Origin of the sequence: Kitasatospora sp. NPDC127111 (genome assembly GCF_042677465.1) — a bacterium.
Taxonomy (GTDB): domain Bacteria; phylum Actinomycetota; class Actinomycetes; order Streptomycetales; family Streptomycetaceae; genus Kitasatospora.
In genome coordinates this window covers 111,770-168,481 of the sequence record NZ_JBHXTG010000003.1, presented here as the reverse complement: position 1 = coordinate 168,481, position 56,712 = coordinate 111,770, and the positions used below count along the sequence as shown (strand labels likewise).

Genomic DNA, 56,712 nt, shown 5'->3' with positions numbered 1-56,712 from the left:
CCGCCCCGGCGTTCCGGACCGTCTGTGTGGTCCAGGTGGTCCAGGTGGTCCAGGTGGTCCAGGTGGTCCGGGTGGTCCGGGTGGTCAGGGTGGTCCGGGTCGTCCGCTCGGGCTCCCGAGGACCGGAACGGGATCGGGCGCAGCACCCCGGGGTCGCCGCCCCGGGCGCCGAACGGTAGCAGCGCCCCGCCCTCCGACGGCGGCCCACCCGCCGCCGGAGGCGTCTCCTCGTGCCGCGACTCGAAGTCCGGCAGCCCGTCGTCCGAGGCGGACCCGGCCGCGGCGAACGCGGGCCCGGCCGGGGCGCGTTCGGGCGAAACGGGCTCCGCACGCCCGGAGTCGGCCACCTCGGACCCGGCCACCTCAGACCCGGCCACCTCGGACCCGGCCACCTCGGACCCGGCCACCTCAGACCCGGCCACCTCGGACCCGGCCACCTTGGAGTCGGCCAACTCGGGTGCGGCGAACGCGGGTGCGGCGAACGCGCTTCCGCGGTACCGGGTTTCGTCGGCCGACCGTCCGGCCCGCGCCGCGCCCGGCATCGGCTCGACGTCCAACTCCGGTACCGCCGGGTCCGGTTCGCGCCGCTCCGGCCGCCCTTCGGCGAGCAGCCCGGTGGGCAGCAGCACGACGGCGGTGGTCCCGCCGTACGCGGAGGTCTGCAGTGAGACCCGGACGCCGTGCCGCCGGGCAAGCCGGCTGACCACGAACAGGCCGAGCCGGTCGCTGTCGAACAGGTCGGTCTGCTCGGCCGCGGCGATCCGCCGGTTGGCATCGGCCAGCGCCTCCGTGCCCATCCCGAGGCCGCGGTCCTCGATCTCCAACGCGTAGCCGTTGCCCACGCGTTCACCCCGGACGTGCACCCGGGTGTGCGGGGGTGAGAAGCCGGTGGCGTTCTCGACCAGTTCGGCGACCAGGTGGGTGAGGTCGGCCACGGCCTGCCCGGTGACCGCCGCGTACGGCAGCCGGTGCACCTCGACCCGGGCGTACTCCTCGACCTCCGAGACGGCGGCGCGGACCACGTCCAGCAGCGGCACCGGCTTGCGCCAGGCCCGTCCGGGGGCGGCGCCGGAGAGGATGATCAGGCCTTCCGCGTGGCGACGCATCCGGGTGGTGAGGTGGTCGAGCCGGAACAGGTCGGCCAGCTCGGCCGGGTCCTCGGTGCGCCGTTCCATCGCGTCCAGCAGGGTGAGTTGGCGGTGCACCAGCACCTGGCTGCGCCGGGCGAGGTTGACGAACACCCCGGAGACGCCGGAGAGCACCTCGGCCCGCTCGACGGCCGCCGTGACCGCCGCTCGCCGCACGGTGCCGAGCGCGCCGTGCACCTGGCCGATCTCGTCCCCCGTGTGCACCGGCACGGGCGCCTCGGCGTCGATGTCGATCTCCTCCCCCGCGCGCAGCCTCCGGATGGTGGCCGGGAGTTCGCGGCCGGCCAGCTCGAGTGCCGAGTTCCGCAGGCCGATCAGCTCGGTGACCAGAGCGCGCCCGATCTGCACCGAGATCACCAGCGAGGCCACCACCCCGAGCAGCCCGAGCAGCACGGCGGCCCCGGCCGGGGTGAACAGGCCCAGCGCGTACGGGTTCTCCCGTTCGGCGGCGGCCCGGCCGGCCGCGTCCTCGACGGCGCGCAGGTCGCGGGCGACGTCGCCGGCCGCGACCGACCAGCGCTCGGGCGGCACGGCGGAGGCCGCGGCACGACCGTCGGCGGCGGTGCGGACCTTGTCCTCGTAGGCGGTGAGGTCCCGGTGGTCCTGGCCGCCGGTGACGGCGAGCAAGGCGGCGCGGTCCTCCGGGCGCAGGTCGTTGGCGGAGCCCTGTTCGAACTGGCGGCGGGCGAAGGCGGCGCCGGCGAACTCCCGCAGCTGGTCCTCGGTGAGCGCGCCGGTGAGCTGGGCGGCGCGCAGCAACGCGTCCTCCCGGGCGAGGAGTTCGCGGGAGCGGGCGAACTCCAGCAGGACCCGGGCGTCCGAGGCGACCCGGTGGTCCTGCAGCGGGGTGAGCGCGCCGGCCACCGCGAGCGCCCGGTCCACGGCCGTCCCGTAGGCGGCGTACGCCTCGGGCCAGCCGACTCCGCGGGCGAGCACCCGGGTGCGCAGTTCGGGCAGCGCGGCGACGGCGGAGCCGAGCGCGTCCAGCCGGGCGGCGGCGTCGGCCCCGAGGCCCTGCGCGTCGGCCCGGTTGTAGCCCTGGCCGGTGCCGTTGCGGCCGACGCCGCCCTGGTCGTCCCCGTTCCGGCCGTCGGCGTTCCGGACCTCGGCGCCCGGCCGGGGGTCGAGCAGGAGCGGGGCGAGCGCGCGGTCGGTGGCGGCGGCCGCCTCGCGCAGGGCGCTCTCCCGGGCGGCGCCGGGGGCGGCCAGCAGTTGGCCGGCGGCGGCGCGTTCGGCCTGGAGTCCGGTGACGGCCGAGGAGACGGGGGTGAGTACGGTGCGCTGGGCCTCGCGCAGGCGCAGCAGGTCCCAGACGTCCTGCGCGGCGGTGACGCTGGCGAACCCCCAGAGCGCCAGCACGGAGACGACCGGGACCATCAGCAGCGCCACGATCCGGGCGCGGACGGTCCGGGGGCGCAGTCCGCGCGGACCGCGGCGGGGACTGCGGCGGTTCGCTTCACGGGCGGGGCGGGCGGGCGGCCCGGCGTGGGCACCCCGGCGGGTACCGGGCGCGGTACCGCGGCTTTCGCGCATGGGTGAGGAGCCTTTCGGGCGGGGGAGGGAGGTGTGAAGGTCAGCGGCGCCGGCTCAGGCCGCGCGGTGGTGCTGGTCCGCCGTGGGACGCGCGGGCGTGGTCGGGAACTCCTCGATGGTCAGCTCGCCCGCCTCCTGGTAGGCGGCGCGCTCCTGGGCCGTCGGGGAGAGGGCGACGAAGGCCGAGGTGAGGAAGAGGAAGGAGCCGAGGCCGACGGCGAGCGGGAAGACGAACTCCATCGGCGCCGCCCCGCCGAGCCCGGTCCGGGCGGGCTCCAGGTGCACGTGGACGGCGGCCATGCCGGTGTAGTGCATGCAGCTCACGGCGAGGCCCATCACCAGCGAGGCGCCCACCGCGGCGTAGACGTTGCGGATGGTGACGGCCGCCCAGAGCGCGGCGGTGGCGGCGCCGACGGCGATCACCACGGAGAGCGCCACCGTGCCCGGGTCGTAGCGCAGACCGCCGTGCAGCCGCATGGCGGCCATGCCGAGGTAGTGCATCGCGGCGACGCCGAGGCCGGTGGTGAGGCCTCCGGTCAGCAGGGCCAGGCCGCGGTGCCGGCCGTAGCCGACCGCGATCAGGCCGAGCCCGGTGACCAGGACCGCGACCAGCAGGCTGAGCACGGTCAGCGGGACGTTGTAGCGCAGTTCGGTGCCGTCGACGGCGAAACCGAACATGGCGACGAAGTGCATCGTCCAGATCCCGGAGCCGATCGCGGCGGCCGCGGTGAGCAGCCAGTTCCGGCGCGAGGCACCCGTCGCGGCGAGGGCACGCAGGGTGCAGCGCAGCCCCAGCGCGGCTCCGGCGCACGCCATCACGTAGGAGAGCGCGGGCGTCAGCCAGCCGAAACTGAAGTGGTTCATCGTGCCCATGGGACCTCCGGTCGACCGGTCGGGCCCGGGGCGGTTTCGCGCTGCGCCCGGGCTCCCTGGACCGGGCGGACTCCGCGCGGACGGCGGACGGCGACCGGTCCGGACCTGTCCGGAGGTTCGATCACCCGTCATATGCCAGCCGCACGTGCGCTTCCGGTCCGGGGTGCGTGGGACGCTATCGGCGGCCCGGAATCGGTGACACGAAGATGTGAAAAGCTGCCCGCGGCGCGCGGGCGCTGTGTTCGAATGGGCCGGTCCTGTGCCCGACCGCCGTCCCCGTCGAGCCACTCCGTGCTGCTCCGGCCGCTCCCGGTGATCGGGGTGATCGTCGCGATCTGGGTGATCGCGTGATCGGGGTGATCGGGGTGCCGGGGGGATGGGTGACCCGAGGCGAGACGATCACCGGCGCCTCACGGTAGTCGACGGCCGGTCGCCCCTGAAGGGCGCACGAGGGCGCGAGAGAGCACGGAGGAGCACGGAGGAGCGCAGCGGGGGCGGTCGCGGATCCCACCGCGACCGCACCCGCACACCGGTACGGCCGTTGCTCCCGGTACGACTCCTGCTGCTGCCGGCGCCGCCGGTCACTCGTACTCGGTGCCGCCCTTGCGCGTCAGGTAGGCGTCGCTGACCACCTTGGCGATCGCCCGGCCGCCGACCACCGGGCTGTAGCGCTCGGTCACCGGACGGATCACCACGCCCTCGCGCAGGTGCAGCTCCCGCCCGGAGACGGTCTCCCGCCCCTGGGCGAGCGCCAGCGCGGTGTCAGGGTCGAACGGCCCGCGCCACAGCTCGGGCACCACCGGCAGCTCGCCGTCCAGCAGTTCGGCGGCGGGCAGCCAGCGCAGCTGCCCGTCCAGCACCGCCGAGACGTCGAAGGCCAGGTAGCCGGGCATCTCGGTGCGGCCGGACCCGCCGTAGGTGAGGTCCTGCACGCCCGCGCCGAAGACCTCGCCGAAGATGCCGACCCGCTCGGCGCCGAGGCGCTCCGCCAGCCGCGCGGCCACCTCCGGGATGCCGTGCGCGCGCACCGCCCGCCAGTAGAGGTTGCGCCCGTCCTCGGCCAGCGCCAGCCCCTGGGAGCCGATGCCCTTGGACGACACCTCCACCTCGCCGGTGGCGGCGTGATAGGTGACGAGGCAGCAGCTGCCGTGCACCTTCTCGGTCAGCACCACCGGCTCGCCCGGCTCGAAGACGTCGGGGAAGCGCTTGAGGTTCTCGATGTCCACCCAGGGCAGCAGGTCGGGCGCGCGGACCACGTCACCGTTCATCGTGGTCGGGATCGGCGGCCGCCACTTGGTGACGCCCAGCACCTCGGCGAAGTCCTCGCCGCTCTCGGCCGCGGACGCCAGGTCGGTACCGGCCAGCGCGCCGGGCCGGCAGACGATCCCCTGCGACAGCTCGCCGCGCAGCCGGACCGCCTTCACCCGGTCGGCGTTGCTCCCGGCCAGCCGCCCGGTCAGGCCCAGCTCCTCGATCAGCGCGGCGGGCAGCACGGCCTGCTCGGGGATGTAGACGGCGTAGTCGCCGGTCCGGTACGCGCCCTTGGCGACCACCGCCCGGTAGAGACCGACCTGGGCGAGTTCGAGCGCATCCGCGTTCGGATGGGCCAGGATGGTCAGTCGCTCGGCGGTGACGCGCAGCGTGGACATGGGTGTACTCCTCCCCCGGGACGGCCGCTCGGCCGGTCATGCGTACGGACGGTGACCACTCTGGCGGCTCGGGAGCTCGCGCGCGACGGGTTTTCCAGGTGCACCGACCGCACACGCCGACCGGGCGGTTTGAGCCTTCCGACAGCGGGTCGGTGACGGATGGCGCCCCTCGCCTGTGCAATGAAACAGACGATTTTCCGCTGGTATGTGCGGCACTATGATCGGCGTACCGGCCGCAGTTGCGGCAGCGTCCCCGCGCCCCTTCCGGCGCGCCCAGGAGGGGAAACACCGATGAGCACCACCCGCAGCGTCCGCACCCGCGGACTCGCCGCCGCCGCGGCGGCCCTCGCTCTCAGCCTCGGGGTCACCGCCTGCGGCAGCGACGGCGCCACCAAGGCCGCGGACGGCACCTCCACCGGCACCTCCACCAGCGCGTCCACCACCGCCTCCGGCAGCGCCACCGCCGGCAGCAGCGTCCCCAAGGCGTCCGGCGAGCTCACCGTCTTCGCCGCCGCCTCGCTCAAGGAGAGCTTCACCGACCTCGGCAAGAAGTTCGAGGCCGCCAACCCGGGCGCCAAGGTCAAGTTCAACTTCGGCGGCAGCTCCAGCCTCGCCTCCAGCATCAACTCCGGCGCCCCCGCCGACGTCTTCGCCGCCGCCAGCCCGGCCACCATGAAGACCGTCACCGACGCGGGCGGCGCCGCCGGCGAGCCGAAGACCTTCGTGAAGAACACGCTCACCATCGCCGTCCCCAAGGGCAACCCCAAGCACGTCAGCGCGCTCAAGGACCTCTCCGCCCCCGGCGTGAAGGTCGCCCTGTGCGCGAAGGAGGTGCCGTGCGGCGCGGCGGCCCAGACCGCGCTCAAGGCGGCCGGCGTCGAGCTCACCCCGGTCACCCTGGAGCAGGACGTCAAGGGCGCGCTGACCAAGGTCGAGCTCGGCGAGGTCGACGCGTCGCTGGTCTACAGGACCGATGTGAAGGCCGATGCTGCGAAGATCGACGGCGTGGACTTCCCCGAGGCCGCCAAGGCCGTGAACGACTACCCGATCGCCGCGCTGGCCAAGGCGCCGAACAAGGACGGCGCCGCCGCCTTCGTCGCCTACATCCAGTCGCCCGAGGCCCAGCAGGTCCTGACCGCGGCGGGGTTCCAGGCACCGTGAGCCCTCGCACCAGCCGGTCCGCCGCCGGGGTGGCAGCCCCGTCGGCCGACCTGCCACGCCGGCGGCGGCGCGCGCACCGCGTCCCGGTCGCGCTGCTGCTCCCGGCGCTGCTCGGGCTGGCGTTCCTGACCCTGCCGCTGGTCGGGCTGCTGGTCCGGGCGCCCTGGGGCGACCTGTCCGAGCAGCTCACCAGCCCCGAGGTGTGGGAGGCGCTGCGCCTCTCGTTGATCTGTGCCACAGCGGCCACGGGGGTGTCGCTGGTGCTCGGGGTGCCGCTGGCCTGGCTGCTGGCGCGCACCGACCTGCCCGGACGACGCCTCGTCCGGGCACTGGTCACCCTGCCGTTGGTGCTGCCGCCGGTGGTCGGCGGGGTGGCGCTGCTGCTGGTGCTCGGCCGGCGCGGGATCGTCGGCTCCTGGCTGGACTCCGCCTTCGGCATCACCCTGCCGTTCACCACCACCGGCGTGATCATCGCCGAGGCCTTCGTGGCGATGCCCTTCCTGGTGATCAGCGTGGAGGGTGCGCTGCGCGCCGCCGACCCGCGCTACGAGGAGGCGGCCGCCACCCTCGGCGCCTCCCGGCTGACGGCCTTCCGCCGGGTGACCCTGCCGCTGATCGCGCCCGGCATCGCCGCCGGCGCCGTACTGGCCTGGGCACGCGCGCTGGGCGAGTTCGGCGCGACGATCACCTTCGCGGGCAACTTCCCGGGCCGGACGCAGACCATGCCGCTCGCGGTCTACCTGGCCATGGAGTCCGACCCGCAGGCGGCGATCGCGCTGTCGCTGGTGCTGCTGGTGGTGTCGATCGCCGTCCTGGTCGGCCTGCGCGACCGCTGGCTGTCCACGCCGTGAACGCGCTGCCGATGCCGATGAGGCCGGTGGTACCGCTGATGCTGGTGACGCCGGTGATGCCAGTGAGGCCGGTCATGCCAGTGAGGCCGGTGATAACGCTGATGCCGCCGTCGGCCGCCCGGTGGCCGGCCGCCCGGTCGTCGGCCCAGCCGTGGGCCCAGCCGTCGGCCCGGTCGTCAGCAGCCGCTTCCACATCAGCTGCTCCGTCGCCGGGGGCTCCGGAGTGGGAAGTCGGACCCGCCGACTTCCCGCTCCGCCGCTCGTTGCACTGCGCATCGCTCCGCGCACTCCGCCGCTCGTCCCGCCGCCGGTCCCACTCGTCATTCCGCCCCGCCCCCGCCCCGACCTCCGTTCCCCCCTGGACGCCCACACCGTGACTGCCGCCGCCCCCGCCCTCGACGCCCGGCTCCGGGTCGACCGCGCCGCCTTCAGCCTCGATCTCGCGCTCACCGCCGCGCCCGGCGAGGTGGTCGCGCTGCTCGGCCCGAACGGCGCCGGCAAGTCCACCGCCCTGCGCGCGCTGGCCGGACTGCTCCCGCTCACCGACGGCCACCTGCGGCTGGACGGCAGCGTCCTGGAGGACCCGGCGCAGCGCCTGCACACGCCCGCCGAGGAGCGCCCGGTCGGCGTGGTGTTCCAGGACTACCTGCTCTTCCCGCACCTCAGCGCGCTCGAGAACGTCGCCTTCGGCCCTCGCTGTCAGGGCCGGCCCAAGCGTGAGGCTCGCGCCGAGGCGGCCGGCTGGCTCGAACGGATGGGCCTGGCCGAGCACGCCGGCGTCCGCCCGGGCCGGCTCTCCGGCGGTCAGGCGCAGCGGGTGGCGCTCGCCCGGGCGCTCGCCGTCCGGCCCCGGCTGCTGCTGCTCGACGAGCCGCTGGCCGCCCTGGACGCCCGCACCCGGCTCGACGTGCGCTCGCAACTGCGCCGCCACCTGGCCGAGTTCGAGGCGGTGGCGGTGCTGGTGACGCACGACCCGCTGGACGCGATGGTGCTGGCCGACCGGCTGGTGGTGATCGAGGCCGGCCGGGAGGTGCAGTCCGGCACTCCGGCCGAGATCGCCCGGCGGCCGCGCACCGACTACATCGCCCGGCTGGTCGGGCTCAACCTGTACCAGGGCAGCGCGGACGGCCACCGGGTCACCCTGGCGGACGGCACCGTGCTGGCCACCACCGAGGAGCTGTCCGGCCCCGCCTTCGTGGCGTTCCCGCCGTCCGCCGTGACGCTGTACCGGGAGAAGCCGCTGTCCAGCGCGCGCAACGTCTGGGAGCTCGAGGTCGTGGGGCTGGACCTGCACGGCGACCAGGTCCGCGCCGATCTGGCGGGCGCGCCGGCGATGGCCGCCGACCTGACGCCCGCCGCGGCGGCCGAACTCGACCTCGTTCCCGGTGCGAGGGTGTGGGCGACGGTCAAGGCCGCCCAGACGCACGCGTACCCGGCCTGAGCCGGCGCCCGGACGGCGCCGGCCGGTCGGTCGGGCCGCCGGTCAGGTGGGCTGCTGGTCGGGCGGGCCGCCGGTCGGTCGGGCCGCCGGTCGGGTGGGCCGCTGGTCAGCCGGGCCGCTGGTCGGGCGGGCCGCTGGTCGGCCAGGCTGCTGATCAGCTCACCGGAGGCCGGTTCGCCAGCCGGTCCGCCGGCCGGCTTACCGGTGGTCGGGCGGCCGGTCGGTGAACCGACCCCGGAGGCCGGTCAGTCCGCGGGCGCCACGAACCCCGACTCGTACGCGGCGATCACCGCCTGGGTGCGGTCCCGGGCACCGAGCTTCGCCAGCACGCTGCTGACGTGCGTCTTCACCGTCTGCACGCCGAGGAACAGCTGGTCGGCGATCTCGCCGTTGGTCAGGCCGCGGGCGACCAGGCGCAGCACCTCCGCCTCGCGCTCGGTCAGCGCGGCGCGGGCCATGGTCTCGCGTGCCTCCCGGTTGCCGTGGCCGGCGGCGAGGCGGCGGATCGCGGTGGGGAAGAGCAGCGACTCGCCGGCCGCGACCAGCCGGACGGCGTGCGCGATCTCGGTCGGCCGGGCGCGCTTCAGCAGGAAGCCGTCGGCGCCCGCGCGCAGCGCCTGGTAGACGTAGTCGTCGATCTCGAAGGTGGTGACGACCAGGATCTTCGGCGCGTACCCGCCGGGCTGCGCGCCGTCCCGGACCAGCTCGCGAGTGGCCGCCAGGCCGTCCACCCGTGGCATCCGGACGTCCATCAGCACCACGTGCGGGCGCAGTTCGCGGGCCAGGGCGACGGCCTCGGCGCCGTCGGACGCCTCGCCGACCACCCGCAGGTCGCCCTGCGCCTCCAGGACGGCGCGCAGTCCGGCCCGGACCAGTTCCTCGTCGTCGGCCAGCAGAATGTCGATCATCACGCGCCCAAGCGTAGGGGTACCCGAACGGCCAGCACCCATTCGCCCGACTCCGGTCCGGCCGAGGCCTCGCCGCCGAGCAGCACGGCCCGCTCGCGGATGCCGCGAAGTCCCTTGCCGCCCCGGCGCGGTGAACTGCGGACCGGCGCCGCCGAGCCGCTCAGCGCGTTGGCGCAGCGGATCTCCAACCGGCCGTCGCGCAGGGCGATCCGGACGCTGACCGGTTCGCCGGGCGCGTACTTGAGGGCGTTGGTGATGCCCTCCTGGACGATGCGGTAGCCCTCGCGGGAGAGCACGCCGGGCAGTTGGCCGGACGGGAGGTCGAGCCACGCCTCCACCGGGCTGCCGGCCGCGCGCGCGGTGTCGAAGAGCGCGGGCAGCTGCTCGACGCCGGGCCGCTCGCGGGGGTCTCCCGCGTCGTCGGCCGCGCTGCCCGCCGGGTCGGTGCGCCTGGTGCCGTCGCCCGTGGTGCCGTTGTGCGCGGTGCCGTCGCGCATGGTGCCGTGGACCGTTCCGCCGCCGGCGTCGCGGAGCAGGGCGAGGGTGCGTTCGAGGTCCTCCATCGCCTGCCGGCCGGTCTCCTCGATGACTTCGAGCGCCTTGGCGACGAACGCCGGGTCGCCGACCTCGCCCGCCGCTCCGGCCTGAATGACCGTCACCGTCAGGGCGTGGCCGATGGAGTCGTGCAGCTCGCGGGCCAACAGGTTGCGTTCCAGCAGCCGTTCGGCGCGCAGCTCGGCGGCGGCCAGCCGCTCGGCCGGGGACGGCCCCAGCAGCCGCACCGCCATGGTGAGTTGGAGACGTCCCGCCCAGACGACCAGCCAGCCGAGCGCGAACAGCAGCACCGGCGCCAGCAGCAGGTACCAGGAGGTGCCCGCCCCGGCGGGGAGCCGGAGGCCGAACAGCTCAGGCACTGGCCGGACCAGCAGGTCGAAGGCGGCGGCCGGGACCAGCACCGAGAGGACTCCGACACCCGTGCCGAGGGCGACCCGGCCGACCAGCCAGGCCGCCGTCCGCCGCAGGTCGGCCCAGGTCCGGGAGGGTTCGGCGGCGATGTCCTGCTCCCGTTCGGGCATCAGCAGCAACCGCGCCTGCACCCCCTCCGCGCGCCGCGTCGCCGGGAGGAGCGCGGCCAGCACCAGCAGCACCGCGTCCACCGGGACGGCACGCACCAGGACTTCCCCGAGGCCGTGCCCGTTCGTGCCCGGATACACCATCAGCACGACGCCGACGAAGATCAGTCCGATGGTCAGGTGCAGCCACCGCGCGTAGGTGGCGGCGCTCAGCAGGGGCGCGAATATCCGGGGCATCCGGCCATCCTGCCAGGTCAGCGACGTACGGCGCCCTCCCTCCCGAGAGGGAGTCCGATCCCCTCCCGGGCGGGATCCGGCGGGGGCGCCGCTCCGGTCGAATGGGTGTCATCGACGCCGGGACGGACCGGATTCGGGGCGGACCCCCGGGACCGGCCGGACGGCCCGTCGGCGAGTACGGACGAGCAGAGAGCGGGAGGGCGACCATGATCCAGGTTCACGGCCTCAGCAAGGAGTACGACGGGACGCGCGTGGTCGACGACCTGAGCTTCGAGGTCAGGCCCGGGGTGGTGACGGGCTTCCTCGGGCCGAACGGCGCGGGAAAGAGCACCACCATGCGGCTGATCCTCGGCCTGGACCGGCCGACCGCCGGCCGCGCCCTCGTCGCCGGCCGCCCGTACGCCGAGCTGGCCGACCCGCTGCGGCAGGTCGGCGCCCTGCTCGACGCCCACGCCCTGCACGGCGGCCGCACCGCCCGCGGCCAGCTCCGCTGGCTCGCCGCCAGCAACGGACTGCCCGAGCGCCGGGTGGACGAGGTGCTCGGCCAGGTCGGACTGGCCGACGCGGCCGGCCGCCGGATCAGCGGCTTCTCACTGGGCATGCTCCAGCGCCTCGGCGTGGCCGCCGCCCTGCTCGGCGACCCGCCGGTGCTGATGCTGGACGAGCCGGTGAACGGCCTCGACCCGGAGGGCATCCGGTGGATCCGCACCCTGCTGCGCAGCCTCGCCGTCGAGGGCCGCTCGGTGCTGGTCTCCTCGCACCTGATGACGGAGATGGCGCTCACCGCCGACCACCTGGTCGTCATCGGCCGCGGCCGACTGCTGGCGGACGCGGCCACCACCGACTTCATCGACCGTCACGGCCGGACCCGGGTCCGGGTCCGCGCCGTCGACCCGGCGAAGCTCGACGCCCTGCTGCGCGACTCCGACCTCGCCGCCGAGCCGGTCGACGGCGGCGCCTGGGAGGTCAGCGGCGCCGAACCCGAGCGGATCGCCGCCCTGGCGGCGGCCAACGGCGTGGTGCTGTACGAGATCGCCGTCCAACAGGACTCGCTGGAGGAGACGTTCATGCGGATGACCGCCGGCAGCGTCGAGTACCGGGCGGTGGCGGCATGAGCGCCCTGGCCCCCGGTGCGGCGGGCGCCCTCCGCGCCGAGCGGATCAAGTTCACCACCCTCCGCTCCCAGTGGATCGCCCCGCTCGTCGCCGTCGTCCTGACCGTCGGCATCACCCTGGCGGTCAACGCCGCCTACGGGAAGGTGGACCACAGCCTGGGCGAGGACCCGGCCGGCGGGATCTACTACGGCCTGCTGTTCGGCCACGTCGCCGTGGCCTGCGTCGGGATCCTGCTGATCGGGCAGGAGTTCAACACCCGCATGATCGGCCTCTCGCTCACCGCCGTGCCCCGGCGCGGACGACTGTACGGCGCCAAGCTCGCCCTCGGCACCGGGCTCGGGCTCCTGGTGGGGCTGATCTCCACGGCCGGCTCGTTCCTCGCGGTCGCCGGCACCGTCGGCCTGGACCTGACCCTCCCCGGCATGGGGCGCAGCTTCCTGGCCGGGGTGCTCTACCACCCGCTGCTGGTGGTGTTCTGCCTCGGGCTGACCGCCATGCTGCGCAACTTCACCGCCGCGCTCGGCCTGGTCAGCCCGATGGTCTTCCTCGGCACGACCTTCCTCGCCGCGATCCCCGGGGTCCGCGAGGTGGGCCAGTTCCTCCCCGACCGGGCCGGCCTGTACGCGATGCGCACCCAGCCGGACCCGACCGTCCACTACGGCCACTGGACCGGTCTGCTGATCATGGCGCTCTGGGCCGCCGCGGCCGCGTACGGCGGCCTGCGCTCGATCCGCCGCTACGCGGCCTGACGCGGCGAGCGACCGCCGACCGCCGCGGGGCGGCTCGGAGCCGCGAGGAGCGAGGGCGAGCTGCGAGCGGTGCACCGCGGACCGCCACGGTGCGGCGAACAGATCACAAGTAACAGATAACAGCTGACAGATTTCATCATCTGTCAGCTGTTATCTGTGATCCGTCTGCTGTTCGCCCTCAGCCGTCGGCCCTCAGCCGTTCGCCGGCCGTTCGTGCGGTCAGCCGTCCGCGGCCGTCCCGCGCAGGGCCGGGTGGTCCGCCACGACCGTGCAGCTGCCCGGGGCGATCTCGGTGAAACCCGCGTCCTGGACCAGCGGCAGGCCACTGGCCACCAGTTCGGCCCAGGCCTCCGGCGTGGCCGTGCGGACGGCCAGGGCGAAGCCGGACTCGGCCCACTCCTTGCGCTGCGCCTCGTCCAGCCGCCACCAGGCGAGCTGGGCCGCGTGGCCGGTCTGCGCCATCGTCTTCCCGGCGCTCATCGCCAGCTCCGGATTGAGCCAGAGCACCGGCACGCTCGGATCGTGGGCGCCCACCGGGCCGGTCTCCTCCAGGTCGGTGCCCGAGACCTGGAGCTTGGCGAGCTCCTTGGGCCAGCCGTCGAGCGGAACCGGCGGGAAGACCCGCACCTCCGCCTCCCGCCCGGCGACCGTGATCCCGGGCAGTTCGCCGGCCCGGCGCCACTCGCCGCCGCGTGCCCTCCGGACCACCTTGCGGATCCGGGCGTCCTCCCAGGCCGCGACGCGCTCGGCCCACTCGCCGTCCGGCCCGGTCACCCGGGGGTCGGCGAGCAGCGTGAGCACGGCCCGCGCCGAGGTCTCCAGCGCGTCGGTCCGCCCCGGCGGGGTGGCCCGCTCCAGCCGGACGACCAGGGGCAGCACATACTGCGGCCGGGCGTCGCGGTCCTCGGGCGCAGGGGCAGGGACGGGGGCGTCGAACGGAGAAGTCACCCGTCAAGCATGCCAGCCCTCGTCCCGCCGCGATCACGCCAGGTCCGGGCTGGAGGCCGTGGGTCCAGGCCGGCCTGGAGGCCGTGGTCCAGGAGCGCGGGCGGGTGGCCGAAGCCCCGGACCGGCGGCCGACGCCCGGGCCGGACCCGGTCAGGAGAGGTAGTCCTCCGCTCCGCCGTCCCGCCGGATGTCGAGCGTCACGCAGTGGAAGCCCCCGCCGAGCGCCCGCGAGTGGCGCAGCCGGTGCGGCAGGACGGTGACGCCGGCGTGCTCCAACTGCTTGATCAGGCTCCGCTGGCCGGATTCCACGATCGCGGTGTCGGGGCTGACCATCAGCAGGTTCATGCTGATCCAGCTCTCGCTGAGCGCGTACGCGGGCGAGTCCGCCGACGGCTCGGCGGGCGGGCACCAGAGGATGTCCCAGCCGCGCAGCGGTTCGGGCACCGTCTCGGGGTTGATCCGCTCCGGGTTGAGCAGCACCAGTCCGGGCCTCAACAGGGCGATGGTGCTGTCGATGTGGGTGTACCCGTAGATGTCGCGCAGAGGGTGCAGCCGCAGGTCGCCGAGCAGTCCGAGGGTGGACTCCAGCCACTTCAGGCCGAGTTCGTTGCCGCTGCGGGAGACCTGGTAGAAGACGTCGCGGCCGAGCCGCAGGACGTTGGCGGCGTCGAAGACCGGCTCGGACTCGCCCAGCAGCGGCAGGCCGTCGGCGTCGAACTCGAAGAGCTCGTCCTCGAGTCTCGGCCGGGGCGCCGCCAACCACCGCGCCCCGCCCCGCAGGTACTCCTGGAACAGGTTGCGCAGGCCGAACACCTCGAAGTAGCGGTGCCGCATCGGGCTCGCCACCTCGATCACGGTCTCGCCGACCACCAGGGTGAGGTCGCGCGGGCAGTAGGAGTGGAAGCCGCCGTCGGCGCGCCACCTCGGTGCGGCGAACTCGGCGCCGTGGTCGATGACTTCGGGCTGGTGCACGGTGACACCGAGATCGCGCAGGGTGGCGACCAGCGCGTCCAGGTCCTCCTCGGTCTCTTCCACGACCTGCTGCGGATAGGCACCGACCGGGATCGCGGCGAGGTCGGCCGCACCGGTCTTCGGGAAGCAGGACAGCCAGCACGACGGGTCGGACTGCTCCGGCAGTCGGGCACCCACGGCGGTGCCGACCACCACCTCGCGCAGCGTGGTGAACTCGTCCCAGCTGTGCACCGGACTGGCCGGCCTGGCCGGGCGGACCGACTCGGACATGACTCTCCTTGACGCGGATTCAGGACGGACGAGAACGGCACGGGCGGCGACGGCGGTGAGCACCGGCTCCACGCAACTCGACACGGGCACCACGAAGCACGGTGAAGCACGACGGAGCACGGCCCCGTGCACGGGTTCGGAGCACCGCTCGGAAAGCCGCCGGAACGAAGGGCGGACGGACCGCTCCGACGGTGGATCGACCTCGAACCCGGTACCGAGAAGTCCGAGACGACCACCGGACCGGCGCCGGCCGCTCGTGATGGGTGGGATATCCCGGCCGGGTGGGCGAATTCACGTTGTGCGAGCCGGGATCGAGCGCCAAGCTACCCGGCACCGCGACGGCCGCGCAAGCAGGTGATCGACAATTCCGGAGCCGCCCGGACGGCTCGGAAATCCACCGCCCCGTTGTTCAACTCCCTTTCACCGACGCCGATCAATTCCACCGGCCAATCCGACCGGACAATCCCACCGGCCCATTCCGCCGATCAACTCTTCCGGGGCACTCGCCCGGGAACTCGCGGGGGAACGCGGCCGAACAGCGAGACCGACCGACTCGGTCGATCAACCCGTTGATCAGCCCCACCGGCCAACCGTGCCGATTCAGTCCGGCCGGTCAACCCGACCGATCGAACCGGCCGTTCAATGCCGCAGGACGCGCCGGATCCGGTTCCCGCCCGCCAGCGTGATCAACGCGCCGCCGGCGGCCGCCAGTCCGGCGACCGTCAGGCTCTGCCGCCGGGCGCGCCGGCGGTCCGCCGCTGCCGCGCGGAGGCCCGCCGCCAGGAACGCCCGCTCGACCCAGCCCGTGCTCAGCTCGCCGGCCACCACCCGCCGGTGGACCTGCTCCAACCTGGTGCCCCGGTAGAGCAGTTCGGGGTCGCGGTCGGCGGCGGCCCAGCTGCGCGCGGCCTCGGTGAGCCGCCGCTGCTCACCGAGGGTCTCCCGGCCCTCGGCCAGCCAGTCCCGCAACCGGGGCCAGGCCTGCGGCAGTCCGTGGTGGGACAGCTGGACGGTCTCCCGGTCCAGCACCACCAACCGTGCCCGGACCAGCCGTTCGAGCACCGCCGGCACCCCGGGTTCGTCGAACTCGCCGCGCCGGACCGGCTTGCACGCCCGCTCGCCGCCGGTGTCCGGCGCCGGCTCACCACCGAGCCGCAGGAACACCGCCCGGGCCCGTTCCCGGTCGGCCGGCTCCAGCCCGGTGAACAACGCCTCGGCGGTCCGGGCCAGTGCTCCCTCGAACCCGCCGGTGGCCTGGAACCCGGCCAGCGTCAGCGCATTGCCACTGCGTCGCCGCCACGTCTCCAGCAGTGCCGCCGACACCAGCGGCAGGGCACCGGGCTGCTGGGCGGCCGTGGAGATCAGCACCGCGAGCAGTGCTCCTTCGACGGTGCACCCGGAGCGCAGCGCCGGCTCGGTGATCGCCCGCCGCAGCTCGTCCGGTGCGGGCGCGCCAACCGCCAGCACGGTGTCTCCGCAGGCCGCGGCCAGGGCGGGGTGTTCCGCCCTGAGCGCGTCGTACTGGTCGGACCGCACCACCAGGACCACCCGGCATCGAGCGCCCCGGGACGCCCCGACGCCCCTCGCTCCCCCGCCGCCGCCCCCGGCGCCCGACCCGGCCGTGCCCTCCGCCGCCGCCACCAGCGCGTCCAGGAACCGGGCGCGCTCGCCGGCGTCCCGGCACCGCGTCCGCAGCTCCTCGCCCTGGTCCACCACCAGCACCGGGTCCTCGCCGGGCGACCCCGCCGCCGCTTCGGCGCCTCCCCCGCCCCGGCCCCCGACCTCCCGGCCCCCGCGCACGCCGAACGCCTGCCCGGCTCGCTGCCCGAGCCGGGCGAGCGCCAGCGCGAACGCCTCCATCGGCCGTTCCCCGGGGGTGAGCAGCACCATCGGCGCCCCCTTGCCGGGGCGGCCGCCGAACCCGGCGGCCCCACCACGCGCCGCACTCCCGGTGCCGCCGCCGGCCGGACCGCCCGCACCGCCGGCGCCGTCCGCCCCGCCCGCGCCGACCACCCCGGCCCTGCCGCCCAGGCCGCCCAGGCCGCCCAGCCCGGCCAGCAGACCCGCCCTGACCAGCGAGGACTTGCCGGCCCCCGAGGGCCCGGTGACCACCACCAGCCGCCGTTCGCCCAGCAGTGCGACCAGCCGCTCCAGGAGCGCCTCGCGTCCGAAGAACCGTTCCGCGTCCGCCGCCTCGTACGCCGCCGCCCCCGGGTACGGGGCCCGGCCGGCGTCCTGGGTGCGCCGCCGGGCGGCGGTGTCGGCCGCCAGTTCGGCGGCGAGCAGCTGCCAGCGGTGCTGCCACTCGCGGACGTCCCCGCCGCACGCCTGCACGTACGCGAGGGTGACGGCGAGGCTGGGCAGCCGGCGCCCACCCGCGGCCACCGACAGGCTCGCGGCCGAACAGTGGGCCCGGACGGCCAGTTGGCGGTACGGCGGGGTGCCGGCCCGTTCCCGGAGGGCGCGTAAGTCGCCCGCGAAGCGGAGCAGCGGGCCGTCCCCCTGGTCCAGTGGACTCTCCCGACGCGGCACAGCGGCCCCCTTCTCCGTCGACGTGGCGACCTCGATGTCCACCCTTTGAGATTCATCATGCTCAGGACAGTTGGCGTCAAACAATGGGGCTGACCCGCCGGTTGTTCCGAGTTGATGTTCAATGTCCAGCCGTACGGCGCCGAACAAAGGCGTTGGGATAGAACCGGGAGCCGCAGACTTCGCTGACTTCGGAGATCTCCATGAAGTTCACGCGGTACTGCCGTTCCCTGCTGTCCACACCCGCGATGGCGGTGGAGCGGTACGCCAAGAGCCACCAGTCCGGGGCCGACATCGCCATGGTCGACCTGGAGGACTCGGTCCCGCCCGCACGGAAGGAGGAGGCCCGCCGTCTCGCCGAGGAGTTCTTCGCCCTGCCGTCCACCAAACTCGCCCGGAGCGCGGTCCGGATCAACTCCCTTTCGGGCACGGACGGTTTGCGCGACCTGATCGCCCTCACCCGGTACCGCGTCAAACCGGACGTCGTGCTGATCCCGATGGCGGAGTCACCGCGGGACATCGAGATCGCGGCCGGGGCGCTCGCGGCGGACTGCCCGCAGACGGAGTTCCTCGCCGTCGTCGAGACACCGCTCGGCATCGAGCGCGCCCCCGCCATCGCCGCGGCCGGCCACCGGCTGCGCGGGCTGGTCTTCGGCTCCGCCGACTACGCCTTCGCGGTCGGCGCCCGGCTCTCCTGGGAGGCGCTCGCGCACGCCCGCGGCCGGGTGGTCAACAGCGCCCGCGCCGCCGGGATCGAGGCGATGGACGCGCCGTTCTTCGAGGTCGACGACACGGACGGGCTGCGCCGGGAGGCCGCGCTCGCCCGGGACTTCGGCTTCAGCGGCAAGATCGCCGTGCACCCGCACCAACTCCCGTACATCAACGAGGCGTTCAGCCCGGACGAACAGCTCCTGGAGCGAGCGCGGCGGGTGGTCGCGGCGGGTCTGGAGAACGGCCGCTCGGTCACCGTCGTGGACGGGGTGATGGTCGGCATGCCGTTCTTCGAGGCCTCCCAGCGCCTGATCGAGCAGTTCGCCCCACCCGCACCGACCGACAGCAAGGAGAAGTGACGATGAGCGAAGCAGCGGCATCCACCCCGCCCGGGACCATCCAGGGCCCGCGCCGGTACCGCAACGCCGAGACGATGCTCGCCACCGCCGACCCGGTCTGGCAGGCGGCCGGCGCCAACGGCCTGATCGGCATCAAGGTGGACTCCGAGTCCAACAACCGGCTGATCGTCCGCGAGACCGGCCACGAGTTCGCGAACATGGTCTCCTGCGCCTACCTCGGCCTGAACAACCACCCGCAGATCGCGGCCGGCGCCGTGGACGCGCTCACCGAGTCGCGGAGCACCTGGCTGGTCACCTCGACCACCCGGATCCGGCACAACCTGCTGGTCCGGCTGGAGGAGGAGTTGGGGGAACTGTTCGGCGCGCACATCCTGCCGGGCGCCTCCTGCACCGCGCTCACCGCGGGCATCCTGCCACTGGTCGCCTCCGGTCACCTCGACGGCACCTGCGACGGCAACGGCGGCGGGCCCCGGGTGATGGTGTTCGACCGGTTCTGCCACTTCTGCATGGCGTACGTGAAACCGATCTGCGCGGACGAGTCACTGGTGCTCAACTGCCCGCACAACGACCTGAACTACCTCGAGGACGTCTGCCGCAAGTACCCGAGAGTCGCCTACGTGGCCGACGGCGCGTACTCGATGGGCGGCGCGGCGGCCCTCGACGGGCTGCTCGAACTCCAGGACCGCTACGGGCTCTTCCTCTACATCGACGACTCCCACTCGCTGTCCATCATGGGCGAGCGCGGCGAGGGCTTCGTCCGCTCCCGGCTGGAGATGAACCCGCTCACCGTCATCGTGTCCAGCCTCGGCAAGGGGTTCGGCACCGGCGGCGGCATCGCCATGCTCGGCAACCGCGAGCAGTTCGAGTTCCTGCACCGGCACGCCGGCCCGGTGGGCTGGTCGCAGAACGTCGCGCTGCCGCTGGTGGGCGCCTCACTGGGCAGCGCCGCCCTCCACCGCTCACCAGAACTCGGCGAGCTCCAGGCGAAGTTGAACCGCAACATCGACCTCTTCGACGAGCTGCTGCCGACCACCTTCGCGGGCAACGGCCTGCCGGTGCGCCGGGTCGACGTGGGCGACGCCGAGCGCGCGGTCAAGCTCTCCGCGCAGCTCTTCGAACGCGGCTTCTACAGCTCGGCGGTGTTCTTCCCGATCGTCCCCAAGGGCGAGGCGGGCCTGCGGCTGATGCTGCGCGCCGACATGGACGAGCGCCTGATCACCGAGTTCGCCGGCCACGTCAAGGAACTCACCGCGGACCTCTGACGCTCGGGCCGCGCCCCCCTCCCCACGAGTCCGGCCCAGCCCGACTCCGACCCCAACCCTGATCCCCGGGAGCAGCACACCATGGACGAACCCGAGCCGGCCGGCTTCCGGCGGATCGGCGAGCGGCGCTACCGCGAGGTCGTCGGCCGCCACTACGAGGAGTTCACCGTCGGCGAGGTGATCGAGCACCGCCCCGGGCGGACCGTCACCGAGCTGGACAACGTACTGATGAGCATGCTCAGCATGAACGACGCGCCGCTGCACATCGACGCCGCGTACAGCGAGCACACACCCTGGGGGCGGCCGATCGTCTCCAGCCTGGTGACGCTCAGCATCGTCGGCGGGATGACCGCCCGCTCCACCAGCGGGCGGACCATCGCCAACCTCGGCTGGGAGAACATCCGGATGACCCACCCCGTGTTCACCGGGGACACCCTCTACGCGGAGACCGAGACGCTGGCCAAGCGGCTCTCCAAGAGTCGCGCCGGGCAGGGCATCGTCAGCTGCCGGACCACCGGCACCAAGTCCACCGGCGAGGTGGTGGTGGTCTTCGAGCGCAGCTTCCTGGTCCCGCTCCGCGGCCACGGGCTGGACGAGGTCGCGGGCTACTGAGGAATGACGACCGACAGATGACAGCTGACAGATAACAGATAACAGATGATGAAATCTGTCAGCTGTTATCTGTCGGTCGTCCCCTGCCAGCCGGCGCCCGCCTCCCGGCGCACGTCCACCACCACCTTGCCCATGGTCTCGCGCGCGCCCATCGCGCGGTGCGCGTCGGCGACCCCGTCGAGCGGGACGACCCGGTCGATCCGCGCCACCAGCCGCCCCTCCCCGGCCAGTCGGAACAGGTGTTCGGCGACGCTCGCGAACAGTGCCCGGTCGTCCAGCACGTGCTGCAGCCAGAAGCCGAGCACGCCGACCGAACCCTCCGCCAGCTCGGCCACCGAGAAGGACTCCTCCGGGCCGCCGCGGGCCCCGACACAGAGCAGCCGACCGAACGGTGCCAGCGCCGCCAGTCCGGACCGCAGCACGCCACCGCCGACGGAGTCCACGAAGAGGTCCACCCCGCCCGACTCCCCCAGCCGGGCGGCGAGTTCCGGGTCGGCGGGGTCCACGGTGGCGTCCGCCCCGAGCGAGCGGACGAACTCCCGCTTGACCGCCGTCGAAGCGAGGCCCACCACCCGGCCGGCCCCCAACTCCCGGGCCAGCTGCACCACGAGGTGACCGACCCCGCCCGCGGCCGCCGTCACCACCACCCGCTCACCCGGCCGCAGCCGCCCGAGCAGCGTCAGCGCGCCGTACGCCGTCGCCCCCTGCTCCAGCAGGGCCAGCGCCTGCTCGTCGCCGACGCCGTCCGGCACCTCAATCGTGAACGCCTCCTCCGCGCACGCCACTTGGGCGTACCCGCCGCCCGATCGGAGCAGCGCGGCGACGCGTCGCCCGTCGCGGCGCCGCCGTCCGACCACGTCGGCGCCGAGCACCGCGGGCAGCGGGTAACGCCGGTACTCACCCTCCCGGCAGTGCAGGTCGGCGTAGTTGAGACCGGCCAGCGCGACGTCGATCAGCACCTGACCGGGCCCGGGCACCGGTTCGGGCAGGGTCTCGGTCCGGAACTCCTCCGGCCCGCCGTAGCGCCGGATCACCGCCGCCCGCATGCCGCCCGGCGGCGCGGTCCGCGCCGGTCGCGGGCCCGCCGTCCCGTCGTCCGTCACCGCGCGAAGAGGGCGAGCAACCGGCCTTCCGCCACCCGCGCCGCCGGTGCGTCCTCGGCGATCACGCAGTACATCACCGACCCGTCGGCCGGCCCGAAGTCGGCGCTGAACACCACCCCGGTGCGCGTCACCCGTTCGAAGCCGAGCCCGGCCCGTTCGACCGCCGCGACGGCCTCCGGGAAGGACGGGACGTGCAGACCGGCCAGCTCCAGGATCACCCGGGCTCCGCGGTGTTCGGCGCCGACCAGGCGGGCGAACAGCGCGTCGTGCAGGTGGGTCGAACCGGTCAGCCGCCCGTTGGTCTCGCTGAAGTACAACTCGCCCTTGGGCGTGAGGAAGGCGTCCGCGCTGAGCGTGCCGCGGTAGCCGAGCACCCGCAGCGACTCGCACAACCGGGCTCCCTGGTCGACGAGTTCGGCACGCACCCCGGCGTCCGGGGTGACCGGCGGGGTGATCTCGCCGACCACCACGGGATCCATCACCATCTCCCCGCAGCCGGAGAGCACCGAGCGGCGCCCGTCGATCGTGAACTCCGCGTACAACGGCACCGAGTCGGCGAAGTACCGCTCCACCACGACGCGTTGACCCCGGCCACCGGTGAGCCAGTCCCATCGCCCGGCGACGTACGCCGCGACCGCCTCCCGGTCCGCCAGCGGGACCACGCGCTGCGCCCCGGCCGGGGTGACCTGCTCGTCCCGGCTGAGGATCTCGTTGCCGAAGCCGCCGGCCTGGAACTCGACCTTCACCATCACGCTGTGGCCCTGCTCCAGCAGGCCGTTCACCGCCGCCTCGACCTGCTCCGGCGTGGAGGCGACCGTGCCCGGCGGTACCGGCACGCCGGCGCCGGCGGCCAGTGCGCGGAACACCGCCTTGCTGTTGACCAGCGCGTTGCCACCCTGCGCGGCGAACGCGTGCCCCGGCACGGCGTGTTCGGCGTCGAGCGCGGCGGCCAGGTCGACCACGGCGGCGTTCGGCGAGATCGCCAGCACCCGCTCCACCGTCCGCCCGGCGAGCACCCGGCGCAGCTCCTCGCGGAAGCCCGGGTCGGCCAGCCGGTCCGGGGTGAGGATGGCGTCGCCCTCGGTCCCCGGCGGCGGCACGACCACGGTGAGGCTGTCCGCCCGGGTGCCGGTCAGCCCGGTGACGTAGCCGAGGTACGCCGGATCGGGGCTCCAGGGCAGCACGAGGACGTCGCCGTCCTCGGCGAACCAGAGCATCCGCTGGGCCCCGCAGCCGGCGAACTGCCGCTCCAGCGGCGTCATCCCGGTGAGGTCCCCGACCATCTCCTCGGTGCGGTTGTTCCCGATGCACAGCGTCGTCATCTGCCGGCCTCTCCCCAACTCTCCCCATCACCGGTCGGTGCAGCGCTCCAGGTGTAGCGCACGGGGATTGTTTCGGGGCCGGGGCTCGGTCATTGAACAAAAACGGTGAACAACGGCCCACCCACGGCATGCCAGGCCGGAGACGGACACGGGTGCGGCTGCGGCTGCCGATGCGGCGGAGGTCCGGGGCGTCAGCGCAGCCGCTGCCGCAGCTCGTCGACGGCCGACCGGATGCCGGCGCTGTACACGTCCTCGGGCAGCGCGTCCAGGCTCATCACCGCGCGTTCCAGCTGCTCGCGCGCCTGATCGGGCTCGCCGAGCTTGAGGTGGTCGGAGGCGAGGTTGAGGTGCAGCGACGGGTAGAAGGCGCGGACCTGGAGGGCCGACTCGTAGGTCTGCGCCCGTTCGGCGGTCAGCGAGTCGGCGGCGGCCAGTGCCCGGCGGTCCCACTCCAGCTCGGCACGCGGGTCGTCCTGAAGATCGGCGAGGTAGTGGGCGAGCACGCAGCGGTGGAACACGTCGCCTCGTTCGCCGAGCGCCTCCCAGAGCCGCTCGAAGCTCTCCCGCGCCTGCGCCGTCCGCCCGCGTTGCGCGGCCTGGACACCGTCGAGGCCCAGCGCGAGCCGGGCCAGTACCGCGTCCTCGGGCGCCCCCGGCTCACGGTCCGCCGCGCCGCCACGGGACGCGCCACCCCCGGACGCCCCGCCTGCACCGGACGCGCTCCCCATGGCCGCGCCACGGTCGAGCGCGGCACTCTCGGACATATCGGACATGCCCGCAGCCTAACCGCCCGCCACGCCTCCCGCGTCGGCACGCCGCACGCGGGCGGGCACCCGGACGGGCGCCCGTGCCAGCCCCAGGCCGGCACGCGCCTCCCCCACACCGGGCGCCCACCTGCGGCGCACCCGCTCCGTCAGCGCCGGCAGCCACCAGCGCCAGCAGTCGTCGCCGCCGGCAGCGCCAGTGGCCGTCAGCGCCGGTAGCCGCGTTGCGGGTCCCGCTCCTCGGCGTCCTCGTACACCAGGAACCAGCCCTCCGGGTGGGTCGCCGCGAGCAGCAGCTCCGTACGCTGCTCGGCGGTCAGCTCCGGATCGCCGTCGTCCGGCCCGTAGACGCCGAACAGCTCGTCGTGGCACCCGTCCCAGTCGTAGTCGTAGAGGTCGGCCGGAAGGTCGCCCATCATGTCCGCGACCGACTCGGGCTGCGCGCCGAGCAGCGCCCGGGCGTCCACCAGGGCCATCCGCAGCGCGATCTCCTCGGCCAGGCAGCGCGGCAGCGGCCACTCGCCGAGCGCGAGGTCGTCGGCGAGGTCGTCGAAGGCGCGGGCCATCGCCCGCCGCCAGCCCCGGTGCAGGCGCCAGGTGCGGTGCGGCAGGCGGGCGAAGACCGTCCAGTCCCCCTCCTCGCCGTCGACGACCGGCTCGTCCTCGTGCTCCTCGAGGTCGTCGTAGGCGGCATCGGCCAGACCGAGCAGCTGGGCGTGGAGCAGGCAGGCGGTGCGCGGGGTGAGCGTCCAGTCGCCGGCTCCGCCGCCGCTGTCCTCCTCGTCGCCGTCCAGCGGGAACAGCTCGGCGAAATCCGGCGCGAAGTCCTCGGTGACGCTGATCTCCAGCGTGCCGCCGATCGCCTCGACACCCGGGATCGCGGCCACCAGCCGGTCCGGGTGGAGCAGCGCGCCGAGCGCCGCGTTGGCGTCCTCGGCCACCTCGCGCAGCAGTTCGCGGCGCTGGCCGGCCGGGTCGATGCCCTCGAAGTCCAGCTCCTCGACGGCCGCGATCGCGGCCGCGCGCAACGCCGGCCAGTTGGTGATCCGCAGGCCCAGCACCACCGTCGCCTCGATCTCCTGCGCGCCGGAGTCCTCCGCCGCGCCCGGCCCCTGTGGATGATCGCTTCGCTCGCCCATGGGGCTACGGTACGGCTTTTCGGCCGCCCGATCACCGGTGCGGTGCAGCTTCACCACGCCTTCACCGCCGCTTCCCGGCCACGTCTGCGCCCCCGGGCGTCGGGCAGCCCGCAGGATGGGCCCATGGCAAACATCGAGGAATTCGGCGGCGGGCAGCGCCCCGACGCCCAGGTGCTGGTCGTGACCACCAACGACATCCCGGGATTCCGGGTCGACCACGTGATCGGCGAGGTCTTCGGACTCACGGTCCGCAGCCGCCACATCGGCAGTCAGATCGGCGCCTCGCTCAAGTCGATGGTCGGCGGCGAGCTGCGGGGTCTGACGAAGACCCTGGTGGAGAGCCGCAACGAGGCGATGGAGCGGCTGGTCGAGCAGACCAGGGCGCGTGGCGGCAACGCGGTGCTCATGTTCCGGTTCGACGTCACGGAGGCGGCGGAGGTCGGCACGGAGGTCTGCGCGTACGGCACCGCCGTGGTGATCTCCCCGGCGGCCTGAGCCCGCCGGCCCACGGACGCCCGAACACCCGGGTGCCCGGATGCCCAGGGCCCCCGGTGATGACCGGGTGCCCAGCTGCCCGGGGCCCCGGGTGCCCGGGTCCGGGTGCCCGGATGCCCGGGAACACTCCTCCCCCACCCGATGTTTCACCGGCGTGACTGTTTACGGTGCAACCAATGTCGGTGGGGCCCACGCCGACGAGACCCTGCGGACCGGCGCACCGCGCGACGACGTGCGACGGGTCGACGTCCTGGTGGTGGGCGCCGGGCAGGCCGGCCTCTCCGCCGCCTACCACCTGCGCCGTCGCGGCTTCTCCCCCTACCGGGCCGACGCCGGCACCGACACCGACACCGGAACCGCCGCCGAGGTGGACGGCGCCCGGGCTGACGGCGCCGGCTTCGTCGTGCTCGACGCCGACGACTTCCCCGGCGGCGCCTGGGCGCACCGCTCGCCCTCGCTGCGGATGGCCACCGTGCACGGCTTCCACGACCTGCCCGACTTCGAGCTGCCCGAGCCCGACCCCGCGGCCCCGGCCCGCGAGGTCGTCCCGGGGTACTTCGCGGCGTACGAGGCGAAACACGCGCTCCCGGTCGTGCGCCCCGTCCGCGTCCGGGCGGTCCGCTCCGAGTCCGACCGGCCGGACGCCCGGCTGCTGGTCGAGACCGACGCGGGCACCTGGTCCACCCGGGCGCTGATCAACGCGACCGGTACCTGGACGCGCCCGTTCCTGCCGCACTACCCCGGGCACTTCGCGGGGCGGCAGCTGCACTACGCCGAGTACCGGGGGCCGGAGGAGTTCGCCGGCAAGCGCGTCCTGGTGGTCGGCGGCGGCGCCTCGGCGATCCAGGTGCTGTCCGAGGTCGCGGCCGTCGGCGAGACGGTCTGGGTCACCCGCACCCCGCCGGTCTTCCACGAGGGCCCGTTCACCCCGGAGTACGGGCGGGCGGTGGTCGCGAAGGTCGAGGAGCGGGTCCGCCAGGGCCTGCCGGTGCGCAGCGTGGTGAGCGTGACCGGCCTCGGCCCGTCCGTCGCCTACCGCCGGGCCGAGGAGCTGGGCGCGCTTCACCGCCGGCCGATGTTCGACCGCCTCACCGAGCGCGGCGTCGCCTGGGGTGACGAGGAGCTGGCGGTGGACGCCATCGTCTGGGCCACCGGCTTCCGGCCCGAGGTCGGTCACCTGGCGCCGCTCGGCCTGCGCTCCCCCGGCGGCGGCATCGCGCTCAGCGGCACCCGCGCCACCGCCGACCCCCGCGTCCACCTGGTCGGCTACGGCCCGTCGGCCAGCACCGTCGGCGCCAACCGGGCGGGCCGGGCCGCCGTCAACGAACTCGTGGCGCTGCTCGGCGCGCCGGCACCGGTGGAGGCCGCCATCGGGAGGCCGTGACGCCCCGGCACGGGTCGGTCGGAGCCGGCACGCCCGGCGTCCGGGGCTGACGGACGACGGCCACGGCCGGTACCCAGCGGCCGTGGCCGGTCTGAGCAACCGTGGCCGGCGCAACGACAGTGGCCGGCATGCAGCGACCGTGGCCGGTGCTCAGCGGCCGTGGCCGGCGCTTCAGCGGTCGAAGTCGACCGTGACCCGGTCGGTGACCGGGCGGGCCTGGCAGGTCAGCACGTAGCCGGCCGCCAGCTCCTTCTCCTCCAGCGCGAAGTTGCGGCGCATCTCCACCTCGCCCTCGGTCACCAGCGCGCGGCAGGTGCCGCACACCCCGCCCTTGCAGGCGAACGGCAGGTCCGGGCGGGAGCGCTGCGCACCGTCCAGGACGGAGCGGTCGCGCGGGAGCGAGAGCGTGCTGCCGCGCCCGTCCAGGACGACCGTGACCTCGCTGTGCGGGCCGCCGTCGGCCGTCCCGGCCCCGGAGTCGTCCGCGCGTTCGGCGACCGGCTCGTCCTCGGCGTGGAACAGCTCCTGGTGCACCCGCTCGCCCGGCACGCCCAGCCCGGCCAGCAGCTCCTTGGCGCCGACGACCATGCCGAACGGGCCGCAGAGCCACCAGTGGCCGACCGCTGCCACGTCCACCAGCGCCGCCAGCAGCGCCTCGACCCGCTCCGGGTCCAGTCGGCCGCTGAGCAGTTCGGCGTCCCTGGTCTCCCGGGAGAGCACGTGGACCAGCTGGAAGCGGCCGAGGTAGCGGTCCTTCAGGTCGGCCAGCTCGTCGGCGAACATCACGGTGTCGCTGCGCCGGTTGCCGTAGAGCAGGGTGACGGTGGAGGCGCCGTCGGCGGCCAGCACCGAGGCGGCGATCGAGAGCATCGGCGTGATGCCGGAGCCGGCCGCCAGCAGCACGTGGTCGGCGGGCACGCCCAGTTCGGGGGTGAACAGGCCGGTCGGGGTGAGCACCTCGACCTCCTCGCCGACCGCCGCCTCGCGCACCAGCCAGCGGGAGAACAGCCCGCCGGGCACCTCGCGGACGGCGATCCGCAGCGGTCCGCCGACCGGGGCGCAGATCGAGTACGACCGGCGCTCGTCGGCACCGTCCACCATCCGGCGCAGCGTCAGCGTCTGGCCAGGGCGGAAGGCGAAGGGCTCGGCGAGCCCCTCGGGCACCTCGAAGGTCACCGCGACGGCGTCCTCGCAGAGCCGCTCCACCGCGCTGATCCGCAGCCGGTGGAAGCTCGGCCGGCGGGCCGGACGGACGGCGTCGGCGGTCGCGGACTCGGCGGTCGCGGACTCGGCGGGCCCGGGCTCGACGGTCGCGGACTCGGCGGTGCCGCCGGGTGCGGCCGTGCTCGTGGTCCCAGCCAGGTCGGTGGTGCCGGCGGCCATTCAGATCTCCTTGACGCGTTCGAAGGGCTCACGGCAGTCGCGGCAGCGCCAGAGCGCCTTGCACGCGGTGGAGCCGAAGCGGGACAGCTCCTCGGTGTCGGTGCCGCCGCAGAGCGGGCAGGCCACGAGGTGGCGGGTCGGGCCGAGGGTCAGCAGGCCCGGGGACGTGCGGCGACCGAACGCGGGCCCGGTCGAGGACCCCACTGCGGACCCGACCGAGGATCCGGCCGACGGTCCGGGCGGGGCGATACCGGCCTCGGCGAGCTTGCGGCGGCCCGCCTCGGTGATCAGGTCGGTGGACCACGGCGGGTCGAGCCGCAGCCGGACCCGGACGTCCGGGTAGCCGGCCGCGCGCAGCCGCCGGTCCACGTCGGCCGCCATCTCGGCGACCGCCGGGCAGCCCGAGTAGGTCGGGGTCAGCCAGGCGGTCACCGTCCCGTCGGCCTCCGCGTCCGCCCCGGCCGCTCCCGCCGCCCCGTCCCCCACCGTGACCTCGGCCAGCACGCCGAGGTCGGCCAGGGTGAGCATGGGCAGTTCGGGGTCCGGGACGGCCGCCGCGATCTCCCAGGCCCGCTCGCGCGCGGTCGCGTCCCGATCAGTCGCGTCCCGGTCGGTCACGTCCCGGTCGGTCGCGTCCCGGTCGGTCACGTCCCGGTCGGTCGCGCTCCGGTCGGACGCGCGTCCCGTCGGCGCTTCCCCGGCCATCCCGGCCACCTCCTCGGCCGTCCCGGTCAGCACGGCGGTCACCACGTCGCCCCCGGGTGGGCGCGGGCCAGCACCTGCAGCTCGGCCAGCAGCGGGCCGAGCGCCTCGGTGTGCACGCCGTCGCGCCCGGCCCGGCCGCCGACCGTGGCCAGCCCCGGCGTCTGCGGCACGGTCAGCCCGGCCTCGGCGAGGACCGCCGTCAGCTCCCGCAGCACCGGTTCGCGCAGCGTCGCCGGGTCCACGCCGACCCGCACCTCGACCGGGTGCGCGGTGAACAGCTCCTCCAGCAGCGGCCAGACCGCGTCCAGCCCGGCCTGCATCCGCCGCGCCGAGTACGGCGTGCCGTCACCGAGCCGCAGCGTCCAGGCGGTGGCGTACTCGCGGTGGTAGGCGAGCTCCTTCACGCCGCGGGCGGCGACCGCGGCCAGCACCGGGTCGCGGTGCCCGGCCAGCCGCTCGTACAGCGCGCCGCGCGCGGTGGCGAAGAGCAGCAGCCTGGCGATCGAGTACGCGAAGTCCCCGTTCGGCGCCTCGACCAGCCGGACGTTGCGGAAGTCGTGCTCCTCGCGCCAGTACGCCAGGTCGTCCTCGGTACGGCCGGAGCCGTCCGCCTGGCCGGCCCGGGTGAGCAGCTGGCGGGCCTGGCCGAGCAGGTCGAGGCCGAGGTTGGCGAGCGCGACCTCCTCCTCCAGCTCCGGCGCCCGGGTGCACCACTCGATCAGCCGCTGGGCGAGGACGAGCGCGTCGTCGCCGAGCATCAGGCAATAGGCGGCGAGGTCGGCACCGTCCAGGCCGGCCGGGACGGCCGTGTCCACGCCGAGCAGCGGGTCGGCGAAGCCGGTCCCGTAGGCCCAGCGGCCCTCGCCCTCGGGCTCGGCGGATGCCTCGGAGAGGGTCAGGTAGACGTGGTCGTCGTCGGTGTCGTGGCGGTGGTGGTCGCCGTGGGTCACGGTGTCGTCGGTCATGGCTCTGGCTGCTCCCCGTCAGATGTGCGGGACATCCTCGGGGATGTCGTAGAAGGTCGGGTGGCGGTAGACCTTGTCCCCGCTCGGCTCGAAGAACGGGTCCCGCTCGTCCGGGGTGGAGGCGGTGATCGCGTCGGAGCGGACCACCCAGAGGCTGACCCCCTCGTTGCGCCGGGTGTAGAGGTCGCGGGCGGCGAGCAGCGCCATCCGGTCGTCGGGCGCGTGCAGCGAGCCGACGTGGACGTGGTTCAGCCCGCGCCGGGGGCGCACGAACACCTCGTACAGCGGCCAGCCGGCCTTGGACTCGGTCACTTTCCGTTCTCCTCTTCCGCGTGGTGCTCTGCTTCCGCGTGCTGTGCCGTCTCCGCGTGGTGCCGGGCTCCGGCCTCGGCGCGGCGCTTCTCCGCGTAGGCGGTGGCCGCCTCGCGGACCCAGGCGCCGTCCTCGTGGGCGGCGCGGCGGCGTTCGATCCGCTGGGCGTTGCACGGGCCCTGGCCGTGGATGACCCTGGTCAGCTCGGACCAGTCCGGCTCACCGAAGTCCCAGCCGCCGCGCTCCTCGTTCCAGCGCAGCTCCGGGTCCGGCAGGGTGACGCCGAGGTGCTCGGCCTGCGGGACGGTCATGTCGACGAAGCGCTGGCGCAGCTCGTCGTTGGTGTGCCGCTTGATCCGCCAGGCCATCGAGCGGGCGGTGTTCGGCGAGTCCCCGTCCGAGGGGCCGAACATCATCAGCGACGGCCACCACCAGCGGTCCACCGCGTCCTGGACCATCCGGCGCTGCGCCTCGGTGCCGCGCATCAGCGTCATCAGCAGCTCGTAGCCCTGGCGCTGGTGGAACGACTCCTCCTTGCAGATCCGGACCATGGCGCGGGCGTACGGGCCGTAGCTGCAGCGGCAGAGCGGCACCTGGTTGCAGATCGCGGCCCCGTCGACCAGCCAGCCGATCACGCCGACGTCGGCGAAGGTCAGGGTCGGGTAGTTGAAGATCGAGGAGTACTTCTGCCGGCCGGAGATCAGCTTCTCGGTCAGCTCGGCCCGGTCCACGCCGAGGGTCTCGGCGGCGGCGTAGAGGTAGAGGCCGTGGCCGGCCTCGTCCTGGGCCTTGGCCAGCAGGATGGCCTTGCGGCGCAGCGACGGGGCCCGGGTGAGCCAGTTGCCCTCGGGCTGCATGCCGATGATCTCGGAGTGCGCGTGCTGGGCGATCTGGCGGATCAGGGTGGCCCGGTAGGCGTCGGGCATCCAGTCGCGGGGTTCGATCCGCTGCTCGGCGGCGACGACCGCCTCGAACCGCTCCTCCTGCGCCTGCGCGGGGACCGGCTCGGCCACCTCTGTTGTCACCACGGTCCCCTCTCGCATCCTGCGGCGTGCGCGCTACGGCCCGCGTCGTGCGGCGCGGGGACGGCTCTGCCGTCACCCACGCTACCGACTGACCGTTCGGTCGGTTCCATTGTGCGCACCGGGACGGCGCCCTGACAAGGGACGCAGGGCGCGGGTGTGGCCTGAATCGATCGCCGGCCGGCCGCGGGTGGGGCGCGCGCCCCACCCCGCCGCGTCCTGCCCGGCCACCGGGCGCCTGGCCGAACCGGGCCGTCGCCGCCGCCTGGCTCGCCGCCGCCTGCCTCGCCGGCGCCTGCCTCGCCGGCGGCGCGCGGCTGCGGGCCGTCACGCGGCAGCGGACCGCCACGCGGTACGACCGGAGCACGGGCACGGGCGGGCCGTGCCCCCGTGCGCCGTCCCGCCGCCGGTGGGCGGGCCGGATGGGGGCGGGCACGCGGGGAACCATCGCGGCGGCCGGGCGAGTCGGCGGGAGGCTGGTCGCGATGGGGCGAGCGCGGGCACGGGCCCGGGTGGTGGCCGGGTTCGGCGTGTTCGGGATGTTCTGGGGCACGTGGGGGGCGCTGGTGCCGGAAGTCCAGGCGCGGACCCGGGTCGGGGACGGCGGGCTGGGCGTCGCGGTCCTGATGATCGGGCTCGGGGCGCTCTGCTCGATGCGTCCGGCGGGCGCGGCGGTGGACCGTTACGGCCGGTGGGCCGTGGCCTCCTGCCTGCTGTCCATGGCGGTGGCGGCGGTCCTGGTGGGCCTGGCGACGAACGGGCCCGAGCTGACGGCGGCGCTCGCCCTGCTGGGAGCGGCGTCCGGGGCCGTGGACGTGGCCGTCAACGCGATGGCGAGCGCCGAGGAGAACCGGTCGGGGCGGTTGCTGAACGCCGCTCACGCCTGCTTCTCCGCCGCGGTGGTCCTGGGCGCCCTCGCGACCGGTTTCGCGCTCGGCCGCGGGGCGGGGGCGGGCGCCGTCCTGGCCGTGGTCGGCGTGCTGCTGGCCGGTGCGGCCGGCGCGATCGGGCTGACCCCCGGTGCCGGGGAACCGGGGCGGGAGCCGGGGCGGGAGCCGGAGCCCGTGCCGCCGGGGCCTGCGGTCGGTCCGGGCGGGCGGGCTGCGGATCCGGCCGTCCCCATGGCGGAGCCGGCCGCGCGGGCGGCGGATGCGGCTGCCCTCACGGCGGACCGGGCCGGGCGGGCGGCGGCGTCCGCGGGTTCGGGCAGGGGGACGCGGTCCGCCGGCGCCGGTAGGGGGACACGGCCGGGGCGGGCGGTGAGCCGGCCGCTGCTCGCGCTCGGGCTGCTCTGCGCGCTGGCATTCCTGGTGGAGAACGCCTGGCAGAGCTGGAGCGCGGTGATGCTGCGCTCCGTCTTCCACCTCGGCGCGGGCGCGAGCGCCGCCGGTCCGGTGGTCTTCGCGGCGTCCGCGGCAGCGGGGCGACTGGCCGGGCACGGGCTGGCGTCCCGGCTGACCCACCGCCGGCTACTGGTCCTCGGAGCGTTGGTGGCCGCGACGGGCACGCTGGGCGCCGCGGTGGCACGCGACGCGGGGGAGATGCTGGCAGGCCTGGTCGTCGCCGGGCTGGGGACGTCGGTGTGCGCGCCGACGATCCTGTCCCTGGCCGGAACGCTCTCCCGGCCCGAGGTGCGCTCCTCCTCGCTGGCCGTGGTGACGTCGGCGGGCTACGCCGGTTTCCTCGTCGGCCCCGCCGCCGTGGGCCTCGCCGCCTCCGCGGCGGGCCTGCGGGCGACGTTCTGCGGGGTGGCCGCCGTGGCCCTGCTCCTGGCGCTCCGCGCGGTGTCGACCGAGGCCACGACCACACCGCACCCAACACCGCCGCCCGCCGACAGCCGGGCCTGCCGGCCCTGAGGCCGGCGACCGGGGGCACGCGAGGTGGCCCTCAGCCCCGGCCGGCGGGTACGGCCGGGCCGAAGGCCGCCGCACCGGCGTAGCCGACCCTGCAAACCTCGCCCGGCCGGCGCAGGCGGGCCAGCTGCTCGGCGCGGGCGGCCCGCTGGGCGAAGACCTTGCACGAGATTTGGGGCAGTGGTTGTTCTTTCGGCAGCACCCCAGGTCTTCGCTGTTCGAGGGTGGGCGGTGAGCCCTGTGAGCCGGTGGCTCCGCTGAGAGGCGCCGAGGCCGGGTCCGGGCGGAGTTGACCGTCGAGAGTTGCCATTGATGCCCGCGCTCGTTGGGCCTGCTATGAAGAAGATCATCGTTACGGGGATGCTGGCTCTCGCCGGTGCATCCCTCGCGGTTCCCGCTCACGCCGCCGGAGGAAGCGCCGTGCCGGGCGTGGAATCGCTGCCCCTCAACAACCTGGCCAACGCCGGAAAGGACCCCCTGAATTCAAACGTCGCCTCGGACGGTGGGGCCAGCGGTCTGGCCGGCCTGTCCAACCTCGACACGCTCACTGCCCTGGTGAGCGGGCTCCTCAAGGGGGCGGCAATCAGCGGTGCTCACCCCACCGCCGATGCCAGTGGCGAAGGCGCCGGCGGTTCATCCCGCGGCAGCGCAAGCCCTCTCTCATCCCTCACCGGCGGCGGCGACAAGGGTTCGCCCCTCTCCTCCTTGAGCGGCGGCCTCAACGGGTAGGGGGCGCGGGGACCTCTGCCTGAGCACTCCCCGGTGCGAAGAACCCCCGCCAGATTCCGGCGGGGGCTTCTTCGTACGTCCAGACCCATGAAGGCCCCCAGCGGTCGGGAGCACAACCGCCCCCGACGCACCCCGGTAGCCCCCCGCTTGGGCCCATCGGTCCCTCGGGTCCCGCCGTCGGCTCGTCGCGGGCCACAGCCGCGCCGGACGACCGCGGGCCCGCCGTCCGGATGGTGCCGGACGGCGGGCCCGTTCGCGAGGAGCCGGGAGGAGCAGGGGAGGAGCCCGGAAGCGCGTCAGCCCTCCGATCGGTCCCGCAGGCGTGGCAGCGGGACGGCGAGGAGCGCGGCGAGCAATGCGATCCGGGGGGCCAGCTGGTCGATCCGGATGTGTTCGTGCCGGGCGTGCGCCCCGGCACCGACCGCGCCGAAACCGTCCAGCGTCGGCAGTCCGCGCGACCCCGGCAGGTTGGTGTCCCCGGCCCCGCCGGCCGGGGCTCCGTCCAACTGCTGCCCCAGCGCCGCGGCGAGGGAACGGACGTGCCGCAGCAGGGGATTGGCGGAGCGCTCGGGCCAGGCCGGGCGGCTGGAGAGCACCTCCGTCCGGACCTTGGCCCCCGGACGCAGCGCGGTGAGCCTGGCCAGGTGGTCGAGCGTGCGGCGCTGCGCCTCGGCGGTGGCGAAGCGCAGGCCCAGTTCGGCCTCGGCGCGCCCGGCGATCACGTTGGCCCGGGTGCCGCCGCTGATCCGGCCTGCGTTGAGTTCGGTGCCGGGCTGGCCCGCGATCCCCCGGACCGCGACCAGTTGGTCGACGAGCTCGTCCACCGCGGAGACGCCCTGGGCCGCGTCGTTTCCGGCGTGTGCCTCGCGTCCGGTGACGGTGAGCCGCACCCGGGTGCTGCCGCGGCGGGCGGTCTTGAGCCGGCCGTCCGGGTGGGGCGGTTCGAGACCCAGGACGGCGGCCGCGCCGCGCAGTTGGCGTTCGACCAGGCGGCGGCCGTCGGGGCTGCCGACCTCCTCGTCCGAGACCACGACCAGCCGCACGGTGCGGTGCGGGCACTGGCCGAGGTCGGCGAGCAGGGCGAACGCTCCTTCCAAGGCGGCGAGTCCGCCCTTCATGTCGACGACGCCCGGGCCGCTCAGGGTGCCGTCCTGTTCGGTGACCGGCCAGTCGTTGAGGATGCCGGCCGGCCAGACGGTGTCGTGGTGGCCGACCAGGAGGAGGTGCGGCAGGCTCTCGTCCTGGCCGTCCCACTGCAGCACCAGGTGGTCGCCGGCCGGGCCGGGTTCGCGGTGGACGGTGGCGCCGGTGGCGCGGAAGCCCGCGGCCAATTCCTCGGCGAGGGCGTTGAGTCGGGGTGCGTCTCCGCTGGGCGACTCGATCCGGGCGAGGTCGGCGCAGCGGCGTCGGACGGCGCCGGCCAGGGTGCGGGCCCGTGAGCTCAGGGCCTGGGGCAGTCCGGGGAGCGCTGCGGTGGGGCCGGGTTGGCCGTCGCTGTCGGTGACGGCCGGGCCCGCGGTCGGGACCGTGACGGGGGAGGTGACGGGGGCGGTAGCGGCTACTGTGCCAGCGGATGCGGCAGCGGCGGTGACCGGGACTGTTACCGGAAGCGACGGCGGAACGACGGTGGCCGCGGTGAACGTGGGGGCGGTGGCGGCACCCGCGGGGACGGAACTCGCGGTGACGGCCGGGGAAGGCGAGGACGCCGTGCCGGACGCGGACGCCGTACCGGAGGTGGGGGCCCGGCCGGACGTGGGGGCCGGACCGTCGACCGGGGTGCGCACGGGTTCGGTGGTCACGGTCGGTCCGGCGGGTGGCCGGACGGCTTGGGGACTCAACGCTCGCCTCCGCGGCCGCCGCCGGTATTCAGGGGCCGCACCGGACGGCCCGACCGGCCGGGGTGCCCGGACCAGCCGGGGCGGGCGGCTCCGGTAAGACGTAGGGTCCGCCAGGACGGCCCGTCTGGCCCAAGTACGGTGGAACGGCTGGGCGGCGTGCTTGGCATTGCGTCCTCCTCGCTCGATCCGGTGGCCCCGGTCGGCCCGGAGCCCCGTGGACGGCGGCTTCGAAGCGGCAGGCGCAGTGACTGCACCGCCGCAGGGAAGCCGAGATGTGAGCCTAGAAGAACCGTTCGGTTTCCTGCGAGGTGGCCCTGCTCCCAGCGTGCCGGAGGCCGGGCCCGCCTCGGGCGCCCGCCCTCGATCGTTGGCAGGCGTACGGCGCGCGGGCCTGGGTCGGCGCGCGAGCGCGGTCGCCGGATCGCGCCCATCTCCACCATGGACCCCGCGCCCGGGTTCGGCAGCGCAAACGGCCAAGGCACGGCATTTCCACGCCGGATGGGTGACAGCGTCTCAACGCTCGGTACCAGGTGGCGGGTGGCGTGAGGGTGGGGGGCGTGGAAGGTGGCTCGTGTGCGGTGACGGGGCGGGCGGTGACGGGTTGGGCGACGAGGAGACGGGCGGTGACGGTGTGGGCGTGCTTCTGCCACGTCGGCCGCCGGCTCCGCTGGGCGCCGCCGTCAGTCGGTGACAGTCGGTGTCAGCGCCCCGGTCCACCCCGGCGGCGCGAGCCAGCTGGGCGGCGTGGACCCGGTGGCCGGGCGGGTACCAGCCGGACCTGGCGTCGACGGGCGGGCGGCGGTCGTCGTTGTCGGGCTGGTCGGGGCCACCGGGACGGTCCGAGGGGCCGGGGTGCTGCGGGCGGCCTGTGGTCACGCGGTCTCCTTCCCTGGGCCTGCGCCGATGCTATGAGCCGCCGCTTCCGTCCGTCCCCTGACCAAAGAGCAGGACGACCCTCTACTTTCGTCAGGGGTCGGCGCCGCGTCCCGGCCGGTCCGGGCGCGACCGGGCGTCCCGGACTGCGGTCCCATGACGACAGGTCAGCTCCGTCTCCGCCCCCGTTCCTCCCCCGGGAGGATCCCGTCCGACGCTCGCGGGACCGGTCGGCCGAGCGGCGGCCACCGTCGGTGCCGGAGGTCGGCGCCGGGACCGGGGCGGTGACCCACCTCCCCGCCCAAGTGCCGCGCTCCGGCGACCGCTTGCACGCGGTCGACGCGCGCCCCACGGTTCGCGGAGCGCTTGCGGCAGGACGCCGAGCTGAACCGGCGCGACCGCCGATCGGGTTCCGGCTTCCGGCCTGCCGCGTGAAGGAGCTGCCGCGTGGTGGAGCTGTCGGAGGCCGGCCGGTGCGGCACCAAGGGCGCGTGGTGCGCCGAGTGCGCCGAGTGCGTCGACGGGCGGGGCGACGAGCGGCGCTCGATGATGGACCGGGGCCGGCCCCGGCTCCGTGTCCGGCAGCGAGGAGCCTCCGATGACCGTCACGGTACGCGACGCCGAAGCCAACAGCCGATTCGAGGCGTGGGTGGACGACACCCTCGCCGGATTCGCCGAGTACCTGCGCAGCGACCACCTGGTCGTCTACCCGCACACCGAGGTGGCACCGGCCTTCGAGGGGCAGGGGATCGGCGGGGCGCTGGCCCGGGCCGCGCTGGACGACGCCCGCAAGCGCGAGCTGCCGGTGCTGGCGACGTGCCCCTTCATCGAGGCCTGGATGCGGCGCCACCCCGAGTACATGGAGCTCGCGTACGAGAACCGCAGCCGGGTGAGCGACTGATGGGCGGCGGGGAGGGTGCTGCCGGGCCCCGCCGCCCGGCCGCGAGGACGTACGAGGCCGAGGGGATCGCGGTGACCTTCGATCCGCTGGTCTGCCGGCACGCGGCCGAGTGCGTGCGCGGGCTGCCGGCGGTGTTCGACACGACGCGACGGCCGTGGATCATGCCGGACGCGGCCGACCCGGGGTTGCTCGCCGAGGTGGTCCGGCGCTGCCCGACGGGCGCGCTCCGGTACTGGCTGGCGGGCGGCGGGACGGAGGTGCCGGACCGGCCGACCTCGATCCGGCGGATGGCGGACGGGCGGCTGCTGGTGCGCGGGGACCTGCGGGTGACGGGCGCGGAGGGCGCGGTCCGGGAGACGCCGCGGGCGATGCTGTGCGGCTGCGGGCTCAGCGCCGGTCAGCCGTACTGCGACCGGAGCGGGGCGTGCGGCGGCGGGGCGGAGGAGGGGAGCGGCGCGGGCGGCTGACGGCCGGCCGCTGACAGATGACAAAAGACAGATGACAGATAACAGATTTTGAAATCTGTCAGCCGTCGTGCCATAGTTGAACTCGGCCACCCGCCACTCCCCTCCCCACCCCTCGCCGCCAGGAGTACCCGTGTCCACCACCCCCCGGATCGCCCGGCGAGCCCTCGGCGCCACCGGCCTCACCACCTCCGCCCTCGGTCTCGGCTGCATGGGCATGTCAGACCTCTACGGCCCCGCCGACGAGGCGGAGAGCATCGCCACCGTCCACGCCGCGCTCGACGCCGGTGTCACCCTGCTCGACACCGGCGACTTCTACGGCATGGGCCACAACGAGCTGCTGATCCACGACGCCCTGCGCGGCCGCGACCGCGCGAGCGTGCAGATCAGCGTGAAGTTCGGGGCCCAGCGCAGCCCCGACGGCCAGTGGCTCGGCTACGACGCCAGCCCGGCCGCCACCAAGACCGCCCTCGCCTACACCCTGCGCCGCCTGCGCACCGACTACGTCGACGTCTACCGCCCGGCCCGCCTCGACCCGAACGTGCCGGTGGAGGAGACCGTCGGCGCGATCGCCGACCTGGTCAAGGCCGGGTACGTCCGCCACATCGGCCTCTCCGAGGTCGGCGCCGACACCCTGCGCCGGGCCGCCACCGTCCACCCGATCAGCGACCTGCAGATCGAGTACTCGCTCATCTCGCGTTCCGTCGAGTCCGAGATCCTGCCCGCCGCACGCGAGTTGGGCATCGGGGTCACCGCCTACGGGGTGCTCTCGCGCGGGCTGCTCAGCGGCCACTGGAGCAACGAACGCGCCCTGGCCGGCAACGACTTCCGCGGCCACAGCCCGCGCTTCCAGGGCGAGAACCTCGCCCACAACCTCGAGCTGGTCGAGGCGCTGCGCGCGGTCGCCGCCGGGCGGGGGGCCAGTGTCGCCCAGGTCGCGATCGCCTGGGTCGCCTCGCGCGGCGAGGACGTCGTCCCGCTGGTCGGCGCCCGCCGCCGCGACCGGCTCGCCGAGGCCCTCGGCGCCTTGGACGTCACGCTCTCCGCCGCCGACCTCGCCGCGATCGAGGCCGCCGTCCCGGCCCGGTCCGCCGCCGGGGACAGGTACGCTGCCGCTCAGATGGCCCACCTCGACAGCGAGCACTGACCGCGGCACCCGCCCCGGCCGCCCGTTCGCGGCACCGGGGCGGGCCGTCCGCGCAGGAGAGCAGGACCCGCACCACCCCCAAGCCTCACGACCCTCAGCCGCAGCACCGTCCACCGCCCCGGCGGCGGGCGCACCACCGTAAGGACGCACCTCGCCGTGACCACGGAAAGCGCACTCACCCCCGAGCAGATCCTGAGCGCGACGGAGGACGTCCTCAGGCGGTTCGGGCCGGCCAAGGCCACCGTCGTCGACGTCGCCCGTACCCTCGGCGTCAGCCACAGCAGCGTCTACCGCTTCTTCCCGAGCAAGGCGGCGCTGCGCGAGGCCGTGACCCAGCGCTGGCTCGACCAGGCCCACTACGCCCTGCAGTTCATCGCCACCGAGCCCGGCCCCGCCGAGGAGCGGCTGCACCGCTGGCTGGAGACGCTGTTCGCCGCCAAGCGGAAGAAGGCGCTCGACGACCCGCAGCTGTTCGCGACGTACATGACGCTGGTCTCCGAGACCAGCAGCACCGTCGAGAAGCACATCGACACCCTGGTCGGCCAGATCGGCCAGATCATCCAGGACGGCGTCGAGGCCGAGGAGTTCAAGCTCGCCCACATCGGGTCGACCGCCCGGGCCGTCTTCGAGGCGACCGCCCACTTCCACGACCCCGCGTACGCCGCCGAGTGGGCGGACCCGCACGCCCAGGAGCGGTTCGAGGCCCTCTGGAAGCTGATCCTCGGCGGCCTCCGCGCCGCGTAGCCTCCCGGCCCGGGCGGCGGGGGCGGGCCCGGACAATCCCCCGCCGCCGGGGAAAACCCGTTCGCCCGCGGGTGCCGCCGCCCGGCAGACTGGCGCGCACAGTTGATCCCACTCGGAGGATGACATGCGCGCCACCGGACCTGCCCTGGACAGCCTGCACGGGCTCGCCCTCGGCGACGCCTTCGGTGACCGCTGGTTGTCCGTCCCGCTCGACGAGGCGCCCGCGGCCCTGGCGGCCCGGCTGCCCCGGCCGGCACCGTGGCACTGGACGGACGACACCGCCATGGCACTCGTCCTGGTGCGCCACCTGGTCCGCGACGGCGAGGTCGGGCAGGACGCGCTGGCCCGCGAGTTCGCGGCCGAGTACGTGGGTGAGTACAACCGCAAGTACGGCCCGTCCATGCACCGCGTGCTGCGCGAGATCGACGGCGGCGCCGACTGGCGAGGCGTCACCGCGGGGCAGTTCGGCGGCCAGGGCTCGCACGGGAACGGTGCCGCGATGCGGGTCGCCCCACTCGGCGCCTGGTTCGCCGAGGACCTCGGCGCCGTCGCCCGGCAGGCCGAACTGCAGGCGCTCACCACGCACTTCCACCCCGAGGCGGTGGCCGGCGCGGTCGCGGTCGCCCTGGCGGCGGCGCTCGCCGCCCGCAGCCGGGGCCAACGCCCGCCCGCCCGTGCCGAGTTGTTGGCCGAGGTGGCCGGCCGACTGCCCGACAGCGACGTCCGTTCCGGGCTGCGGATCGCCGCCCGCCTCCCCGAGCACACCTCCGTCCGGCACGCCGCGAACGTGCTCGGCTCGGGCCTCCTGATCTCCGCCCCGGACACCGTCCCGTTCGCCCTCTGGTCCGCCGCCGGGCACCTGGACTCGCTGCCCGAGGCGATCTGGCACACCCTGGAGGGCTGGGGCGACAAGGACACCACCTGCGCCATCGCCGCCGGCGTGGTCGCCGCCCGGACCGGGCTCGCGGACGTGCCCGCCGCGTGGCTGGCCGCCCGCGAGGAACTGCCCGGCTGGGTCGCCGAGGTCTGACGCCGCCCCGAGCCGCCCCACCAGGCGCCCGCGCCCGCCTAGCCGCCACCGGACGCCCGCGCCGCCCCGAGCCGCCCCACCAGGCATGCGGGCCGCGCAGGCCCCGCCGGGCGGCGTACGGCTCAGCTGCGGGAGTTGCCGAAGAAGATCCGGTAGAGGATCAGCAGCACCAGCGCGCCGCCGATCGCCGACACCCAGGTGGCCAGGTCGAAAAAGTGCGCGGCGACCTGCCGGTGCAGGAAGTGCGAGGCGATCCAACCACCGACGAAGGACCCGGCGATGCCGATCAGGGTGGTCACCACCAGACCGCCCGGGTCCCTCCCCGGCAGCAGCAGCTTGGCCAGCGCACCGGCCACCAGACCCAGCACGATCCACGCGACGATGCCCATACGTCCTCCCGCCCTCCGCGACGGCGGTCCCGGCCGACCGGGTCCGCTCTGCAACGGAGGACGCCGCCGTGCGCCCCGGCGGTTCCGGGCGCCGGGCGTGGCAGCCGCCTCCGGGGCGGCCCGCGCCGCGATACTGCCGCCATGCGCATCCTGATCGCCACCGCCGGCTCCCGGGGCGACGTGGCCCCCTTCACCGGACTCGGCGCCCGCCTCCACGCGGCCGGCCATCAGGTGGCCGTCGCCACCCACACCACCTTCGCCGACACCGTGCGCGCGGCCGGCCTGGAGTTCCGCGCCCTCCCCGTCGACCCGCGCGCCGAACTCGCCTCCACCGGCGGCCAACGCCTCCTCCGGGCCGGTGCCGGACCGCTCGGCATCCTCCAACTCCTGCGCCTCGGGCGGGCCTTCATGCCCGCCCTCGGCGACGGCATCGCCGCGGCCACCGAGCAGGGCGCCGACCTCCTCCTCACCACCAGCACCACCGCCGCGCTCGGACAGGTCGCCGCCGAGGCGGCCGGCATCCGCACCCTCGCCCTGCACCTCCAACCGCTGGAGCCCACCCGGGAGTTCGCCCCGGCGGTCACCGGCACGCGGTCGCTCGGCCGCACCGGCAACCTGGTCGCCGGCCACGCCGTCCAGGCCGCCACCGACCGCCTGTTCGCCCCCGCGGCCAGCCGGCTCCGGCGCCGGCTGGGCCTGCCGGCCCGCAGCATCGCCCGGGCCCGCCGCGAACACCCCGTCCTGCACGGCTTCTCGCCCGTGGTCGTCCCCCGTCCGGCGGACTGGCGCCCCGGGCTCGACGTCGCAGGCTACTGGTGGCCGCACCCGGAGCCCGGCTGGCAACCCCCGCGCCGGCTCCTCGACTTCCTCGCCGCCGGGCCGCCGCCGGTCTTCGTGGGCTTCGGCAGCCTGGTCGTGCCCGACCCGGAACGTCTCACCGCCACCGTCCTCGCGGCGCTGCGGGGCGCCCGCGTCCGTGGCGTCCTGCAGGCCGGCTGGAGCGGGCTCGTCGCGCCGGACAGCGATACCGTCCTCGCCATCGACGACGCGCCGCACGAGTGGCTCTTCCCGCGCTGCGCCGCGGTCGTCCACCACGCCGGGGCCGGGACCACGGGCGCCACCCTGCGCGCCGGCACCCCGGCGATCCCCGTCCCCGCCCAACTCGACGCCCCCTTCTGGTCCGCCCGGCTCGCCCGCCTCGGCACCACCCCCGGACCGGTCCCGTTCCCCGCCCTCACCGCGGCCCGGCTCACCACCGCGATCCGGCAGGCCCTCGACATCCCGCACTACCGCGCCCGCGCCCGGGCGGTGGCAGCCGCGCTCGGCCGGGAGGACGGAACGGCGAAGGTCCTCGCGGCCATCGACCGGCTCGCGGGCTGAGCCCGGACGGCGGACCGAACCCGGACGGCAGACCGAGCCCGGACGGCGGGCCCGGCCCACGGGACGCGTCGGCCGCGCCCCCGGACGGCGCCGGCGGGCCGACGGACCCGCAGCGTGGCAGGGCGGCCTCCCGCGTGTACGGACGGTCCGGGACGGGACGGTCCAAGCGGGCGGATGCGAGGAAGGCGGAAACCCGCCCGATCCCGGCGTGCGCGCATGGTCCCGACGCCGACTCGTCCGCGCGCACCTCCCGCCGCCCGACGGGGCGGACGCACCGCCGTCCACCACGGTCCGCCACCGTCCACCGCAGTCCGCCCCCGCCCACAGCCGCCCGGCGCCCGTCCGCCGCGGCGCGAGGACCGGGGCGGACGGGCGCCGGGCGGGTCAGCGCGGTCAGCGCGGTCAGCGCGGTCAGCGCCGCGCAGGCCGCCCCAGCACGCTGAGCCCCGTGTAGAGCAGCAGTGCCGACGCGAACCCCACCGCCCACCCGTAGTCGGCGAGCGGTTCCAGTGCCGGCACCAGGCCGTCGTCCGGGAACGGCCCGCCGTGGGAACCGCCGACGGCCAGGAGCCCGCCGACCAGCAGGGCCGTGACGGCGCGCCAGTTCCAGCCGGCCGCGTACCAGTACCGCCCGCCGGGGCGGTAGAGGTCGGCGAGGTGGAGGCGGGTGCCGCGCAGCAGCCAGTAGTCGGCGATGAGGATGCCGGCGACGGTGCCGAGCAGGCCGCCGACCACACCGAGCCAGGTGAAGATGTAGACGTGCGGGTCGGAGATCAGCTTCCAGGGGAAGATGGCGATCCCGACGACGCCCGTGATCAGCGCCCCGGTGCGGAAGTTGACGAGCCGGGGCAGCAGGTTGGCGAGGTCGTAGGCGGGCGAGACGACGTTGGCCGCGATGTTGACGGACAGGGTCGCGACGAGGACGGTCAGCAGGGCGAACAGGATGCCGACCGGGTTCTCCATCTTGGCGGCGAGCGCGATCGGGTCCCAGACGGGTTCGCCGTAGACGGCCTGCGAGCCGGAGGTGACCAGTACCGAGAGCAGCGCGAAGAGCGTCATCGTGGTCGGCAGGCCGAGGGCCTGGCCGCGGATCTGGGCGCGCTGGCTGCCGCCGAAGCGGGTGAAGTCGGGGATGTTGAGGGAGAGGGTGGACCAGAACCCGATCATGCCCATCAGGGCGGGGAAGAAGACCTTCCAGAAGTCGCCGTCCCAGCCGAGCCGGGAGGGCTGGTCGAGCAGCGGCCCGAAGCCGCCCGCCTTGACGGCGATCCAGCCGAGCAGGGCGAGCGCGCCGACGATGACGAACGGCGCGGCCCAGTTCTCGAAGCGGCGCAGCGTCTCCATGCCGCGGGCGATGACGGCCATCTCGATCAGCCAGAACGCCAGGAAGGAGAGCCACTGCGTCCACGGGTAGCCGCCGAACTCGGCTGCCGTGCGCCAGGATTCGCCGAAGAGCTTGCCGGCGAGGAGGAAGATGCCCTCGCCGCCGATCCAGGTCTGGATGCCGAACCAGGCGCAGGCGACGGCGGCGCGCACGAGGGCGGGCAGGTTGGCGCCGCGCAGGCCGAAGGAGGCGCGGGCGAAGACCGGGAACGGGATGCCGTACTTGGTGCCGGCGTGGCCGGTGAGCAGCATCGGGACGAGCACGATCACGTTCGCGAGGGCGATGGTGAGGACGGCCTGTTTCCAGTCCATGCCGAGCGCGACGAGGCCGGAGGCGAGGGTCCAGGAGGGGATGTTGTGGGCCATGCCGACCCAGAGGGCGAGGAAGTTGTAGGTGGTCCAGGTGCGGCGGGCGACGGGGACGGGGCGGAGGTCGTCGTTGGTGAAGCCGTTGTCGGGCAGGGCCGCGGCGGCCGGGTCCAACTCGACCCGGCCGTCCGCGTGTTGGATCTGCCGTGGGGCGGATCCGGTGCCGCCGTCCCCTATCGCGGCGGTCTCGGTCACGGGCGCTCCCCTCGGCGCAGTCGCGGGATGACGTCGGTGCCGTACGCGTCGATGGTGGTTTCGACGGCGTCGTGCATGGCGTAGACGGCGAACTGGTCGACGCCGAGGGCGCGGAGCTGGTCCAGGCGGGCGAGTTGGGCGTCGACGGGGCCGATGAGACAGAAGCGGTCGACGATCTCGTCGGGGACGAAGGCGGTGTCGGGGTTCCCCGCGCGGCCGTGGTGGCTGTAGTCGTAGCCCTGGCGGCCCTTGATGTAGTCGGTGAGGGCCTCGGGGACGAGGTCGGAGTGTTCGCCGTAGTGGGTGACCAGGTCGGCGACGTGGTTGCCGACCATGCCGCCGAACCAGCGGCACTGTTCGCGGGCGTGGGCGAGGGCGGCCGGGGAGTCGTCGGCGGTGACGTAGGCGGGGGCGGCGACGCAGATGCTGAGGTCGTCGGGGGCGCGGCCGGCCTCGGCGGCGGCCCGCCGGACCGCCTTGATCATGAACTCGGTGAGGTAGGGGTCGGCGAGTTGGAGGATGAAGCCGTCGGCCTGACGGCCCGTCAGGGCGAGGGCCTTGGGGCCGTACGCGCCCATCCAGATGGGCAGGGTGGCGCCTTCGCCCACCCAGGGCAGGTGCATCTCGGTGCCGTCGACCTCGACGGTGCGGCCTTCGGCCAGTTCCTTGATGGCGTGCATGGCCTCGGAGAGCCGGGCGAGGGTGGCGGGGCGCCGGCCGGCGACCCGCATGGCGGAGTCGCCGCGGCCGATGCCGCAGACGGTGCGGTTGCCGTACATGTCGTTGAGGGTGGCGAACAGGGAGGCGGTGACCTCCCAGGTGCGGGTGGAGGGGTTGGTGACCATCGGGCCGACGGTGAGCCGGGTGGTCTCGGCGAGGATGCGGCTGTAGATGACGAAGGGCTCCTGCCAGAGGACGCAGGAGTCGAAGGTCCAGCCGTGGGTGAAGCCGGCCTGTTCGGCGCGGATCATGCGGTCGACGAGCAGGCGGGCGGGCGGGTCGGTCTGCAGGACGAGGCCGATGTCCATGAGGGGGGCTCCAGGGAACGCGGGCCGCCGCCCGGGGCGGGGCGGCCGGGGAACGGCCGGCCGGCCCCGGGCAGCGGCGGACGGGCGGGGAGGAGGGTCAGACCAGGTACTGGCAGGTGTCGCGGCGCAGGAAGGTGCCGTGGCCGGCCCGGCCGAGCCACCGGCCGTCGTCGAGCACGACGGTGCCGCGGGAGAGCACCGTCCGGGCGCGGCCGGTGAGCCGGCGGCCTTCGTAGGCCGAGTAGTCGACGTTCATGTGGTGGGTGGCGGCGGAGACGGTCTGCACGGCGGTGGGGTCGTAGACGACGAGGTCGGCGTCGGCGCCGGGCGCGATGGTGCCCTTGCGCGGGTGCAGGCCGAACATCCGGGCGGGCGTGGTGCAGGCGATCTCGATCCAGCGGCGCCGGCTGAGGTGCCCGTCCACGACGGCCTGGTGGAGCAGGTCCATCCGGTTCTCCACGCCCGGAAGGCCGTTGGGGATCTTCGAGAAGTCGCCGCGGCCGAGTTCCTTCTGCCCGGCGTAGCAGAACGGGCAGTGGTCGGTGGAGACCACCTGGAGGTCGTTGGTGCGCAGTCCGCGCCAGAGCGCCTCCTGGTGTTCGCGCGGCCGGAGCGGTGTGCTGCACACGTACTTGGCGCCCTCGAAGCCGTCGGCGCCCTCCTCGGCGAGGTTGTCGGTGGAGAGGAAGAGGTACTGCGGGCAGGTCTCGCCGAAGACGTTGAGGCCGTCGTCGCGGGCCCGGGCGAGTTCGGCGAGCGCCGAGGCGGCGGAGACGTGGACGACGTAGAGGGGGCTGCCGGCGACCTGGGCGAGCTTGATGGCGCGGTGGGTGGCCTCGGCCTCCAGCAGTTCCCGCCGGACCTCGCCGTGGTGGCGGGGGGCGGTCCGGCCGGCGGCGAGGGCCTGTTCGACCAGGACGTCGATGGCGATGCCGTTCTCGGCGTGCATCATGATGAGCCCGCCGTTTGCGGCGCCGCGCTGCATGGCGCGCAGGATCCGGCCGTCGTCGCTGTAGAAGACGCCGGGGTAGGCCATGAAGAGCTTGAAGGAGGTGGACTCGCCGGAGTCGACGAGGGCGTCCATCTCCTTGAGCACACCGTCGTTGACGTCGGAGACGATGGTGTGGAAGGCGTAGTCGACGGCGCAGTTGCCGTCGGCCTTGGCGTGCCAGGCGTCGAGGCCCTCGCGCAGGGAGCCGCCGACGGGCTGGACGGCGAAGTCGACGATGGTGGTGGTGCCGCCCCAGGCGGCGGCGCGGGTGCCGGTCTCGAAGGTGTCGGAGGCGGCGGTGCCGCCGAACGGGAGTTCCATGTGGGTGTGGGCGTCGACGCCGCCCGGGATGACGTAGTGGCCGGTCGCGTCGATGACGGTGCCGGCGGTCCAGGCCTGGGCGGCGGCACTGCCGGTGGCGGCGAGGGCGACGACGCGTTCGCCCTCGATCAGGACGTCGGCGTGGAGTTCGTCGGTGGCGGTGATGACGAGGCCGCCGCGGACGACGGTGCGTTCGGCGGGGTCGCGAGTGGTCATCGGGGTGCTCCTCACGCCTCGGTCAGGGGTCCGTAGGCCTCGGGGCGGCGGTCGCGGTAGAACGCCCACTGCTGGCGGACCTGTTCGATCAGGCCGAGGTCGAGGTCGCGGACGACGAGTTCCTCCTCCTTGTCGGAGGCGACGTCGCCGACGAACTGGCCGCGCGGGTCGACGAAGTAGGAGGTGCCGTAGAAGTCGTTGTCGCCGTACTCCTCGGTGCCGACGCGGTTGATGGCGGCGACGAAGTACTCGTTGGCGACGGCTGCGGCGGGCTGTTCGAGCTGCCAGAGGTAGGCGGAGAGGCCGCGGCTGGTGGCGGAGGGGTTGTAGACGATCTGGGCGCCGGCCAGGCCGAGCGCGCGCCAGCCCTCGGGGAAGTGGCGGTCGTAGCAGATGTACACGCCGACCTTGCCGACGGCGGTGTCGAAGACGGGCCAGCCGAGGTTGCCGGGCTTGAAGTAGTACTTCTCCCAGAACCCCTTGACCTGGGGGATGTGGTGCTTGCGGTACTTGCCGAGGTAGCGGCCGTCGGCGTCGATGACGGCGGCGGTGTTGTAGTAGATGCCGGGCTGGTCCTCCTCGTAGACGGGGACGACGATGACCAGGCCGAGTTCGCGGGCGAGGTCCTGCATCCGGCGGACGGTGGGGCCGTCGGGGACGGCCTCGGCCCAGCGGTAGTGCTCGGGTTCCTGGACCTGACAGAAATAGGGGGAGTTGAACACCTCCTGGAACCCGATGATCTTCGCGCCCTGGGTGGCGGCCTCCCGGGCGTACCGCTCGTGGAGGGCGATCATCGACTCCTGGTCTCCGGTCCACCGGGTCTGGACGAGGGCGGCGCGGACGATCTGCGACATGGGTACCTCCGCAACTCCGGGGCCCGGCCGGGGGGACGGGCCGTCGGTCTGAGGGTTGACGGGGCGGTTCTGCCTGCTGGTCCACGTGGGCTGCGCGCGTCGGCGTACCCGCCGGCGGGCGCGCCGACGCGCACATCCACGTCAGTGTCTACGTGCGTAGAACGTGGTGCGTAGACCGTAGGCCCGGCCTCGGTGGCCTGACAATACGTCGGGCGCAACGCGGCTGGGCGGTCTTGTCACCCGGACACGCAGGGGCGAGTAGATGGGATGAAACGGTCATCTACCCCGCTAGCGCTCCCCTTACTCATTCGGGTGAATCCTGCGCGAGGTACTGCGGATCGGGGTAGGACGCGTCACGATGCTGCTCCGGTGCGTCACCGGCCGGTGGCTGACGGTGGTCCGACACGGGTCGCCGGGGAACGGACGGAGCTCCGCGGCGGTCGACAGACGTCCGCGGATTCCGCGGAGGTGCGCGGGGGGGGGAGGTGGCGGCGTGGCGGCCGTGTCCGAGGGTTGTCCGGCGCCCGAGGGCGGCGCGCCCGGGGTGGCCGCGGTGTCCGCGGGGCCGCCGGTACCCGCGCGGCCCCCGCTGCCGGCGTGGGCCGGGGTCCTGCTCGCCCTCGCGGTGCCGCTGCCGGTCGTGGCGGGCGGGCTGCTGTTCGCGCACCGGGCCCCGGCGGTGCGGGGCGCCGCCCTGCAACTGGCCGGCAGCCGGGCCGCGGCCGAGGCCGTGGTCGGCGGCCAGGTCGCGGCGTACCGGGCGGCGCTGGCCGCCGACCGGTGGCTGCTCGGCGGCTACGCCCTGACCCTCCTGGCGGCCGGACTGCTCGGCCGGTACGTGCTCGGCCGGCCGCACTGGCGGCTCACCGCGCTCGCCGCCGGCGGCGCCGGCCTGCTCGCGGCCTCGTGCGACCTCGCCGAGAACGGACTGCTCGACGCGGGGCTGGGCGGGCTCGACCGCGCCGCCGGTGCCGGAGGCGCCGGGGGCACCGGGGGCACTGAAGGCACAGGGGCCGTCGGGGGCGCCGGCGGGACCGACACGCCCTTCGCCGTCGCGGCCGCGTTCGCCACCGTGAAGTGGCTGCTCCTCCTCCCGGCCGCGGTGGTCGCCGTGGTCGTCGTCGCCGTCACCCTGCACCGCGCGCTCCGCGGCCTGCTGTGGCGGCCGCCCCTCGACGGCACCACTCCCCCGGACACCCCGGACACCCCGGACACCCCGGACACCCCGGACACCCCGGACAGTGCGGAGGCGCCGGAGAGTGCGGAAGTGCCGGAAAGTGCGGAGGCCCCGGTGACGGCGGCCGCGCCCGCACTGGTAGCGCCCTGGCCGGTGGCCACCGCCCACGGCGGCCGCTGGCCTCCCGGCCCCCGTCCGCACCCGCCGCTCGACCACCAGGCCCGCTGGCGCAACGGCGCCGTCGTACCGCCCGGGCGGGAACACGCCCGGCTGGGCTTCTGCGTCTCCGGCGGCGGCATCCGCTCCGCCTGCCTCACCCTCGGCGCCCTCCAGGAGCTGCGGCCCTGGCTCCAACAGGCCCGCTACCTGGTCTCCGTCTCCGGCGGCGGCTACACCGTCGGCGCGTTCCAGCTGGCGCTCAGCGACTCGGCGCCCGGCGGCCCGGTGCACACCGCGTCCGGGGTGACGGCCGACGACGTCCTGGAGCCCGGCTCACCGGAGGAGGACCACCTCCGTCGGCACGCCAAGTACCTGGCGGAGGGCGCCGGACAGTGGCTGGTCGCCCTCGGCACGCTGCTGCGCGGCCTGGTCACCACGCTGACCCTGCTGCTCGCCACCGTCCTGGTGCTCGGCCTCGGGCTCAGCCGGTTCTACCACCTCGTGCCGCTCACCGACCTGGGCGGGCTGGCCGCCGTCGGCCTGCGTACCGGCGGCGGGGGCGGGGGCGACGGAGGCGGGGGCGTCGACGCGCTCGCCTTCCGGCCACCGGCCGTCCTGGCGCTGCTCGGCCTGCTCGCGGCCGGCGTCGGCTGCTGGCTGCTCTGGCTGCTGGTGTTCCCGCTGCTCGGCTGGAACTCCCCGCTGCCGCGTGCCCTGCGCCGGCTGTCGTACGGCGCGCTGGGGCTGGCGGCGCTGCTGACCGCCGGGGTGCTGGTGGTGCCCGGGCTGGCCTGGGGCGCGGTCGCGTTGCAGCAGGCGCTCGCGGTCGGCGCGGGGCGGACGGGCGCGGGCCTCAGCCTCACCGTCCTGCTCAGCTACCTGGCGCTGCTGCTCGGCATCCTCTGGCGCGGGCGCCGGGCCGCCGAACAGGGCGCGGCGGCGATCGGCGGGCTGCTGCGCGGCGCCCGGCGCGTCGGCGGCGGGCTGGGTGCCCGGATCGCCGAGTACCTGGTGGTCTGGTCGGCGCTGGCCGCGCTGTCCGCCGGGGCGCTGCTGGCCCTCGGCTGGGCGGTCGCCACCGGCCACGCCTGGCCGGTGGCCGCCCAGGTGCTGCTGCCGCTCGTCCTCGGCACCGTCGGGCTCAACCTCGACCAGACCTGGCTGGGCCTGCACCCGTTCTACCGGCGCCGGCTCGCCTCCGCGTTCGCCGTCCGGCGGGCCGTCGAGGACGGCGAGGTGCTGGCCCGGCCGTACCGCTTCTTCCGCGAGCAGACCCGGCTCAGCCACTACGCCGCCCGGCGCCCCGGCTTCCCGCAGGTGGTGTTCGCCGCGGCGGCCAACCTGTCCGGCAGCTCCCGCACCCCGCCCGGGCGCCGCGCGGTCTCGTTCACCTTCTCGTCCGACTACGTGGGCGGGCCGGACGTCGGCTACGCCCGGACCGACCTGCTGGAGCGGCGCACCCGGCCGCACATCGCCCGGGACCTCACCGTGCAGTCGGCGATGGCCGTCTCGGGGGCCGCGTTCTCCTCGGCGATGGGGCGTCAGTCCCGGTCGTACCAGGGGCTGTTCGCGGTCACCAACGCCCGGCTCGGCACCTGGCTGCCCAATCCGGCCGTACTCGGGCCGCTCTGGGCACCCGGCCGGGACTGGCGGACGGCGCCGCAGCCCGGCGTCCGGCGGCTCCCGTACCAACTGCGGGAACTCTGCGGGCGGTTCCCTATGGACGACCGGTTCCTGCTCACCACCGACGGCGGGCACTACGAGAACCTCGGGCTGGTCGAACTGCTCCGGCACGGCGTCCGGACGGCGGTCTGCGTCGACGCCAGCGGGGACACCTCGTACGCCGCCACCCTGGCGGCGGCGATCACGCTCGCCCGCGAGGAGCTGGGCGTCGTCATCACCCTGCACGAGCCGGAGCTGCTGCTCCCGGGCAGCGCGGGCGGGGCGGGCGGCGCCGGTGGCGGGCCACTGCGCGGGCTGGCGGCCCGGCTCGCCGACCGGCTCTCCGCCCGGGCGGTGATCACCGGCGACATCCGGTACCCGGGCCCGCTCGCCGTCCCGGAGGAGGGCGCGGCGGGGGACGACGCCCCGCGCGGCCGGGACGCCTCCCACGGCACCCTGATCGTCCTCCAGGCGGTGCTGACCGCGGACATGCCCTACGAGCTGCACTCCTACGCCGTGGCCAACCCGGCCTTCCCCAACGACTCGACCGGCGACCAGTGGTTCGACCACCGGCAGTTCGACGCCTACCAGACGCTCGGTCGCCACCTGGGCGCGCAGGCCGCGCCCGTGCTCAAGGCGGTGCTCGCCGGCACCGGCCCGGGCCCGGCCACCGTGGCGCACGCGCCCGCACCCGCACCCGCGCCCGCGCCCGCGCCCGCCGCACCCCACATCCCCGCGCCCCACACCCCCGCGCCCCACACCCCCGCGCCCGATATCCCCGCGCCTGGCGCGCCGCCGCCGCGACTCGCCACGCGGGATGGTGACGGGCTCGCTTGACTCGCGCCCGTCGCGTCGGGAAGGATCCGGCGCATGGACTCCGGCACCACTCTGGTCTGCCGCCTGCACGTCGATCTGCGACGCCAGGCGAGTTCCATCTGTGCCTGTTGACCCTGTCCTTCCCCGCCCGGCCCGCCCTGTGACGTCTTCCAGGGCCCGCGCCGCGCACCCGCACCCGCACTCCTGACGCGCCCCCGCCCGGCGCACCCGGCCGACACCCGGCAGCATCGCATCCGCGGCCGCGCCACGGCTCCGTCCGCACCCGCGGCCACGCCCGGGCCCGGCCACCCGCTCGCCCCGCCTTCCGTACCCGAGGACGCCCACATGAGCCTGGACCTCGCCTCCGACACCGACACCGACACCGACACCACCGATGCCGGCACCGTGACCGGCACCGGCACCGACGCCCACACCGACACCCTCCCCGCCCCCGCCCCCGCAGCACCCGCCGCTCCCGGGGAGCCGCGCGCCCCGCTCACACCCGACGCCCTGCGCGTGATCGTCCGCGACCTGGCCGAGCGGCCCGACCGGTGGATCCACCACGTCCGGCTCTCCACCGAGGAGCGCTGGTACCGGCGGCTCGTCGCCGACGAGGACCACGAGGTCTGGCTGATCAGCTGGCTGCCCGGCCAGTCGACCGGGTTCCACGACCACGGCGGCTCGCGCGGCGCGTTCGCCGTCGCACTCGGCGAGCTGGAAGAACTCTCGCTCGGCGGGGCCGAGCAGGGTCTGCTGGTCCGCCGGGTGCCGGCCGGCACCGCCCGCGCGTTCGGTCCGGCGTACGTGCACGACGTCCGCAACACGGCCACCGGCCCGGCCGTCACGCTGCACGCCTACTCGCCGCCGCTCAGCTCGATGTCGCACTACGAACTGCGGGCCGGCGGCCTGGTCCGCACCTCCCAGGAAGGACCGGAGCAATGGTGACCACCGTCGACGACCTGGTGGAACGCGCCCGCGAGGGGGTCCACCGGCCCCGGGCCCGGGAGGCCTACCAGGCACAGCTGGACGGCGCGCTGCTGGTGGACATCCGGCCCGCGGCGCAGCGGGCGGCCGAGGGGGAGATCCCCGGGGCGCTGGTGATCGAACGCAACGTGCTGGAGTGGCGGCTCGACCCGACGGGCAGCCACCGGATCCCGGAGGCGACCGGGTACGACCTGGAGGTGATCGTGGTCTGCTCGGCGGGCTACGCCTCCAGTCTGGCGGCCGCTTCGCTGCGCGAGCTGGGGCTGCTCCGGGCGACGGACCTGGACGGCGGTTTCGTCGGCTGGGCCGCCGCCGGCCTGCCGACCCGGCCGGGGAGCTGAGACCCACCCGCGCGCTGTCCCGCGATATCCCGGGGACAGAAGATGATCCACGTCATAGTCTGATCGGAGTTTCCGCCGGTCCGATGCCGGGCAACCACGCGGGCGGAAGTACGCCCAGGTAGTTGATATGACAGAGAGACGGTCAGGTTACACACCGTCATTATCGACATACCGTCACCGACAGCCGCCAACCAGCCATCGACCGACCGCCACCATCGGCACCGCCACCACGGGGCGCCGAGACGAGGAAACTCCCCGTGATCAGATTCGACGGCGCCGGCAAGCGCCACCCCGACGGCACCATAGCCGTCGGGGGCCTCGACCTCGACGTGCCCACCGGCCGGACGACCGTCCTGGTCGGCCCGTCCGGCTGCGGCAAGACGACCCTGCTGCGCATGGTCAACCGGATGGTCGAGCCGACCTCGGGCCGGGTCCTGCTGGACGGCACGGACGTCGCCGAGCTGGAGCCGGCCAAGCTGCGCCGCGGCATCGGGTACGTGATCCAGCAGGCCGGACTCTTCCCGCACCGCAAGGTGATCGACAACATCGCCACCGTCCCCTACCTGCTGGGCTGGGACCGGAAGAAGGCCCGCGCCCGCGCCGCCGAGCTGCTGGAGCTGGTCGGGCTGGCGCCCGAGACCGGCAAGCGGTACCCGTTCCAGCTCTCCGGCGGCCAGCAGCAGCGCGTCGGGGTGGCCCGGGCGCTGGCCGCCGACCCGCCGGTGCTGCTGATGGACGAGCCGTTCAGCGCCGTCGACCCGGTGGTCCGCGCCGGCCTCCAGGACGAGCTGCTGCGGCTCCAGTCCGAGCTGCACAAGACGGTGCTGTTCGTGACGCACGACATCGAGGAGGCCGTCCGGCTCGGCGACCAGGTCGTGGTGCTGCGCGAACAGGGCCGGATCGCCCAGCTCGCCGACCCGCACACGCTGCTCACCGCCCCCGCCGACGACGACGTCGCCGCCTTCCTCGGCCGCGACCGCGGCCTGCGCGGGCTCGGCCTGCGCCCCGCCGACGCCGTCCGGGTCCGGCCGCTGGCCGACGGGCTGCGGTTCGGCGGCTGGGAGTTGGCGCTGGACGACGAGCGCCGCCCGATCGGCTGGATCGACCGGGCCACGACCACCGCCAGCCTGCACCCGGCGCCCGGCTACCGGCCCGCGGCCGACACCCTGCGCACCGCGCTGGACGCCACCGTCCTCTCCCCCGCCGGCGTCGCCGTCGCGCTGGACGCCGAGGGCCGGGTCACCGGGACGGCGAGCCGCGAGGCCGTCCTCGCCGCCCTGGCGGGCGCCCCCGGGAGGTCCGACGCCGTGGCGGGCACCCCCGGGCGCCCCGACGCCGACGCGGACGGGCGGCCGCGGGCCGCGGTGGACGGCCGGCCCCGGGCCGTGGCCGGCGGAACACCGTCGGCCGAGCCGGACGGAGCCACCGGTGGACGATGAACCGATCGTCCGCTGGTACTGGATCGGCGACCACCTCGGCTACCTCGGCGACCTGCTCGCCGACCACGCCGTGATCGCCCTGCTCCCGGTGCTGATCGGCCTGCTGCTGGCCCTCCCGCTCGGCCTGGCCTGCGCCCGCTTCCCCCGCCTCTACCAGCCGCTCGCCGCCGTCTTCAACGTCGTCTACGCGCTGCCCTCGCTGGCCGTCTTCGTGGTGCTCATCCCCTACACCGGGCTGGCCACCCAGGCCACCGTGATGATCCCGCTCACCTTCTACGCGCTCGCCGTCCTGCTGCCGACCACGGTGGACGGGCTGCGCGCCGTCCCCGACCCGGTCCGGCAGGCGGCCACCGCGATGGGCTACGGCCCCTGGCACCGGCTGACCGCCGTCGAACTGCCCGCCGCCGTGCCCTACCTGGTGGCCGGGCTGCGGGTGGCGGCGGTCTCCAGCATCTCGCTGGCGAGCGTCGGCGCGCTGGTCGGGCGCGGCGGGCTGGGCTACCTGTTCATCGACGGGTTCCAGCGCACCTTCCCGACCCCGATCGTGGCCGGCATCGCGCTGATCGCCGCCCTGGCGCTGGCCGTGGACCTGCTGCTGCTCGGCGCCCGGCGGCTGCTCGCGCCGTGGGCCGTCCGGGAGAAGGGGGCCGGCCGGTGAACTGGCTCTCCTGGCTGGGGGACTTCTTCTCCTCCCCGGACCGCCGCAGCGGCCCGGACTCGATCGTGCACCGCGTCGCCGAGCACCTGCTGCTCTCCGGCGAGGCGCTGTTCTGGGCGGCGCTGCTGGCCGTCCCGCTCGGCCTGCTGATCGGCTACACCGGGCGCGGCGCCGCCGCCGTCACCTCGCTGGCGGGCGCCGCCCGCGCGCTGCCCACGCTCGGGCTGGTGACCCTGGCGGTGCTGCTGGCGGGGGTCGGTGACACGGCCGTACTGGTGCCGCTGGTCGCCCTCGCCGCGCCGCCGCTGCTGGTGGCCGCCGTCGAAGGGGTGCGCGGGACCGACCCGGACGTCCGGGACGCCGCGCGCGGCGTCGGGCTGACGCACCCGCAGGTGCTCCGGCAGGTCTGCCTGCCGTCCGCGCTGCCGACCCTGCTGGCGGGGTTCCGGACCGCCACGGTGCAGGTCATCGCGACGGCCACGGTCGCCGCGTACGTCGGGCTCGGCGGGCTCGGCCGGTACGTCATCGACGGGCTGGCCACCCGGAACTACGCCGTCACGGTGGGCGGCGCGCTGCTGGTGGTGCTGCTCGCGGTCGGCGCCCAGCTGTTCTACGCCCTGCTCGCCCGGTACGCCCTGCCGCCCGGGCTGCGCGCCCAGCGCCGGGCCCGCTGAACCTCCTTCCATCCTTCGAAAGGACACAAATCACCATGTCGACATCCGCATTCGCACGGCCGGCCGGGTCCGGAGCCGCACGGCGTGGAGCCGGGCGCCGGGCCGTCGCCCTCGGCACGCTGGCCGCGCTCGCCCTCGGCGCCACCGCCTGCTCCTCGTCCGGCGCGGACCCGCTGGGCGGCGGCTCGTCGTCCGCGGCGACCACCGGCGCCGGCGGGGCGGGCGGGGGCGGCGGTCAGGGCTCGACCGTGGTGGTCGGTTCGGCCAACTTCCCCGAGAACGTCCTGCTCGGCTCGATCTACTCGCAGGCACTGAAGGCCAAGGGCGTGAAGGTCCAGGAGAAGTTCAACATCGGCAGCCGCGAGGTGCTCTACGGGCAGGTCAAGGACGGCAGCCTGACCGTGCTGCCCGAGTACAACGGCTCGCTGCTCGCCTACCTCGGCGGCAAGGCGGCCGCACCCACCAAGGAGGAGGTCAACGCGGCCCTGGCGAAGACCCTGCCGGCCACACTGGCGATCCTGGACTCCTCGCCCGCTGAGGACAAGGACACCCTGAGCGTCAGCCAGGAGACCGCCGACAAGTACAACCTGAAGAGCATCGCGGACCTGGCCGGCAAGGCGGGCGAGTTCACCATCGGCGGCCCGCCGGAGTTCAAGTCCCGTCAGGAGCAGCCGTTCAAGGACGTCTACGGGCTGACCTTCAAGGAGTGGAAGTCGACCGGCGAGACCACCGCCAACGCGGTCAAGGACGGCTCGGTCCAGGTCGGCAACGTGTTCTCCACCGATCCCAAGATCACCCAGCTGAAGCTGGTCCCGCTGGCCGACCCGAAGAGCGTGTTCGGCGCGGAGAACGTCACGCCGCTGGTCAACAAGGCGGGCGTCGACGCCACCGCGACGGCCGCGCTCAACGCGGTGTCGGCCAAGCTGGACACGGCCGGCCTGCTGACGCTGATGAAGAAGGTCGCCGTCGACAAGGAGGACCCGTCGGCGGTGGCCAAGGACTGGCTGAAGGCCAACGGGCTGGTCTGAGCCGGACGGGCGGGCGAACAACTTTCAGACGACAACTTTCAGCGAACAGATTTCATCATCTGTTCGCTGAAAGT

At 74.7% G+C, this 56,712-nt stretch carries 50 protein-coding genes (1 of these 50 running past the window's edge); 26 read left to right on the top strand and 24 right to left on the bottom strand.

The features are described 5' to 3' along the window. From ACFVHB_RS03835 to ACFVHB_RS03825, 3 genes are all read right to left on the bottom strand, one after another. Positions 1-2,537: the 5' portion of a nitrate- and nitrite sensing domain-containing protein gene (locus tag ACFVHB_RS03835; RefSeq protein ID WP_380314644.1), read on the bottom strand. 538 nt of this gene lie to the left of the window's left edge; the window shows 2,537 of its 3,075 coding nt (coding positions 1-2,537); the start codon lies at positions 2,535-2,537; its stop codon lies off the left edge, out of view. A gap of 198 nt (positions 2,538-2,735) precedes the next feature. Continuing rightward, a complete protein-coding gene (locus tag ACFVHB_RS03830; RefSeq protein WP_380314643.1) occupies positions 2,736-3,554 on the bottom strand; it encodes an MHYT domain-containing protein in 819 nt (272 codons plus the stop codon). 581 nt (positions 3,555-4,135) lie between these two features. After that, entirely contained in the window at positions 4,136-5,203 is a 1,068-nt protein-coding gene (locus tag ACFVHB_RS03825) for an RNA ligase (ATP) (RefSeq protein WP_380314642.1), read from the bottom strand. A gap of 291 nt (positions 5,204-5,494) precedes the next feature. Between ACFVHB_RS03825 and modA the strand changes: the two genes are divergently transcribed. From modA to ACFVHB_RS03810, 3 genes are all read left to right on the top strand, one after another. Next, positions 5,495-6,364 carry a molybdate ABC transporter substrate-binding protein gene (gene modA, locus ACFVHB_RS03820; RefSeq protein ID WP_380314641.1) on the top strand — a complete coding sequence of 290 codons (870 nt, stop codon included), beginning with the start codon at positions 5,495-5,497 and terminating at the stop codon, positions 6,362-6,364. Next, positions 6,361-7,215, top strand: a complete 855-nt coding sequence (locus ACFVHB_RS03815; protein ID WP_380314640.1) for an ABC transporter permease — start codon at positions 6,361-6,363, stop codon at positions 7,213-7,215. Before modA ends, ACFVHB_RS03815 begins: the two co-directional genes overlap by 4 nt. Before the next feature lie 373 nt (positions 7,216-7,588). Beyond that, entirely contained in the window at positions 7,589-8,656 is a 1,068-nt protein-coding gene (locus tag ACFVHB_RS03810) for an ABC transporter ATP-binding protein (protein WP_380314639.1), read from the top strand. Positions 8,657-8,901: 245 nt separating this feature from the next. Here the strand turns inward: ACFVHB_RS03810 and ACFVHB_RS03805 are convergent, their stop codons facing one another. After that, positions 8,902-9,564 carry a response regulator gene (locus tag ACFVHB_RS03805; protein WP_380314742.1) on the bottom strand — a complete coding sequence of 221 codons (663 nt, stop codon included), beginning with the start codon at positions 9,562-9,564 and terminating at the stop codon, positions 8,902-8,904. Continuing rightward, positions 9,564-10,874 (bottom strand): sensor histidine kinase, encoded by a 1,311-nt coding sequence (locus ACFVHB_RS03800; RefSeq protein ID WP_380314638.1) that lies wholly within the window; start codon positions 10,872-10,874, stop codon positions 9,564-9,566. Before ACFVHB_RS03800 ends, ACFVHB_RS03805 begins: the two co-directional genes overlap by 1 nt. Before the next feature lie 206 nt (positions 10,875-11,080). Here ACFVHB_RS03800 and ACFVHB_RS03795 point away from each other — a divergent pair, with 206 nt between their 5' ends. Both ACFVHB_RS03795 and ACFVHB_RS03790 read left to right on the top strand, forming a co-directional pair. After that, positions 11,081-11,989: an ATP-binding cassette domain-containing protein gene (locus tag ACFVHB_RS03795; RefSeq protein WP_380314637.1), complete on the top strand. Its 909-nt coding sequence runs from the start codon at positions 11,081-11,083 to the stop codon at positions 11,987-11,989. After that, positions 11,986-12,738, top strand: a complete 753-nt coding sequence (locus ACFVHB_RS03790) for a hypothetical protein (protein WP_380314636.1) — start codon at positions 11,986-11,988, stop codon at positions 12,736-12,738. The genes ACFVHB_RS03795 and ACFVHB_RS03790 overlap by 4 nt, the downstream gene beginning before the upstream one ends. A 219-nt stretch (positions 12,739-12,957) precedes the next feature. Here the strand turns inward: ACFVHB_RS03790 and ACFVHB_RS03785 are convergent, their stop codons facing one another. The 3 genes from ACFVHB_RS03785 to ACFVHB_RS03775 all read right to left on the bottom strand — a co-directional run bounded on the left by ACFVHB_RS03785 (position 12,958) and on the right by ACFVHB_RS03775 (position 17,460). Beyond that, positions 12,958-13,686 carry an aminoacyl-tRNA hydrolase gene (locus ACFVHB_RS03785; protein ID WP_380314635.1) on the bottom strand — a complete coding sequence of 243 codons (729 nt, stop codon included), beginning with the start codon at positions 13,684-13,686 and terminating at the stop codon, positions 12,958-12,960. A gap of 150 nt (positions 13,687-13,836) precedes the next feature. Further along, positions 13,837-14,928, bottom strand: coding sequence for an inosamine-phosphate amidinotransferase 1 (locus ACFVHB_RS03780; RefSeq protein ID WP_380314634.1), 1,092 nt, complete (start codon positions 14,926-14,928; stop codon positions 13,837-13,839). 639 nt (positions 14,929-15,567) lie between these two features. After that, the gene (locus ACFVHB_RS03775) at positions 15,568-17,460 is read right to left on the bottom strand and encodes an ATP-binding protein (protein WP_380314633.1); all 1,893 of its coding nucleotides are present in this window, start codon (positions 17,458-17,460) and stop codon (positions 15,568-15,570) included. A gap of 200 nt (positions 17,461-17,660) precedes the next feature. Between ACFVHB_RS03775 and ACFVHB_RS03770 the strand changes: the two genes are divergently transcribed. The 3 genes from ACFVHB_RS03770 (at position 17,661) to ACFVHB_RS03760 (ending at position 20,401) form a co-directional block, all read left to right on the top strand. Beyond that, positions 17,661-18,527 (top strand): HpcH/HpaI aldolase/citrate lyase family protein, encoded by an 867-nt coding sequence (locus tag ACFVHB_RS03770; RefSeq protein WP_380314632.1) that lies wholly within the window; start codon positions 17,661-17,663, stop codon positions 18,525-18,527. Between the two features lie 2 nt (positions 18,528-18,529). After that, complete coding sequence (locus ACFVHB_RS03765) at positions 18,530-19,789, top strand: aminotransferase class I/II-fold pyridoxal phosphate-dependent enzyme (RefSeq protein ID WP_380314631.1); 1,260 nt, start codon at positions 18,530-18,532, stop codon at positions 19,787-19,789. A gap of 81 nt (positions 19,790-19,870) precedes the next feature. Beyond that, positions 19,871-20,401 (top strand): MaoC family dehydratase, encoded by a 531-nt coding sequence (locus tag ACFVHB_RS03760; RefSeq protein WP_380314630.1) that lies wholly within the window; start codon positions 19,871-19,873, stop codon positions 20,399-20,401. Between the two features lie 65 nt (positions 20,402-20,466). Here ACFVHB_RS03760 and ACFVHB_RS03755 read toward each other — a convergent pair whose 3' ends face one another. From ACFVHB_RS03755 to ACFVHB_RS03740, 4 genes are all read right to left on the bottom strand, one after another. After that, positions 20,467-21,504 carry a zinc-binding alcohol dehydrogenase family protein gene (locus tag ACFVHB_RS03755; RefSeq protein WP_380314629.1) on the bottom strand — a complete coding sequence of 346 codons (1,038 nt, stop codon included), beginning with the start codon at positions 21,502-21,504 and terminating at the stop codon, positions 20,467-20,469. Beyond that, positions 21,501-22,826, bottom strand: a complete 1,326-nt coding sequence (locus ACFVHB_RS03750) for a peptide ligase PGM1-related protein (protein ID WP_380314628.1) — start codon at positions 22,824-22,826, stop codon at positions 21,501-21,503. The genes ACFVHB_RS03755 and ACFVHB_RS03750 overlap by 4 nt, the downstream gene beginning before the upstream one ends. Before the next feature lie 191 nt (positions 22,827-23,017). Then, the gene (locus ACFVHB_RS03745) at positions 23,018-23,599 is read right to left on the bottom strand and encodes a hypothetical protein (protein ID WP_380314627.1); all 582 of its coding nucleotides are present in this window, start codon (positions 23,597-23,599) and stop codon (positions 23,018-23,020) included. Positions 23,600-23,796: 197 nt separating this feature from the next. Next, entirely contained in the window at positions 23,797-24,729 is a 933-nt protein-coding gene (locus tag ACFVHB_RS03740; protein WP_380314626.1) for a hypothetical protein, read from the bottom strand. Positions 24,730-24,852: 123 nt separating this feature from the next. On the opposite strand from ACFVHB_RS03740, the gene ACFVHB_RS03735 reads away from it, so the two are divergent. Both ACFVHB_RS03735 and ACFVHB_RS03730 read left to right on the top strand, forming a co-directional pair. Then, positions 24,853-25,224, top strand: a complete 372-nt coding sequence (locus ACFVHB_RS03735; protein ID WP_380314625.1) for a YbjQ family protein — start codon at positions 24,853-24,855, stop codon at positions 25,222-25,224. Between the two features lie 232 nt (positions 25,225-25,456). Continuing rightward, positions 25,457-26,608 (top strand): NAD(P)-binding domain-containing protein, encoded by a 1,152-nt coding sequence (locus ACFVHB_RS03730; protein ID WP_380314739.1) that lies wholly within the window; start codon positions 25,457-25,459, stop codon positions 26,606-26,608. Positions 26,609-26,779: 171 nt separating this feature from the next. Here ACFVHB_RS03730 and paaE read toward each other — a convergent pair whose 3' ends face one another. From paaE to paaA, 5 genes are all read right to left on the bottom strand, one after another. Continuing rightward, positions 26,780-27,991, bottom strand: a complete 1,212-nt coding sequence (paaE, locus tag ACFVHB_RS03725) for a 1,2-phenylacetyl-CoA epoxidase subunit PaaE (RefSeq protein WP_380314624.1) — start codon at positions 27,989-27,991, stop codon at positions 26,780-26,782. Further along, entirely contained in the window at positions 27,992-28,519 is a 528-nt protein-coding gene (gene paaD, locus ACFVHB_RS03720; RefSeq protein ID WP_380314736.1) for a 1,2-phenylacetyl-CoA epoxidase subunit PaaD, read from the bottom strand. A gap of 215 nt (positions 28,520-28,734) precedes the next feature. After that, complete coding sequence (paaC, locus tag ACFVHB_RS03715; protein ID WP_380314623.1) at positions 28,735-29,661, bottom strand: 1,2-phenylacetyl-CoA epoxidase subunit PaaC; 927 nt, start codon at positions 29,659-29,661, stop codon at positions 28,735-28,737. Between the two features lie 18 nt (positions 29,662-29,679). Continuing rightward, positions 29,680-29,973 carry a 1,2-phenylacetyl-CoA epoxidase subunit PaaB gene (gene paaB / locus ACFVHB_RS03710; protein ID WP_218199217.1) on the bottom strand — a complete coding sequence of 98 codons (294 nt, stop codon included), beginning with the start codon at positions 29,971-29,973 and terminating at the stop codon, positions 29,680-29,682. Then, positions 29,970-31,016: a 1,2-phenylacetyl-CoA epoxidase subunit PaaA gene (paaA, locus tag ACFVHB_RS03705; protein WP_380314622.1), complete on the bottom strand. Its 1,047-nt coding sequence runs from the start codon at positions 31,014-31,016 to the stop codon at positions 29,970-29,972. The genes paaB and paaA overlap by 4 nt, the downstream gene beginning before the upstream one ends. 464 nt (positions 31,017-31,480) lie before the next feature. Here paaA and ACFVHB_RS03700 point away from each other — a divergent pair, with 464 nt between their 5' ends. After that, on the top strand, positions 31,481-32,851 hold the full coding sequence (locus ACFVHB_RS03700) for an MFS transporter (RefSeq protein ID WP_380314621.1): 1,371 nt from the start codon (positions 31,481-31,483) through the stop codon (positions 32,849-32,851). A 31-nt stretch (positions 32,852-32,882) separates the two neighbouring features. Here ACFVHB_RS03700 and ACFVHB_RS03695 read toward each other — a convergent pair whose 3' ends face one another. Next, positions 32,883-33,050: a hypothetical protein gene (locus tag ACFVHB_RS03695; protein ID WP_380314620.1), complete on the bottom strand. Its 168-nt coding sequence runs from the start codon at positions 33,048-33,050 to the stop codon at positions 32,883-32,885. A gap of 134 nt (positions 33,051-33,184) precedes the next feature. Here ACFVHB_RS03695 and ACFVHB_RS03690 point away from each other — a divergent pair, with 134 nt between their 5' ends. Then, entirely contained in the window at positions 33,185-33,577 is a 393-nt protein-coding gene (locus ACFVHB_RS03690) for a hypothetical protein (protein WP_380314619.1), read from the top strand. A 296-nt stretch (positions 33,578-33,873) separates the two neighbouring features. On the opposite strand, the gene ACFVHB_RS03685 is transcribed toward ACFVHB_RS03690, so the two are convergent. Next, a complete protein-coding gene (locus ACFVHB_RS03685) occupies positions 33,874-35,376 on the bottom strand; it encodes a M20/M25/M40 family metallo-hydrolase (protein ID WP_380314618.1) in 1,503 nt (500 codons plus the stop codon). A gap of 1,510 nt (positions 35,377-36,886) precedes the next feature. On the opposite strand from ACFVHB_RS03685, the gene ACFVHB_RS03680 reads away from it, so the two are divergent. From ACFVHB_RS03680 to ACFVHB_RS03660, 5 genes are all read left to right on the top strand, one after another. Then, the gene (locus ACFVHB_RS03680) at positions 36,887-37,189 is read left to right on the top strand and encodes a GNAT family N-acetyltransferase (RefSeq protein WP_380314617.1); all 303 of its coding nucleotides are present in this window, start codon (positions 36,887-36,889) and stop codon (positions 37,187-37,189) included. Further along, on the top strand, positions 37,189-37,656 hold the full coding sequence (locus tag ACFVHB_RS03675) for a (4Fe-4S)-binding protein (protein ID WP_380314616.1): 468 nt from the start codon (positions 37,189-37,191) through the stop codon (positions 37,654-37,656). Before ACFVHB_RS03680 ends, ACFVHB_RS03675 begins: the two co-directional genes overlap by 1 nt. A gap of 148 nt (positions 37,657-37,804) precedes the next feature. Continuing rightward, a complete protein-coding gene (locus tag ACFVHB_RS03670) occupies positions 37,805-38,800 on the top strand; it encodes an aldo/keto reductase (protein WP_380314733.1) in 996 nt (331 codons plus the stop codon). 156 nt (positions 38,801-38,956) lie between these two features. Next, on the top strand, positions 38,957-39,544 hold the full coding sequence (locus ACFVHB_RS03665) for a TetR family transcriptional regulator (protein ID WP_380314615.1): 588 nt from the start codon (positions 38,957-38,959) through the stop codon (positions 39,542-39,544). Between the two features lie 124 nt (positions 39,545-39,668). Beyond that, positions 39,669-40,574, top strand: coding sequence for an ADP-ribosylglycohydrolase family protein (locus ACFVHB_RS03660; protein ID WP_380314614.1), 906 nt, complete (start codon positions 39,669-39,671; stop codon positions 40,572-40,574). Between the two features lie 122 nt (positions 40,575-40,696). On the opposite strand, the gene ACFVHB_RS03655 is transcribed toward ACFVHB_RS03660, so the two are convergent. Then, positions 40,697-40,963, bottom strand: a complete 267-nt coding sequence (locus ACFVHB_RS03655) for a GlsB/YeaQ/YmgE family stress response membrane protein (RefSeq protein WP_380314613.1) — start codon at positions 40,961-40,963, stop codon at positions 40,697-40,699. Positions 40,964-41,104: 141 nt separating this feature from the next. Between ACFVHB_RS03655 and ACFVHB_RS03650 the strand changes: the two genes are divergently transcribed. Next, complete coding sequence (locus ACFVHB_RS03650) at positions 41,105-42,343, top strand: glycosyltransferase (protein WP_380314612.1); 1,239 nt, start codon at positions 41,105-41,107, stop codon at positions 42,341-42,343. 411 nt (positions 42,344-42,754) lie between these two features. Here the strand turns inward: ACFVHB_RS03650 and ACFVHB_RS03645 are convergent, their stop codons facing one another. The 4 genes from ACFVHB_RS03645 to ACFVHB_RS03630 form a co-directional block, all read right to left on the bottom strand. Continuing rightward, a complete protein-coding gene (locus ACFVHB_RS03645; RefSeq protein WP_380314731.1) occupies positions 42,755-44,272 on the bottom strand; it encodes an NCS1 family nucleobase:cation symporter-1 in 1,518 nt (505 codons plus the stop codon). A gap of 14 nt (positions 44,273-44,286) precedes the next feature. Then, complete coding sequence (locus ACFVHB_RS03640) at positions 44,287-45,318, bottom strand: TIGR03842 family LLM class F420-dependent oxidoreductase (protein ID WP_380314611.1); 1,032 nt, start codon at positions 45,316-45,318, stop codon at positions 44,287-44,289. 97 nt (positions 45,319-45,415) lie between these two features. Then, positions 45,416-46,846, bottom strand: coding sequence for a dihydropyrimidinase (hydA, locus tag ACFVHB_RS03635; RefSeq protein WP_380314610.1), 1,431 nt, complete (start codon positions 46,844-46,846; stop codon positions 45,416-45,418). A gap of 11 nt (positions 46,847-46,857) precedes the next feature. Continuing rightward, on the bottom strand, positions 46,858-47,700 hold the full coding sequence (locus tag ACFVHB_RS03630; protein WP_380314609.1) for a nitrilase-related carbon-nitrogen hydrolase: 843 nt from the start codon (positions 47,698-47,700) through the stop codon (positions 46,858-46,860). Positions 47,701-48,193: 493 nt separating this feature from the next. Between ACFVHB_RS03630 and ACFVHB_RS03625 the strand changes: the two genes are divergently transcribed. The 8 genes from ACFVHB_RS03625 to ACFVHB_RS03590 all read left to right on the top strand — a co-directional run bounded on the left by ACFVHB_RS03625 (position 48,194) and on the right by ACFVHB_RS03590 (position 56,638). After that, a complete protein-coding gene (locus ACFVHB_RS03625; RefSeq protein WP_380314608.1) occupies positions 48,194-51,535 on the top strand; it encodes a hypothetical protein in 3,342 nt (1,113 codons plus the stop codon). A 33-nt stretch (positions 51,536-51,568) separates the two neighbouring features. Further along, positions 51,569-51,646 carry a putative leader peptide gene (locus ACFVHB_RS03620; protein ID WP_101948289.1) on the top strand — a complete coding sequence of 26 codons (78 nt, stop codon included), beginning with the start codon at positions 51,569-51,571 and terminating at the stop codon, positions 51,644-51,646. Positions 51,647-51,859: 213 nt separating this feature from the next. Next, complete coding sequence (locus ACFVHB_RS03615) at positions 51,860-52,459, top strand: cysteine dioxygenase (protein ID WP_380314607.1); 600 nt, start codon at positions 51,860-51,862, stop codon at positions 52,457-52,459. Next, on the top strand, positions 52,453-52,839 hold the full coding sequence (locus tag ACFVHB_RS03610; protein ID WP_380314606.1) for a rhodanese-like domain-containing protein: 387 nt from the start codon (positions 52,453-52,455) through the stop codon (positions 52,837-52,839). The genes ACFVHB_RS03615 and ACFVHB_RS03610 overlap by 7 nt, the downstream gene beginning before the upstream one ends. A gap of 257 nt (positions 52,840-53,096) precedes the next feature. Next, positions 53,097-54,278, top strand: a complete 1,182-nt coding sequence (locus ACFVHB_RS03605) for an ATP-binding cassette domain-containing protein (protein WP_380314605.1) — start codon at positions 53,097-53,099, stop codon at positions 54,276-54,278. Further along, positions 54,268-54,936, top strand: coding sequence for an ABC transporter permease (locus ACFVHB_RS03600; protein WP_380314604.1), 669 nt, complete (start codon positions 54,268-54,270; stop codon positions 54,934-54,936). The genes ACFVHB_RS03605 and ACFVHB_RS03600 overlap by 11 nt, the downstream gene beginning before the upstream one ends. After that, entirely contained in the window at positions 54,933-55,610 is a 678-nt protein-coding gene (locus tag ACFVHB_RS03595; RefSeq protein ID WP_380314603.1) for an ABC transporter permease, read from the top strand. Before ACFVHB_RS03600 ends, ACFVHB_RS03595 begins: the two co-directional genes overlap by 4 nt. A 35-nt stretch (positions 55,611-55,645) precedes the next feature. Further along, positions 55,646-56,638 carry an ABC transporter substrate-binding protein gene (locus tag ACFVHB_RS03590; protein ID WP_380314602.1) on the top strand — a complete coding sequence of 331 codons (993 nt, stop codon included), beginning with the start codon at positions 55,646-55,648 and terminating at the stop codon, positions 56,636-56,638. Positions 56,639-56,712: the final 74 nt, after the last annotated feature.

Coding starts and splice junctions, on each gene's coding strand:
- ACFVHB_RS03825 (WP_380314642.1), bottom strand. CDS start 5,203: ATGTCCACGCTGCGCGTCACCGCCGAGCGACTGACCATCCTGGCCCAT.
- ACFVHB_RS03590 (WP_380314602.1), top strand. CDS start 55,646: ATGTCGACATCCGCATTCGCACGGCCGGCCGGGTCCGGAGCCGCACGG.
- paaE (WP_380314624.1), bottom strand. CDS start 27,991: ATGGCCGCCGGCACCACCGACCTGGCTGGGACCACGAGCACGGCCGCA.
- ACFVHB_RS03655 (WP_380314613.1), bottom strand. CDS start 40,963: ATGGGCATCGTCGCGTGGATCGTGCTGGGTCTGGTGGCCGGTGCGCTG.
- ACFVHB_RS03690 (WP_380314619.1), top strand. CDS start 33,185: ATGAAGAAGATCATCGTTACGGGGATGCTGGCTCTCGCCGGTGCATCC.
- ACFVHB_RS03780 (WP_380314634.1), bottom strand. CDS start 14,928: ATGTCCGAGTCGGTCCGCCCGGCCAGGCCGGCCAGTCCGGTGCACAGC.
- ACFVHB_RS03735 (WP_380314625.1), top strand. CDS start 24,853: ATGGCAAACATCGAGGAATTCGGCGGCGGGCAGCGCCCCGACGCCCAG.
- hydA (WP_380314610.1), bottom strand. CDS start 46,846: ATGACCACTCGCGACCCCGCCGAACGCACCGTCGTCCGCGGCGGCCTC.
- ACFVHB_RS03740 (WP_380314626.1), bottom strand. CDS start 24,729: ATGGGCGAGCGAAGCGATCATCCACAGGGGCCGGGCGCGGCGGAGGAC.
- ACFVHB_RS03700 (WP_380314621.1), top strand. CDS start 31,481: ATGGGGCGAGCGCGGGCACGGGCCCGGGTGGTGGCCGGGTTCGGCGTG.
- ACFVHB_RS03630 (WP_380314609.1), bottom strand. CDS start 47,700: ATGTCGCAGATCGTCCGCGCCGCCCTCGTCCAGACCCGGTGGACCGGA.
- ACFVHB_RS03830 (WP_380314643.1), bottom strand. CDS start 3,554: ATGGGCACGATGAACCACTTCAGTTTCGGCTGGCTGACGCCCGCGCTC.
- ACFVHB_RS03805 (WP_380314742.1), bottom strand. CDS start 9,564: ATGATCGACATTCTGCTGGCCGACGACGAGGAACTGGTCCGGGCCGGA.
- ACFVHB_RS03620 (WP_101948289.1), top strand. CDS start 51,569: ATGGACTCCGGCACCACTCTGGTCTGCCGCCTGCACGTCGATCTGCGA.
- ACFVHB_RS03800 (WP_380314638.1), bottom strand. CDS start 10,874: ATGCCCCGGATATTCGCGCCCCTGCTGAGCGCCGCCACCTACGCGCGG.
- ACFVHB_RS03770 (WP_380314632.1), top strand. CDS start 17,661: ATGAAGTTCACGCGGTACTGCCGTTCCCTGCTGTCCACACCCGCGATG.
- ACFVHB_RS03765 (WP_380314631.1), top strand. CDS start 18,530: ATGAGCGAAGCAGCGGCATCCACCCCGCCCGGGACCATCCAGGGCCCG.
- ACFVHB_RS03650 (WP_380314612.1), top strand. CDS start 41,105: ATGCGCATCCTGATCGCCACCGCCGGCTCCCGGGGCGACGTGGCCCCC.
- ACFVHB_RS03610 (WP_380314606.1), top strand. CDS start 52,453: ATGGTGACCACCGTCGACGACCTGGTGGAACGCGCCCGCGAGGGGGTC.
- ACFVHB_RS03615 (WP_380314607.1), top strand. CDS start 51,860: ATGAGCCTGGACCTCGCCTCCGACACCGACACCGACACCGACACCACC.
- ACFVHB_RS03750 (WP_380314628.1), bottom strand. CDS start 22,826: ATGACGACGCTGTGCATCGGGAACAACCGCACCGAGGAGATGGTCGGG.
- ACFVHB_RS03680 (WP_380314617.1), top strand. CDS start 36,887: ATGACCGTCACGGTACGCGACGCCGAAGCCAACAGCCGATTCGAGGCG.
- ACFVHB_RS03660 (WP_380314614.1), top strand. CDS start 39,669: ATGCGCGCCACCGGACCTGCCCTGGACAGCCTGCACGGGCTCGCCCTC.
- paaA (WP_380314622.1), bottom strand. CDS start 31,016: ATGCGAGAGGGGACCGTGGTGACAACAGAGGTGGCCGAGCCGGTCCCC.
- modA (WP_380314641.1), top strand. CDS start 5,495: ATGAGCACCACCCGCAGCGTCCGCACCCGCGGACTCGCCGCCGCCGCG.
- paaC (WP_380314623.1), bottom strand. CDS start 29,661: ATGACCGACGACACCGTGACCCACGGCGACCACCACCGCCACGACACC.
- ACFVHB_RS03790 (WP_380314636.1), top strand. CDS start 11,986: ATGAGCGCCCTGGCCCCCGGTGCGGCGGGCGCCCTCCGCGCCGAGCGG.
- ACFVHB_RS03745 (WP_380314627.1), bottom strand. CDS start 23,599: ATGTCCGATATGTCCGAGAGTGCCGCGCTCGACCGTGGCGCGGCCATG.
- ACFVHB_RS03760 (WP_380314630.1), top strand. CDS start 19,871: ATGGACGAACCCGAGCCGGCCGGCTTCCGGCGGATCGGCGAGCGGCGC.
- ACFVHB_RS03675 (WP_380314616.1), top strand. CDS start 37,189: ATGGGCGGCGGGGAGGGTGCTGCCGGGCCCCGCCGCCCGGCCGCGAGG.
- paaD (WP_380314736.1), bottom strand. CDS start 28,519: ATGCTCACCCTGGCCGACCTCGGCGTGCTGGCCGAGGTCACGGTGGGG.
- ACFVHB_RS03795 (WP_380314637.1), top strand. CDS start 11,081: ATGATCCAGGTTCACGGCCTCAGCAAGGAGTACGACGGGACGCGCGTG.
- ACFVHB_RS03640 (WP_380314611.1), bottom strand. CDS start 45,318: ATGGACATCGGCCTCGTCCTGCAGACCGACCCGCCCGCCCGCCTGCTC.